This window comes from Vagococcus salmoninarum, from assembly GCF_003987495.1.
Classification (GTDB): domain Bacteria; phylum Bacillota; class Bacilli; order Lactobacillales; family Vagococcaceae; genus Vagococcus_D; species Vagococcus_D salmoninarum.
Window position 1 is genome coordinate 55860 of record NZ_NGJU01000007.1, and the last position, 57671, is coordinate 113530.

General features: G+C 38.0%; 49 protein-coding genes and 2 pseudogenes (2 of these 51 cut by a window edge). 31 read left to right on the forward strand and 20 right to left on the reverse strand.

The window, feature by feature from the left end; genetic code table 11:
* The 7 genes from CBF35_RS06020 to CBF35_RS15070 form a co-directional block, all read left to right on the forward strand.
* Nucleotides 1-282, forward strand: partial view of a hypothetical protein gene (locus tag CBF35_RS06020; RefSeq protein ID WP_126779110.1) — the end only. It extends 723 nt beyond the left edge of the window; only the last 282 of its 1005 coding nucleotides appear in the window; its start codon lies off the left edge, out of view; it ends in the stop codon at nt 280-282.
* 133 nt (nt 283-415) lie between these two features.
* Nucleotides 416-5116, forward strand: coding sequence for a DEAD/DEAH box helicase (locus tag CBF35_RS06025; RefSeq protein ID WP_126779112.1), 4701 nt, complete (start codon nt 416-418; stop codon nt 5114-5116).
* A 415-nt stretch (nt 5117-5531) separates the two neighbouring features.
* Nucleotides 5532-6416, forward strand: a complete 885-nt coding sequence (locus tag CBF35_RS06030) for an ABC transporter ATP-binding protein (protein WP_126779114.1) — start codon at nt 5532-5534, stop codon at nt 6414-6416.
* Nucleotides 6409-7221 carry an ABC transporter permease gene (locus CBF35_RS06035; protein WP_126779117.1) on the forward strand — a complete coding sequence of 271 codons (813 nt, stop codon included), beginning with the start codon at nt 6409-6411 and terminating at the stop codon, nt 7219-7221. Before CBF35_RS06030 ends, CBF35_RS06035 begins: the two co-directional genes overlap by 8 nt.
* A 166-nt stretch (nt 7222-7387) precedes the next feature.
* Nucleotides 7388-8179: a helix-turn-helix domain-containing protein gene (locus CBF35_RS06040; protein WP_170174721.1), complete on the forward strand. Its 792-nt coding sequence runs from the start codon at nt 7388-7390 to the stop codon at nt 8177-8179.
* A gap of 5 nt (nt 8180-8184) precedes the next feature.
* Complete coding sequence (locus tag CBF35_RS06045) at nt 8185-8472, forward strand: hypothetical protein (RefSeq protein ID WP_126779121.1); 288 nt, start codon at nt 8185-8187, stop codon at nt 8470-8472.
* 282 nt (nt 8473-8754) lie between these two features.
* Nucleotides 8755-8880 (forward strand): hypothetical protein, encoded by a 126-nt coding sequence (locus CBF35_RS15070; RefSeq protein WP_265586432.1) that lies wholly within the window; start codon nt 8755-8757, stop codon nt 8878-8880.
* Between the two features lie 138 nt (nt 8881-9018).
* On the opposite strand, the gene CBF35_RS06050 is transcribed toward CBF35_RS15070, so the two are convergent.
* Nucleotides 9019-10959: an elongation factor G gene (locus CBF35_RS06050; RefSeq protein WP_126779123.1), complete on the reverse strand. Its 1941-nt coding sequence runs from the start codon at nt 10957-10959 to the stop codon at nt 9019-9021.
* A 292-nt stretch (nt 10960-11251) separates the two neighbouring features.
* Between CBF35_RS06050 and CBF35_RS06055 the strand changes: the two genes are divergently transcribed.
* Complete coding sequence (locus tag CBF35_RS06055) at nt 11252-12229, forward strand: tRNA dihydrouridine synthase (protein ID WP_126779125.1); 978 nt, start codon at nt 11252-11254, stop codon at nt 12227-12229.
* 356 nt (nt 12230-12585) lie between these two features.
* Here CBF35_RS06055 and CBF35_RS06060 read toward each other — a convergent pair whose 3' ends face one another.
* Nucleotides 12586-13068, reverse strand: coding sequence for an anthrone oxygenase family protein (locus CBF35_RS06060; RefSeq protein WP_126779127.1), 483 nt, complete (start codon nt 13066-13068; stop codon nt 12586-12588).
* Nucleotides 13069-13527: 459 nt separating this feature from the next.
* On the opposite strand from CBF35_RS06060, the gene CBF35_RS06065 reads away from it, so the two are divergent.
* The 10 genes from CBF35_RS06065 (at nt 13528) to CBF35_RS06110 (ending at nt 25242) form a co-directional block, all read left to right on the forward strand.
* Nucleotides 13528-14916, forward strand: a complete 1389-nt coding sequence (locus tag CBF35_RS06065; protein WP_126779130.1) for a helix-turn-helix domain-containing protein — start codon at nt 13528-13530, stop codon at nt 14914-14916.
* A gap of 187 nt (nt 14917-15103) precedes the next feature.
* Nucleotides 15104-19018, forward strand: coding sequence for a pectate lyase-like adhesive domain-containing protein (locus tag CBF35_RS06070; protein WP_126779132.1), 3915 nt, complete (start codon nt 15104-15106; stop codon nt 19016-19018).
* A gap of 17 nt (nt 19019-19035) precedes the next feature.
* On the forward strand, nt 19036-19284 hold the full coding sequence (locus tag CBF35_RS15105; protein WP_425330182.1) for an LPXTG cell wall anchor domain-containing protein: 249 nt from the start codon (nt 19036-19038) through the stop codon (nt 19282-19284).
* A complete protein-coding gene (locus tag CBF35_RS06080; protein WP_126779136.1) occupies nt 19281-20024 on the forward strand; it encodes a WxL domain-containing protein in 744 nt (247 codons plus the stop codon). The genes CBF35_RS15105 and CBF35_RS06080 overlap by 4 nt, the downstream gene beginning before the upstream one ends.
* A 37-nt stretch (nt 20025-20061) precedes the next feature.
* Nucleotides 20062-20748, forward strand: a complete 687-nt coding sequence (locus CBF35_RS06085; protein ID WP_126779138.1) for a WxL domain-containing protein — start codon at nt 20062-20064, stop codon at nt 20746-20748.
* Nucleotides 20749-20772: 24 nt separating this feature from the next.
* Nucleotides 20773-21576, forward strand: coding sequence for a WxL domain-containing protein (locus CBF35_RS06090; protein ID WP_126779140.1), 804 nt, complete (start codon nt 20773-20775; stop codon nt 21574-21576).
* Between the two features lie 24 nt (nt 21577-21600).
* A complete protein-coding gene (locus CBF35_RS06095; RefSeq protein WP_126779142.1) occupies nt 21601-22329 on the forward strand; it encodes a WxL domain-containing protein in 729 nt (242 codons plus the stop codon).
* Between the two features lie 31 nt (nt 22330-22360).
* On the forward strand, nt 22361-23185 hold the full coding sequence (locus CBF35_RS06100) for a WxL domain-containing protein (protein ID WP_170174722.1): 825 nt from the start codon (nt 22361-22363) through the stop codon (nt 23183-23185).
* Nucleotides 23186-23206: 21 nt separating this feature from the next.
* Nucleotides 23207-24037 carry a WxL domain-containing protein gene (locus tag CBF35_RS06105; RefSeq protein WP_126779146.1) on the forward strand — a complete coding sequence of 277 codons (831 nt, stop codon included), beginning with the start codon at nt 23207-23209 and terminating at the stop codon, nt 24035-24037.
* A 38-nt stretch (nt 24038-24075) separates the two neighbouring features.
* Complete coding sequence (locus CBF35_RS06110) at nt 24076-25242, forward strand: WxLIP family cell surface protein (protein WP_126779148.1); 1167 nt, start codon at nt 24076-24078, stop codon at nt 25240-25242.
* Nucleotides 25243-25275: 33 nt separating this feature from the next.
* Here the strand turns inward: CBF35_RS06110 and CBF35_RS06115 are convergent, their stop codons facing one another.
* A complete protein-coding gene (locus CBF35_RS06115; RefSeq protein WP_126779150.1) occupies nt 25276-25668 on the reverse strand; it encodes a MerR family transcriptional regulator in 393 nt (130 codons plus the stop codon).
* 107 nt (nt 25669-25775) lie between these two features.
* Here CBF35_RS06115 and CBF35_RS06120 point away from each other — a divergent pair, with 107 nt between their 5' ends.
* On the forward strand, nt 25776-26627 hold the full coding sequence (locus CBF35_RS06120; protein WP_126779152.1) for an aldo/keto reductase: 852 nt from the start codon (nt 25776-25778) through the stop codon (nt 26625-26627).
* Nucleotides 26628-26715: 88 nt separating this feature from the next.
* On the opposite strand, the gene CBF35_RS06125 is transcribed toward CBF35_RS06120, so the two are convergent.
* On the reverse strand, nt 26716-27933 hold the full coding sequence (locus CBF35_RS06125) for a dicarboxylate/amino acid:cation symporter (RefSeq protein ID WP_126779154.1): 1218 nt from the start codon (nt 27931-27933) through the stop codon (nt 26716-26718).
* A gap of 362 nt (nt 27934-28295) precedes the next feature.
* Between CBF35_RS06125 and allC the strand changes: the two genes are divergently transcribed.
* The 8 genes and pseudogenes from allC to arcC all read left to right on the forward strand — a co-directional run bounded on the left by allC (nt 28296) and on the right by arcC (nt 37519).
* Nucleotides 28296-29528: an allantoate deiminase gene (gene allC, locus CBF35_RS06130; protein ID WP_126779156.1), complete on the forward strand. Its 1233-nt coding sequence runs from the start codon at nt 28296-28298 to the stop codon at nt 29526-29528.
* Between the two features lie 15 nt (nt 29529-29543).
* A complete protein-coding gene (locus CBF35_RS06135; RefSeq protein ID WP_126779158.1) occupies nt 29544-30791 on the forward strand; it encodes an MFS transporter in 1248 nt (415 codons plus the stop codon).
* Nucleotides 30792-30816: 25 nt separating this feature from the next.
* The gene (allE, locus tag CBF35_RS06140; RefSeq protein WP_126779160.1) at nt 30817-31602 is read left to right on the forward strand and encodes a (S)-ureidoglycine aminohydrolase; all 786 of its coding nucleotides are present in this window, start codon (nt 30817-30819) and stop codon (nt 31600-31602) included.
* A gap of 20 nt (nt 31603-31622) precedes the next feature.
* Nucleotides 31623-32690, forward strand: a complete 1068-nt coding sequence (gene allD / locus CBF35_RS06145; RefSeq protein ID WP_126779162.1) for an ureidoglycolate dehydrogenase — start codon at nt 31623-31625, stop codon at nt 32688-32690.
* 27 nt (nt 32691-32717) lie between these two features.
* The gene (gene fdrA / locus CBF35_RS06150; protein WP_126779164.1) at nt 32718-34484 is read left to right on the forward strand and encodes an acyl-CoA synthetase FdrA; all 1767 of its coding nucleotides are present in this window, start codon (nt 32718-32720) and stop codon (nt 34482-34484) included.
* Nucleotides 34484-35752 (forward strand): annotated as a pseudogene (locus CBF35_RS06155) (YlbE family protein). The gene fdrA and the pseudogene CBF35_RS06155 overlap by 1 nt, the downstream one beginning before the upstream one ends.
* A gap of 17 nt (nt 35753-35769) precedes the next feature.
* Nucleotides 35770-36621 carry an oxamate carbamoyltransferase subunit AllH family protein gene (locus CBF35_RS06160; protein ID WP_126779166.1) on the forward strand — a complete coding sequence of 284 codons (852 nt, stop codon included), beginning with the start codon at nt 35770-35772 and terminating at the stop codon, nt 36619-36621.
* Nucleotides 36587-37519 carry a carbamate kinase gene (gene arcC / locus CBF35_RS06165; protein ID WP_126779168.1) on the forward strand — a complete coding sequence of 311 codons (933 nt, stop codon included), beginning with the start codon at nt 36587-36589 and terminating at the stop codon, nt 37517-37519. Before CBF35_RS06160 ends, arcC begins: the two co-directional genes overlap by 35 nt.
* Nucleotides 37520-37559: 40 nt before the next feature.
* On the opposite strand, the gene CBF35_RS06170 is transcribed toward arcC, so the two are convergent.
* A complete protein-coding gene (locus tag CBF35_RS06170; protein ID WP_126779170.1) occupies nt 37560-38399 on the reverse strand; it encodes an alpha/beta hydrolase in 840 nt (279 codons plus the stop codon).
* Between the two features lie 92 nt (nt 38400-38491).
* Entirely contained in the window at nt 38492-40129 is a 1638-nt protein-coding gene (locus CBF35_RS06175) for a PucR family transcriptional regulator (RefSeq protein ID WP_126779172.1), read from the reverse strand.
* A gap of 159 nt (nt 40130-40288) precedes the next feature.
* Between CBF35_RS06175 and CBF35_RS06180 the strand changes: the two genes are divergently transcribed.
* Together CBF35_RS06180 and CBF35_RS06185 are read left to right on the forward strand one after the other, a co-directional pair.
* The gene (locus tag CBF35_RS06180; RefSeq protein ID WP_126779174.1) at nt 40289-40741 is read left to right on the forward strand and encodes a GNAT family N-acetyltransferase; all 453 of its coding nucleotides are present in this window, start codon (nt 40289-40291) and stop codon (nt 40739-40741) included.
* A gap of 61 nt (nt 40742-40802) precedes the next feature.
* Nucleotides 40803-41555, forward strand: coding sequence for a cell envelope integrity TolA family protein (locus CBF35_RS06185; protein WP_126779176.1), 753 nt, complete (start codon nt 40803-40805; stop codon nt 41553-41555).
* Nucleotides 41556-41689: 134 nt separating this feature from the next.
* Here CBF35_RS06185 and CBF35_RS06190 read toward each other — a convergent pair whose 3' ends face one another.
* From CBF35_RS06190 to CBF35_RS06220, 7 genes are all read right to left on the reverse strand, one after another.
* On the reverse strand, nt 41690-42067 hold the full coding sequence (locus tag CBF35_RS06190; RefSeq protein WP_126779178.1) for a rhodanese-like domain-containing protein: 378 nt from the start codon (nt 42065-42067) through the stop codon (nt 41690-41692).
* A gap of 69 nt (nt 42068-42136) precedes the next feature.
* On the reverse strand, nt 42137-42910 hold the full coding sequence (locus CBF35_RS06195; RefSeq protein ID WP_126779180.1) for a helix-turn-helix transcriptional regulator: 774 nt from the start codon (nt 42908-42910) through the stop codon (nt 42137-42139).
* A gap of 146 nt (nt 42911-43056) precedes the next feature.
* Nucleotides 43057-43701, reverse strand: a complete 645-nt coding sequence (locus CBF35_RS06200) for an L-fuculose-phosphate aldolase (protein ID WP_126779182.1) — start codon at nt 43699-43701, stop codon at nt 43057-43059.
* Nucleotides 43702-43718: 17 nt separating this feature from the next.
* Nucleotides 43719-44774, reverse strand: a complete 1056-nt coding sequence (locus CBF35_RS06205; RefSeq protein WP_126779184.1) for a 2-hydroxyacid dehydrogenase — start codon at nt 44772-44774, stop codon at nt 43719-43721.
* Nucleotides 44771-46198, reverse strand: coding sequence for a PTS galactitol transporter subunit IIC (locus tag CBF35_RS06210; protein ID WP_126779186.1), 1428 nt, complete (start codon nt 46196-46198; stop codon nt 44771-44773). The genes CBF35_RS06205 and CBF35_RS06210 overlap by 4 nt, the downstream gene beginning before the upstream one ends.
* Nucleotides 46199-46237: 39 nt before the next feature.
* The gene (locus tag CBF35_RS06215) at nt 46238-46537 is read right to left on the reverse strand and encodes a PTS sugar transporter subunit IIB (protein WP_126779188.1); all 300 of its coding nucleotides are present in this window, start codon (nt 46535-46537) and stop codon (nt 46238-46240) included.
* Nucleotides 46524-47036, reverse strand: a complete 513-nt coding sequence (locus tag CBF35_RS06220) for a PTS sugar transporter subunit IIA (RefSeq protein ID WP_170174723.1) — start codon at nt 47034-47036, stop codon at nt 46524-46526. Before CBF35_RS06220 ends, CBF35_RS06215 begins: the two co-directional genes overlap by 14 nt.
* Before the next feature lie 227 nt (nt 47037-47263).
* Between CBF35_RS06220 and CBF35_RS06225 the strand changes: the two genes are divergently transcribed.
* Nucleotides 47264-48070: a hypothetical protein gene (locus CBF35_RS06225; protein ID WP_126779192.1), complete on the forward strand. Its 807-nt coding sequence runs from the start codon at nt 47264-47266 to the stop codon at nt 48068-48070.
* A gap of 23 nt (nt 48071-48093) precedes the next feature.
* On the opposite strand, the pseudogene nagE reads toward CBF35_RS06225, so the two are convergent.
* A pseudogene (nagE, locus tag CBF35_RS06235) lies at nt 48094-50098 on the reverse strand (N-acetylglucosamine-specific PTS transporter subunit IIBC).
* Between the two features lie 88 nt (nt 50099-50186).
* A complete protein-coding gene (locus CBF35_RS06240) occupies nt 50187-51032 on the reverse strand; it encodes a PRD domain-containing protein (protein ID WP_126779198.1) in 846 nt (281 codons plus the stop codon).
* Between the two features lie 629 nt (nt 51033-51661).
* Between CBF35_RS06240 and murB the strand changes: the two genes are divergently transcribed.
* Nucleotides 51662-52558, forward strand: a complete 897-nt coding sequence (murB, locus tag CBF35_RS06245; RefSeq protein ID WP_126779200.1) for a UDP-N-acetylmuramate dehydrogenase — start codon at nt 51662-51664, stop codon at nt 52556-52558.
* Nucleotides 52559-52727: 169 nt separating this feature from the next.
* Here the strand turns inward: murB and CBF35_RS06250 are convergent, their stop codons facing one another.
* From CBF35_RS06250 to CBF35_RS06270, 5 genes are all read right to left on the reverse strand, one after another.
* Nucleotides 52728-52952, reverse strand: a complete 225-nt coding sequence (locus tag CBF35_RS06250; protein ID WP_126779202.1) for a hypothetical protein — start codon at nt 52950-52952, stop codon at nt 52728-52730.
* A 76-nt stretch (nt 52953-53028) separates the two neighbouring features.
* Entirely contained in the window at nt 53029-53772 is a 744-nt protein-coding gene (locus CBF35_RS06255; RefSeq protein WP_126779204.1) for a LytR/AlgR family response regulator transcription factor, read from the reverse strand.
* A 4-nt stretch (nt 53773-53776) separates the two neighbouring features.
* Nucleotides 53777-55081, reverse strand: a complete 1305-nt coding sequence (locus CBF35_RS06260) for a GHKL domain-containing protein (RefSeq protein ID WP_126779206.1) — start codon at nt 55079-55081, stop codon at nt 53777-53779.
* A 1064-nt stretch (nt 55082-56145) separates the two neighbouring features.
* Nucleotides 56146-56754: an ECF transporter S component gene (locus CBF35_RS06265; RefSeq protein ID WP_126779208.1), complete on the reverse strand. Its 609-nt coding sequence runs from the start codon at nt 56752-56754 to the stop codon at nt 56146-56148.
* Nucleotides 56755-56849: 95 nt separating this feature from the next.
* On the reverse strand, nt 56850-57671 hold the 3' portion of the coding sequence (locus CBF35_RS06270; RefSeq protein WP_126779210.1) for an acrylyl-CoA reductase family protein. 183 nt of this gene lie beyond the right edge of the window; the window shows 822 of its 1005 coding nt (coding positions 184-1005); the start codon falls outside the window, past its right edge — the gene reads right to left on this strand; its stop codon occupies nt 56850-56852.

Consider the following 57671-nt stretch of genomic DNA (forward strand, 5'->3'; position numbering starts at 1 on the left):
TTGAAGAAATTAAATAAAAAATTAGATGATTTAGCTCAAAGAATACAAATATTTTTTCAGGAAAACGCACTAAATGAAAATTCTCTAGGGTTAAGAGTTAGAAATATAATAGTATCGGATTATAAAAAAATGGGGAATCTAATTGTAAATGACATGAATAGTATCGAGGCAGGGTTAAGTGAATTGGGAATGAAGTATTTAGTTGAATCCTCTTTAGCATATATTACTGCGTTAAAGAGAGTGCAATTTATTGAACTTGAGGGTTATGAGTTTGATAAATAAAGAGGTCATATACGGATGGATTCCATAATATTCATCTATTTGGTATTGTACGTATGATATACTTTATTAAGTAAGTTTTAGCTTCTTAGAAAAATAAATATATAGATGAATCATTATAAATTTGGAGGATGCTATGAAAGAGAAAGTTGTTAATACATTTGATGATTTAATAAAACAAATTAATCACACAGCTGGAGATGTCCAGCGTGAAAGAGGAACTTTATTTGAGAAGTTAGTATTAGCTTATTTGAAAAACGAGCCAACTTATCAAAGATTATACAAAAATGTATGGGAATTAAGTGATGTACCAGCTGAGTATGGAATTCCGAAAAAAGATACAGGTGTTGATTTAGTTGCTGAGCAGTTTAATGGTGATTTAGTAGCTATTCAAGCTAAATTTTATGAAAATAAAGTTGGTAAGTCTGAAATTAATTCTTTTGTGGCTGAATTAGGTAAAAGTTATTATCAACGTGGATTAATCGTATCAACTGTAGATGATTGGAATAAAAATGCCCAAGATACAATAGAACACAACGAAAAAGGAATTGAGTTAATAGGTTTATCTGATTTACGCAATTCTCAAATTGATTGGACAAAATTTAGTTTTGAAAGACCTGAAATTATAACAATTAAATCAGCTAAAAAGCTTCGGCCATATCAAGAATTAGCACTAGAGCATGCTCTAGAACATTATGGAGAAAATGATCGTGGTCAGTTAATAATGGCTCCTGGTACCGGAAAAACGTTTACTAGCTTAAAGATTGCTGAGGCGTTCTCTAAAAAACAAGCTGGTCAATTTAAAGTACTTTATCTTGTGCCTAGTATTCAATTACTAACTCAAACTTTAAGAGGTTGGAACAATGATACAGAGATGATTATGACTAGTATGGCAGTGACATCTGATAGAGATGCTTCAAGAGGTAATGATGGAACAGAAGATATAAAGGCAACAGATATTGGGTACCCAGCAACAACTTCAAAAGAGCAGTTATTAAAAAATTGGCATGATGTAGAAGAAACTCAAAAAGATTCAGATATATTTGTAGTATTTAGTACGTATCAAAGTATTGAAATAATTGGAAACGCACAAAAAGAAGGATTTCCTGAGTTTGATTTAATTATTTCTGATGAAGCACATAGAACGACTGGTGCTCATGAAGCAAGTAAAGAAGCTAGTGCTTTTACCAAAGTTCATAGTAATAATAACGTTCAAGGTAAAAAAAGAATGTATCAAACAGCTACACCAAAAATCTATGGTGAAGGTGCTAAAAAGAGTGCTAAAGATAAAAGTATTTTACTTTCTTCAATGGATGATGTATCTAAGTTTGGAGAAGTATTTTATCGCATGGGATTTGGACAAGCTGTTTCTCATGGTATTTTGACAGATTATAAAGTGATGGTTTTAGCAGTTGATGAAGCAGCCATTCAAAAAGATATGCAAAGAACATTGTCTGACCCTGAGAATGGATTAAATATTGATGATGTTGGTCGAATTGTAGGTATTTGGAATGGGATGATGAGAAGGAATGGTTATAAAAATCCTATCAAGAATAGTCCTTATGATGGAGCACCATTAGAACGAGCTATTGCCTTTACAAGAACTATTGCTGATTCAAAAAAAGTCACACAACAATTTGAAGAAGTCGTTAATGAATATTTAGGAACAGAATTAGAAGAAGAGTCTATTGAACTATCAATGAGACATGCAGACGGTTCAATGAATGCTTTACAAAAAGGTGAAGTTTTGGACTGGTTAGCAGATCCTAACAAACCAGAAGACGAGGCTAGAATTGTATCAAATGTAAGGTTTTTAACAGAAGGTATTGATGTGCCAACATTAGATGCAGTCATTTTTTTGGCTCCTAAAAAATCACAAGTTGATATTGTCCAAGCAGTTGGACGTATTATGAGAAAGTCAGAAGGCAAGGATTACGGTTATATTATCTTACCTGTAGTTATTCCATCTGGAGAAACACCTGAAACGATATTGGATAATAATAAAAATTATGAAGTAGTGTGGCAAGTTATTAATGCGTTACGTTCTGTCGATGAACGTTTTGAAGCAATGGTTGATAAATTAAATATTGCTAAACCTAAGCAATTGAAAGTAATAGGTGTTGGAGGAGCTCCAGCAACAAGCAATGACAATGATAAAGTAAATGAAGATAGTAATGAATCTTACACTCAAACACAATTAGATTTAGAATGGGATAAATTTGAAGGTGCGATTTTTGGTAAAATCGTTCAAAAGGTTGGAGATAGAAGGTATTTAGAAAATTGGTCAGCTGACGTTGCAAAAATTGCTCAACGTCAAATTAGTTGGATTAAAACAAAACTAACTGATAAAAAAGACCCTATAGCTATCGAGTTTAAAAAGTTCATTTCTTCATTACAACATAATATTAATGACAGTATTGACGAGAACCAGGCTGCTGAAATGCTGTCTCAGCACTTGATAACTAAGCCTATTTTTGAAGCGTTATTTGACGAGTATAGCTTTGTAAATAATAACCCTGTTTCATTAGCTATGGAAAGTATTTTAAAGGAGTTAGAAAAAGCTGGTTTTTCAAAAGAGCAAGAAAATCTTGAGCCCTTGTATGAATCAGTAAAAATGCGTGCTGAAGGCGTTGAAAAATCCGAAGATAAGCAAAAAATTATAAATGTATTGTATGAAAGATTCTTTAAGACAGCTTTTGAAAAGACTTCAAAAAAAATGGGTATAGTCTTTACACCAATTGAAGTAGTAGATTTTATTGTTAAGTCTGTAGATGATGTATTAATCAAACACTTTGGGAAATCAATAGCAAGTGAAGGAGTCCATATCTTAGATCCTTTTACAGGAACAGGAACTTTCATTGTTCGTACATTGACTTATTTACAAGAACAAATGAATAATGGTGAGATTACTTTGGCTGATATTACACGTAAATTTACGCAAGAATTACATGCTAATGAAATTATTTTATTAAGTTATTATATTGCCGCGATTAATATTGAAGCAACATTTGATGAAATTAACGGAGATGAACAAGGTTACGTTCCTTTTGAAGGTATTGTTTTAACTGATACTTTTGAGAGTACAGAAAATGAAAATACATTAGATGATACTTACTTTGGTACAAATGATGAGAGACTAAAACGGCAACAAGGAATACCAATTACTGCTATCATAGGTAATCCTCCATACTCAGTAGGACAGGCATCTGAGAATGATAATAATAAGAATTTAAGTTATCCTAAACTTGAGGATGCAATCAGACAGACGTATGCTAAATATACAACAGTTACAAATAAAACTTCACTTTATGATAGTTACATAGAGGCATTTAGGTGGGCTTCAGATAGATTGAATAGTGATGGGGTTATTGGATTTGTTTCTAATGGACAGTTTATTGATAGCAGAACTGCATCTGGTATGAGAAAAGTTTTATATGATGATTTTAATTATTTATATATTTTTAATTTGCGTGGAGATCAAAGGACTCAAGGTGAAGTCTCACGTAAAGAGGGAGGGAAAATTTTTGGTTCAGGAAGTAGAACGCCAATTGCCATATCAATATTAGTAAGAGATAGTACTAGTGATGAACATAAGATATATTATCGTGATATTGGTTATTACCTTAGTACAGAAGAAAAGTTAAATATTCTAGAAGAAAGTAAATCTTTAACTAGCGTTGACTGGATAGAAGTAGTCCCTGATAAAAATAACGACTGGATTAATCAGCGTGATGATAGCTATTTAAAATTTTCTTCACTTGAAGGAGATGTTTTTTTAACGAAGTCATCAGGAGTAAAAACACAACGAGATAAATGGGCGTATAATTTTTCAAATGTAAGGTTAATTAGTACTGCCAAAATATTTATTGATAGGTTTAATAATGAAATAAATGAGAAGAAAACAATTGAATCTATTAATAGTGATGAGACATATTTAAAGTGGAGTAGAGAATTGAAAACAGTATTTAAGAAAGGAGCAAGACTTGTTTTTGATAGTGGTTTTGTTGTTGAAACAATGTATCGACCATTTACAAAAAAATACTTATATTATGCTAAGGACTACGTTGACTATCGACGACATTATTATAGAGATTTACCCGAAAATGGTATGATTTTAACTACACTAGGTAGTAGTAATAAGAAAGAGTATTCTTCATTGTTAACTAATCTCATTCCAGATTTAGGTATGATGGATGGTGGTACACAAGTTGTTATGCCTAAAGTTAGTGTAGATAGTGATTTGTTGGGCGTGGAGGTTTTGTCAAATATAAATCCTGAATTTACGATGATAAGTAATATTGATTCGGAGGACGTAATTTACTATGTATATGCTGTTTTACATTCACCAGAATATAAGAAAAAATATGCTAATGACTTACATAAGTCGTTACCTCGTATACCTTTATTAATACATAAAGATAAGTACATTGAGATAGGGAAAAAACTTGCGAATCTCCATATACATTATGAAGAACAACCTGTTTGGGATGACATAATTATAGAGTACTCTAAGGATAATCCTAATTTTAAAGTATCAAAAATGAAGTACTCTAAAAAAGGGATTTATGATACGATTATTTATAATGAAGATGTAACTATAAGTAATATACCTCAAAAAGCTTATGAGTATAAAGTGAATGGACGTTCTGCAATTGATTGGATTATTGATCAGTATCAAGTTAATAAGGATCCCAAATCTGGTATTATTGATGATCCTAATGAATATAGTGCTGATTCTAAATATATCTTAAACCTTTTATTATCTATAATTACTGTAAGTATGAAAACTTTAGAGTTAGTTGAAAAATTACCTGAATTTGAGATTGATGAGTCATAAATAATTTTGACTAGTCTATTTTATGGTGTTAATTGGTGTTAGTTATATCCAATATAATGAATTTTTATCATCTAATAAGTATTTTTATATTTTGTAATCGTTGATATAAAAGGATTAATTAGTATTGAGTATCCTTCGTTTTAGAGTTTAGAATTCTCAAAACGTTAATTGCTGGCATCGTTTGGAATTTATTCCTTTACGAAGACAGTATGGGACGGAAATTTCGCAAGAAAATGAGTGCCATTCATTTAACAGTTCAAAACACTTTCCATTTATTTGGAAGGTGTTTTTTTTGTTCTCAACCATTCAAGACATTTTTCTAGCTGTTTGGGATTATTTGGTCATCTGCCTTCAAAAATTGCCTATAATAAAAGCCAAATAAACGTCGTAAGCTCTTAAGAAAGGCAGGTAAAGCATGTTGTTAAAAACTGTTAAGCTCAACAAAATATACGGAGAAAAGGTTGCTGTGAAAGATGTCTCTTTTGAACTCTCTCAGACAGGCGTTTATTTACTTGCAGGGCCAAATGGTAGTGGTAAAACGACGTTGATGGAGATGCTAGTTCAAATGATTCGACCAAGTTCAGGTCAGCTAATTTATCATCAGAGCTTGTCAGGAAAAGACTTCAAAAGGAAAGTTGGTATCTTACTACAACAAAATAGTGTCAGAAAGCATGTAACTGTAGCTGAAGAAGTACGTTTTGTTAGCCGGATTTTTAAAAGAAAGCTCGATTTAGAGAGTTATCTACGGAAGTTTGACTTGTATGAACATCGTCATCAAAAATGTCACAAACTCTCTGGTGGGTTACAAAGACGACTATTGATTGCTACCACTCTTATTCCTAATTACGAGCTGATCTTTTTCGATGAGCCAGCTTCAGGCTTAGATGTCCAAACCCGAGACTTCATTTGGTCAATTATCAAAGAACAAGGGGCAAAGAAGATTTGTCTCGTCTCTGATCATTATTTGAATCAAGCAGCTAGTTATTGCGATCAACTATTACTAATGAGTCAGGGGGAGCTCGTCTTTCAAGGAGCTGTTAGTAAGTTATTATCTCAATTTAAATTTAGCACAAGAATTCAAGTTAAATCCCAATTTGCTAGCCAAACAAAAGAAATCTTATTAGCCAATCATCAAGAGTTTGAAGAGCTTGTCTCAGGGGGATTTACTAATTATTTTGTTAAAGAGAACTTTAACGCTATAACTAATAATCTACTAGCTATAAGTGAAAATGTCAGAAGAGTGAACGTTGAAGATGTTTACCTAGCCTTAGCTCGAGAACAGGAGGGGAAAGATGTTTAAAGAACCTTTACTATCAGAGAATTCGTTGAAAGGGAAGGAAGCCATAAGTAAGATTAAAGCAATTATCATCCTTGAAGTTAAGGCAATCATTCGCGAACCGTCATCGATGTTTTTTATTTTTGTGTTACCCTTAGTTTTAACTATTGTCTTTGGGTCAGTTTTTGGTGCAGATGTCATTGATGAGGCACAAGGGCTTAAAGGCATTGATACAGTCTTTCCTATTAATCTCGTGTTTATTATTGCTAATGTTGGCTTGATGGGGATTCCAATTTCAATCAGTGAGTTAAAAGAAAAAGTCACCTTAAAACGCTACTTCTCATACCCAATATCTTATTTAACTTATTTTTTATCAGTAATGTCTACTTATCTAGCAGTTACTGTGTTATCAAGCTTACTAGTTTTGGTGACCTGTTTTTGGTTTTTTGGGGCGAACTTTTTCATGTCATTTAGCCAAACCTTAGGATTTTTGTTCTTTTGGCTTTTAGCTGTCTATGTTTTTGATAGTCTAGGATACATTGTAGTCTTATGTTTTAAATCTTCTCGGAGCATAAATATCGCCGCCACAGCAATTTTCTTAATAATGATTTTCGGTTCAGGGGTGGCAGTTCCTTTAGAAAGATTACCCAATGAGATTCAAAACATAGCTAAGTTCACACCAATGGCTCATTCGATTGAGTTATTAGAAAGCTTGTGGCTTAGTCGTTTTACTTTATCAGACAATGCCATTAATATCGCTTATTTAATCATTACTAGTTGTTTGTTGACAGTTATCATAACGAAATACAAAATCAAGTGGGAGGGGTAATCTGAGATGCAGTAGACTTTTTTGCGAGTCACCGCACTAAAAAATTTACTAAAACCTTTCTAAAGCCTTTTAACTAAGGGTGATACGAAATGTATCAGCTAATTAATGTCGGAATCCCTAGACATTATTGACAGATATTGAGAAACTGAAGGTAGGAGGTGAGCTTGTGACAATTGGGAAAAAAATTAAAGATAATCGGTTGAAACAAAATTTGACTCAAGAACAGTTAGCGAAGTTACTAAACGTTTCTCGTTCAACGGTTTCCAGTTGGGAAGTCGATCGCAATTATCCAGACTTAAATACGTTAATTGCCATTAGTGATTTATTTGAAGTATCTCTTGATACATTCTTACGAGGAGATGAGGGGCTGGCTAAAGACGTTTCAAAGAAAGCTAAATGGTACAAAATCTACCGACGAACGCTGTGGCTAATGGTAATTCTAGTGATTGGCTATTTAAGCTATAATCAAAAACGTGCCTTAGACGTCAAGAGCTATCAACGTAATTTAATAGAAGGGGGATGGTATGATGGAAGTACAAGCAAAGATAATGCTATTTATTTGTTACATGAAGAGGCTAAGCTTAATAAAATTATTAATTACTTAGTTACAATCGACACGGTTAGTCCTTTAGACTTTCCCTTTAAAGGCAAGCACTTGTCTGTTCTAGCGAGTTTCCATCAGCATGACTTTTCAGTTGAAGTTTTAAATCAGAACGATATTATCTTAACGCTACCAATTCCTCAAGGCGCTGGTTTACCTTACTCAGTAAAAATCGATCAAAAGTTACAACTGAAGGCAGCAAAAGAACAACGGAATAAAAATTATAACCGTCAGTATACTGAACGTTACTTAAAAATGAATCAAGACAACATTCAGACTTTAGTAACGAAGAGTCTTGAAAAGCGAGAAATCATTACTGAAGATAAACAATTAAAATTGTACTATAAAAAGGAATGATGAAGATGAAATCAACGACAAAAGGTAACGTCTTATTAATCATGCTCGTAATCCTTGCGACTGTGCCTTTTTGGTTATCAATTTCTGCGGTCTTAGACATTGACACCCGTATCGGTATTCGACCCTATGTGGATTATTTACTAGTTTTAGGAAATTCAGGGGTTTTATTAACAAGTCTTTGGTGCTACCGTAAGACTAAGAACAAAATCAACTTAGTAGTCGTGGTTTTAAGCATGCTGATGTTACTAAGCTATATTGCCATAACACTAACAAGCATCTATATCTTTGGCTAGGGGACTTATCACAGGGAGTACTGTCATTGACAATCTAGGGAAATCCGTGTTATACTCATTCCTGAGCTAAAAACGTTAAGATGCTTTGGTTATAGGACTTGATAGTTACTAACAGTTTACTGGGAGTAATGAAAGAAAGCACTAGCACCTAGTCTTAAGCAAGTCATTTCCGACGTTTCGCACGCTGTTGCGAAAGGTCTTTTTTTATGGAAATAATAGTCTGTTGCAGCCTATTAAAGTATGTTACGTAGGCAGTCTTAAATAATAAAGGTGGTATGAGAAATGAAAAATAAAGAAAAAATGTTAGAAATCATTAAAAACAAACAATCAGGTGGCCGTGTTAAGAAAATGGCTGAACCTAAAAATGATCGCAAGAACATGCGTAAAGGACCAAAAATCTTTAACTAGAAATCAGTGAAACACCTTCCAATATTTGGAAGGTGTTTTTTTACTAAGTAAACTAAAAGCCACTTCCTGAAAATCAAGGAAGTGGCTTTTGCTTTAGCTAAAGTCGCTAGTTAGTTGCTAATTAAGAGCACAGTTATTTCAGAGATGCAAATACTTCTCAACATCAAACCATTTAACTTCAAAGCCGGCTGGTCCTTTCAAGAAGACAGAACTGGAAGTGTACTCAAGGTCCCGCTCTTTTTCATAAGCAATTCTGGCAATAACTTCTTCCCTATTGTGACAAGGTAAGTAGTCAAAATAACTTAAAGTCATCACCCCTTGACCTTGGGTGAAAGCGATGAGTTGCTCTTGATAGTCGATAAAAGTAGCGACGGGACCAATGCCTGTAATGACTGCCAAGTCTTGGAGAATAGTCGGTGGCTCAAATTGGCCATGTAAGCGAGGAATATCAGTTAGTACGCGACCCATACTCGATGTTGGCAAGGTGATTTCAAAAGCGTACCATGGTTCTAGCAAAACATTATCAGCTTTTTCTAAGCCTTGACGAATGGCTCGCCAAGTAGCTTCTCGGATGTCGCCTTTACTACTATGCTCTAAGTGCATGGCGCCCTTTTTTAAAATAAAATGAATCTTAGTCAGAGGACTCCCAGTCAAAAGTCCTTTTTGTAGACGAGAGTTGAGACTAGCCCCAATCAGATTTTGAGCAGGTAAGTTTAGTTGTTCAAGACTGACTTCGCTACTGAAGGTCAACTGTTCGTCCTCAGAGGGAAGCAGTTCCAAATGAACTTCAGCGTAATGACGTAAAGGTTCAAAATGAGCATACCCCATGATGGGTTCTTGAATACTTTCTTGGTAAATAACTTGAGCTTGGGCAAAATCAACATCTAAGTCATAGTCAGTGGCTAGAATGGCTTTTAAAATTTCTAATTGGATTTTACCCATAATTTGGACGGAAATTTGTTGAATTAAGGGCTCAAAGCTAACATTTAAACGGGGCATTTGTTCCTCGATTTTTTTTAGACTTTTTAGAACTTCATGGAGGGGTGAATCATTAAGAACCACACTTGCTCTAAGTAGTGGCAAGAGACTAGGCTGGTAGTTTTGGTCAGTGGTAGCCCCAAGAGTAGAACCAACAGTAGAACCAACAGTGGAATGTTTCAGTCCCGTAACACCAACTAAATCCCCAGCTTGGGCTGTTTCAACTAAGTGGTATTTAGACCCATGATATAAACGAATTTCATTGATTTTTTCCAATTGACCGTTAACGAGGATTTCCATTTTCTTTGTCAGGTGACCACTTAGACATTTTAAGTAAGTGACCCGTTGATCTTGTTGGTCGTAGTTAATTTGATAAACGTGACCAGTAAAGGCTGTCTCTGAGATTAGGGGCCAAGGGCTAGTCTCGTTAATAAGGTCTAAAAAAGACTCAGTCCCTTGATGTTTAAGGGCGCTACCAGTTCCAACTAAGGTAATTGTTTTAGCAGTAATTAAGCGTTTGGTCGCTGTTAGCACCATGTCAGTCGTCAAGGACTCAGCGAAGTAAGCTTCTAGTAGGTCATCATCAAATTGACAGAGCCATTCTTGATACTCAGTCCTTGCAAAGTCAGTGATGTCATTAATGACATAGTAGTCAGGTGTTAGTTGCTCACTGATTGAAAGGAGGGATTTTGTTAAGTCGGCAGTCGGTAAATCACATTTATTAATAAAAATATAAACAGGAATCTGTTTTTGCTTTAATAAGCGGTATAAGGTTAACGTATGACTTTGTACACCATCAGTGGCACTAATTAATAGAATTGCCAAATCAAGAACAGCAATCGTTTGTTCCATTTCTGCAGAGAAATCAGGATGTCCCGGAGTATCGATTAGCTGAAAGTCGTTTTCTCCCCAACTAAAGAGGGCGGTATCGCTAAAAATCGTAATCCCGCGTTGTTTTTCTAAGGGATTGTGGTCAAGGACAGTGTTGCCATTATCAACTCGACCAGGTTGACTAATTTGCTTAGATAAATAAAGTAAGCTTTCACTAAAAGTTGTTTTGCCGGCATCAACGTGGGCAAATATGCCAATTGTTCGTTTCATGATAAGCTCCTTTGATTAATAATTAAAGTGATAAAAATCCTTCTAGAAGTATTATGTCAAACTATCGCTAAATAGACAAGAAACTCAGGCTGGTAAGAGTTTCTTGTCTGTTTTTTTAATAATTAATGGGGAATAGAAAGCAGCCTAACAAAGACGAAGCTCAAAAATTGTGATAAAATAAATCTAATCAATACAGCTAGTAAACATTCCCTTTGATTCTTTCACAATTAGCGAGTATAATTACGATGTTTTTGGGGAAAGTATTTAGGTGAAATGAAATGGAGAGTATATAATGACAACTAATTTTTGGGCGGAGTTACCGAAACCCTTTTTTGTATTAGCACCAATGGAAGATGTGACAGATGTGGTGTTCCGCCATGTCGTAAAAGCCGCCGGGGCGCCAGATGTCTTTTTTACGGAGTTTACCAATTCCGACAGTTATTGCCACCCAGATGGCAAAGAAAGCGTTCGGGGGCGCTTAGTCTTTACGGAAGACGAACAGCCCTTAGTCGCCCATATTTGGGGAGATAAGCCGGAGTTTTTCCGAGAGATGAGTCTTGGATTGGCAGAAATGGGCTTTAAAGGCATTGACTTAAACATGGGCTGTCCCGTTCCTAATGTGGCAGGTCGTGGCAAAGGCAGTGGCTTAATCTTACGACCAGAAGTGGCCGCTGAATTAATCGCTGCTGCCAAAGCTGGTGGCTTACCCGTCAGCGTTAAAACTCGCTTAGGCTATAGTGAGTTAGCGGAACATGAAGCATGGTTAACCCACTTGTTAGAACAAGACATTGCGAATTTGTCGATTCACTTACGAACGCGTAATGAAATGAGTAAAGTTGATGCCCACTGGGAAATGATTCCGCAAGTTTTAGCCATTCGTGATCGGGTGGCGCCGAATACCTTAATTACGATTAACGGGGACATTCCTGATCGCCAAACAGGTTTAGAATTAGCTGAAAAATACGGCGTTGATGGCATTATGATTGGTCGGGGGATTTTTAAAAATCCTTTTGCCTTTGAAAAAGAACCAAAAGAACACACTGCTACGGAGTTGTTAGGCTTACTGAACATGCAACTTGATTTACAAGATGAGTATGCCAAAGTCATTCCCCGTTCCATTGTCGGTTTACATCGTTTCTTTAAAATCTACGTCAAAGGTTTTCCTGGCGCCAGTGATTTACGTGTTAAGTTGATGACGACGAAATCCACAGAGGAAGTCCGGGAAATCTTGGCTGACTATCAGGCAGGGAAGTTCCTGAATCAAGAGTAAGACAAAGACCTAATGAAAAGGGACCGTGACAATAGTCGACGGTCCCTTTATTCTGACGAACGTTATTTGATTAACGAGTTCCAAAAGTCAAATAGCGACCCTCTCAACAACTGCTAAACGCTGCCGTTATTCTTAATGCTTTAGCATTTAGAAATAAGGGACAACGAAGTGCCGTGCCTCTTATGACTTTAGTCATTAGAGACAGGGACAACGAAGTGCCGTGCCTCTTATGACTTTACTACGTTGCCCCTTGCCTCTAAGCTAATAAATTAGCAAGAGCAACGGCAGTCATTAGAGACAGGGACAACGAAGTACTTGTATTTAAACGACTTTTGTCACACCTCCTTTGCATTGCCTCAGTTAATCAGACTTAAAATATAACTAGCCATAGCACCAAGTGAAGTTAGTGCCCGAAAATGGTTCCAAAAGGTCCATCGTTTTAAATACTCTTTCCAAAAATCCTCTGCCTCGGGAGTCTCAGCTGAAATGTTAGCCAGTTTGTTATTTAGGGGGACGTTGAAGATAACTGTAACGGAAAAAGTTCCGAGAAGATAGAGGAGGCTGGCAATCATTAAATACCTATTTTGAGACCAGTTTAAAGGAGACAAATTGGTGATTAACAAATAGCCACTTATCCCAGCAGTTCCGAAAAAGATACTAAAGAATAACGGATTTAGCACGGTGAGATTGATCGACTGCATGGCACTAATGCCATTTTTAGGTGAGATTTGACTGAGGGCAGCCATAATAAAACTGGAAAAAGAAAAAAACATCCCAGCCATCAGGCCACTACCTAAAGCAGCGAAAAAAATAATTGTGTCAATGAATGAATGAAACATAAGGTTCCTCCTAATTAGGGTTTAGGAACTTATTTTAACGTGAAAAACCTCGTCTGTAAATAGAATATATTTTGAACGTTAGAAGTTGGAACAATACTGCCACTAAGGCGATGTCATCGAAAAATTGAAGAAGCAGAGTTTATCAAGGATTCATAAAACAAGAGCCAGCCTAAGGATGCCCAGTCCTTAGATTAGTTCTGTTTTTTTTTTGAAAGCATAGTTTAAAAATTGTTCGATATTTACGAACTAGTAAAAATGAAGGTTTTTGTGAAATGAATTATAATGTGAATGTTGTGAAAGAGTTTGTTAATCAAAGGTCCTTAAAGTGTGATGGTAATTATTTCACAAAGAAGGGGCTATTGGGGAAATAGCTAAGAATAAAAAGATAGTGTTCAATAAACAAGGGAGGGGATCACAATCGATTCATTTTTGGGGAAAAAGGAACAACGATTATTAAGAATGGCCCAGTTTATCTACGAAAGGAAAAACAAGGAACTTTCTTTAAAAGAATTAGCTAGTGAGTTAGAAATAAGTAGCAAAATGTTAACAGAAAGTATTTATGAGTACCAGACTTTAAATTTAGAGCAATGTGGCCTACTAATAAATATTATTGATAAGCAAGTGGTGACTTATCAAATAAATAATTTTTCTTTTAACAAAATGAAACAAGTTCTAATTAAACGTAGTTTAAATTTTAAGTTGTGTCAAAAAATTTTTACAGGAGAGTTTACAAATGTCTTAGATTTCTCTGAAGAACATTACATAAGTATTGCTTCTATGTACCGTCATGTTAAGGACTTAAAAAAGATTTTTAAAAAATATCGTTTAACATTGAATTTAAGTCAAGAGCCGATGATAAAAGGTCAAGAATATCACATTCGGCATTTTTATTTTGAACTTTTTTTTGGGGCCTATGGTTTAACGGAAGACTATTTAGAGCAATCGCCATGGCAAGTCGATAGCCAAGAAGAAAGCTTGTTAGATACGGCGTTTCCAATCAGACAGAAAATTAGATTACTCTACTATATATCCTTTTCCAGACTGTCACAAAATTACTATATGTCAGAGATGACATTTTTAAAACCCTATAAAGCGTTTATGTTGGAAGAAAAATTTATGGGCTTTTATGCTAACCAGTTACGGAAAATAGGAGCAAGTGAGAAACAAATGACCAAGGAACTTAATTTTCTCTTGATTTATACATTGAAAATAGGGTTATTTGATAATAAGAAATTAGCTCAAATCGATCTTCATGCTAGTGAAAACAGTCAAGAGCGTAATGAAAAAATCAGCTGGGTGCATCATTGGGTAGAGTTATTTTCAGATTTTTTTGCCGTTAAATTATCGCTAGAGCTGCATTTATTACTCTCAGCCAACTTGTATATTTATTTTATTAGTAAGGAGTTTTTTCCCTATTCAGTAGTAGACTTTAATGATGTCTTATTAAAGTATCAAAAAGATAATCCTTATATTTGGGATAAAACCTTGCTCTTTAAAAACCAGTTAAAACAACAATACCCCCAGATTATTATATCGGATTATTTAACTCATTATTACATACGAGAAATTGTGTCTTTATCTCGAGAAGAACTGGAAGTTTGCGTCTTTTCCAGCTGTTCACATTCTCAGAATAGAATTATTGAAAGAGAAATTAAAAAGAGAGCCCTGGTTCAGATTATTATTACAAGAAAAATAACTGAAAAAACTAGACTGATAGTATCAGATTTAGATTTTGATGTAGCTAGCATCAATAGCACGAATAAACCAGAACGAGTGTTTATTCAAACCATTCCTAGTGAAAGTGATTATCAATTGATTACTAAAAAGATTTTAAAACTATCACAATAAATAAAATGACTAGTGAAAAAGATAATTATCAAAAAAAGAGCAGAATAAAGATAAAAATGATAAGCAGTTACTAAAGAGAGGTGTGTATAGTAAAGGAAGAATTTTTGAGAAGGCCCTTAGCTTATAAAAATAAGCAAAAGAGATGACAGTAGCAGATGGTGGATTTAAGGAAAAGGATGGTGAGTATATGAGTAGAAAAGTATACTTGAAACTTGGGATTGTCTTGAGCATGCTTTTTGTCTCAATGACATTAAACTTACATTGGAATACTAAGCAAGAATTAAAAGGGGCGACACTAACTACAGAAAGTAATGAAGTATCTAGTCAGTTAGTTGAGGAAATAATAGAGGAAGGCTCGACTAATTCGACTAGTGAAGAAGTCGAAGTTATACCAGTAACAACGGCGGAAAGTCAGGTTGAGCTAACAACAAAATCAACAAATGTACCAGAAACAGTAGCAGAAAATGAGCTGACAAGTCGGAAAGCACAGACTGAGAAAGTTAAGACCTTTTCTGAATTAGTAAAAGCGATGCTCGATAATACAGTTGAAAGAATTGTCTTGACTGCAGACCTTTCTCAAGGCAACCAATGGATTGATACAGTGTACTTTGGAGGTAAAAGTTTTGAAATCGATGGCAATGGTCATAGCATCACTTTCAATAGTGCGGAGCGAACGGGTTTTAATTTTCGAAAAAGCAATGCCGGTAATCTGACGTTGAAAATTAGCAATATTACGTTGAAAAAATCTCGAGGGTCCTTAGCTCGGGGAGTTGCTAAAAATATGTTTGACTTTGACTTACGAGGAAGTAATGAGTATAAAGAAATTATCTTTGAAAACGTGACAGTCCCTGCGGATAATAAAACGCCTTTAATTAAAGCTAACAATGATTCAGTTGTAAGGGTTATTGGGGATAACGAGTTTCATAATAACGACACCTTTGTCTTTACTCAAAGAAATGATCCGAAAAACCCGTTTTTCAATGCAAAGAATCTAATCTTTGATCACACAACAGTCAAGACAGATGTTTTCACAGATTTTATTTATCAAGGTAAAGCTAAAAGTACGATTGAGATCACAGGTTCAGAGATTGAACATACTACTAAAGGTGGGCGTTTTATCTTCAGTTATGGCGACAAATTAAAATTAGACAAATCGATCATAACCTCTAACAGTGAGTGGGTGGCTGAAGGCTATCAGCGTGAATCAGATATTTATATGGAGTCGGATAAAGTAAAGGTTATGCTTAAAGACAGTGAGCTTTCTTTAAATTCGATTTATACAGCCGTCCTCCAAATAGCCGGTAAAGAGGCTAGCTTGGAAGTTAATAACTCCTTGTTTAACATTGATTTCGAAGAACGAAATTACGATCGCTTTGGAACAAATTCGGCGATTCGTTTCTTTAATGAAGGGGCAACCTATTTAATTACTAATAAATCAGAAGTCAACTTTCGTAAAAAGCAAAACTCAGGAAAAGCAGGTGGTAGTTCAACTATCCGCATGGTTGGTGGTGGTAATATCTTTGAAGTTATTGGTGGCTCGACTTTAAAAATTGTGAATGGTGGAGGACTTGGTGAAGATCGACCAGATTATAACCAAGCCTTAGAATTTGGAGACCCGGCTTCAAGCGTTAGTAATAAGTTTATTATTTCAGAACCAGAAAGTGAAGTCGACATCCTTTCCCAAAACGGTGCAGCTGTAACAAGCGTCCGCAACCTTGATTTAGAGCTCTCTGATCAGGCAACTTTTATTGTTGATGGTAACTCGGCCCGGGCAACAACTGGTATTTTTAATATTAAGGGTGCCTTCAATATGTTGATTGACAATCCTTTGTACTTTGACTTTGTTAATCGCCAGAGTAAAGGAGCGGTAATTCAAGTTGGGACGGGGTCAAGATTTGTTTCAACTCAGTCAGGGTTGACATGGTGGGAAAAAGGACATGATGTTGAAGGCTCACCAAGTTATGACTTTACAGTCTTTGATTATCGATTAACAGGCAGAGATTTACAAAATATCGAGTACTCAGAAAAACCAGAATTTAATACGACGATTTATAAAGGGCAAAGTCAGATAGCCCGAATGAGTAGTAACAATGCTAAACCAGATCTGAGTTACTTACGTGTGCCTACGAATGCCGATAAAACAATTTATGGTCAAGCCGTTGTCTCAGTCGGGCCAAATGAGTATCGAAAAGCCTTTGTCAATGAAGTTAGAGCTAAAATGACCCATAATTCTCAAATTATTAATGAAAAAGCCATCCTGTCTAAAGAAAAAATCAGTCAATGGGGTGAAGCAAGTCAGGATGGTATCTTCAGTTACAAGCTTAAAGATTTTGCTAAAGCCGGCGATGTTTATAAAATTACTGAGCTCGAGCGGGGAACGTTTAATAACAAGGGGGAAAATATTGGCTCTGGTCAATTAATCACAAATGAAATTAATCAAGAAGTCACAGTCATCGATGTGACTCCTCCCACACCGGCAATTGTTAACCCATTAACGAATACTAGTTTAATTCTTTCAGGTAGTAGCGATGAACCAGGTGCAACCGTCACAGCTACTGCTAATGGTCAAGCCTTAGTAGATGAGGGGAAAAAAGAGTTAAGTACAGTTGTAGACGAAGAGGGGCAGTGGCACTTGGCTCTTAATCAAGCGTTGAAAGCTGGGACAATAGTTCAAGTCTTTCTAACAGATACAGTGGGCAACAAAAACCCAGTCTTACCTAAACTTTTCCACGACGCCTTGTTTAAAGAAGGAACGCTCATCACCGTGAAAGATGACTTAGGTAATCACAATAAGTTAGTTAAAACTGTCAAAAATAAAAGCCGAGACCGGGGGACCTATGTTGGTGATACGCTAGTCTATACGATTCACGTCTCTAATGAGAAGAAAGCTAATGAAATAGGTAATTTCACAAAAATTGTTTTACGAGACGAGCTACCTGAGGCCTTATTACTAGATGTCAAAACAATAACGGCTATAGATGGGGCAGGGCGAGAAATTCCAGCTGCAAATATTAGTTTTGAAAAAGAGCAAAACACCTTAGCGATCAAATTAGGTAAGTTAAGTCCTCAGGAAGTTGCGAAAGTGACTTTTGAAACGAGAGTGACTGAAGCAGGTTACAACACAGTTGTTAAAAATACGGCTCAAGCAATTGGTCAGTCAAGCCCGCAGACGACGGATGAAGTCAGTGGCTCAGTAGATTCCCCAGGTGGAAAAGTTTTAATTGATAAAGTGGCACCTAAAATAACGCAAGACCTGAGAAATTTAACATCTGAAAATGAGTTGAACCTAGTCGGTGATGTTTTAGAATACCGTTTTAATATCTCCAATGACACTCAATCCCCTTGGAAAGAAGTCGTTTTAATAGATAAAATTCCAGACCTACTAGTAGTAGATGAAAGCAGTATTGTAGTAATCGGAGAAGATCATGAACAAATTGAAACGGTGATTGAAAATAATCAGTTGAAAATTAATTTCGGTTCAGCAGTCATCGATCAATGGCGGCCCTATAAGATTGTTTTTCAAGGCCGCATTAAAGAAGAGGCTATTAATCAAAGTTTCACTAATCAAGGGGTAGTCACTGGTAAGTCGCTAGATGGTCAAATCTTAAAAATTGATTCAAATGAAATTACGACAGTTGTTGAAGCCGGGGGTATTGGTTTTGTAGAAGAACCCGAAAACATTGATTTCGGTGTTAGGGAATTAACTTCAAAGAAAGAAACTTATATGCCCAAAGAAGACATCTCTTTAATTATTAGAGACTCTCGTGGTACGAAGGCTAACTGGGAACTATTTCTAAAGGCTGGCCAAGAGTTAACGTCTCAGATAAATCCTTCTGCAAAATTGGCAGGAGCTCTAGAATTTGTTACTGAAAAAGGCGAACGTCTATCAATCAATAATCAAGATAATTTGATTTATGGCCAAGCGGGAACGATTCAGACGACTCAAACAAAATTGTTATGGGATCGTCATAAAAAGCAAGGGTTATCTTTAAATATCAGACCAGGTCAAGCACAGTCAGGTGCGTATCAGGCTGAGTTAGTCTGGACATTAAAAGACACGGCAGAGACTGTGGCAAAAACAGAGAAGGTGGCGAAAAAATGATAAAAAAAAGACTGCTAATGCTAGTGCTACTATTAGTAGTTTCGTGGGGCGTTTTCAGTCACCAAGGGAGAACGACTGCCACTACATCAGAAAGATCCCAAGTCAGCCCTAATCCCCCCCCTGACTCAGCAGGAGGGCCCAGTAGATTACCGCAAACAGGAAATAACCAGCAAGTTTATTTACAAGTAGCGGGTTTCCTGTTGCTCACATGTCTAGTGTGTTGGGGGAAAGGGCGGTTTAGTTTAAAGAAAGGAGGTAGTCAATGAGGAGAAAAACAACAATTTTTTTAAGACTTATCTGTATAAGTAGCCTGAGTTTGCTAGCCGTTACAGCCTTAGCAGAGAGCAAAAGTAATCAAGGTCAGTCTCAAGGAGAAATTGAATACATTGTTAATACTGATCCAACTTTACCAGTCGACCCGATGGATCCTGGAAATGAGATCAAACCGAATCCTAGCAATCCAGGCACACAAAACCCTGGCCCCTTAAGTATTGACTACATGTCGTCTATTTATTTTGGTAAGCAAAAAGCGTATGGCAATGACCAAGCTTATTTTGCAGAACTAGATACAGTCTTTATGGCAGACAATCGTCAAAAGCCAGTGCCTAATTACGTGCAAATCACGGATAATCGTGGGACAAATCAAGGCTGGTCTCTAGCAGTCAAGCAAGAAAGTCAATTTAAGAATGAAGGGAATAAGACCCTTGGTAAAGCGGAACTACGCCTATTTAACGGGACCCCTAATTCACAAAATAGTCTCGATAAGGGACCTGTTGCTAATCAAAAAATCATTTTAAGACTAGATAACAGTGGCCAGGGTATCAATAGTAATGTGATGCAGGCGAAAGCGAATAGTGGACACGGAACGTGGACAAACATGTTCGGAAGTGACCTTGAGACCGCTAAAAAAAGTGTCGAGCTCTTTGTACCAGGTGGGACATTGATTGAGAAAGGTAGTTATCGAACAACACTTATTTGGACCTTGAGTGATGAGCCAGGTCAGTAATAAAACTTAGATATATATATAAAGGGGAGAATGAATAATGAAACATCAAAAAGTAACATTAAGTATGGGGATTGTTTTAGCTAGTAGTCTAGTAGTGGCTCCAGTCTTAGCAGCTGAAACACCAGCTGCGACGATTAAATCAACAGGATCAATTACGATGAAAGCTAATGAAGACCCGAATAACCCAGAAAATGGGGGGCCCTTAAGAATAAACAACGTGACAAATATTAGTTTTGGAGAGCAAGTTATTTCCGGAGACGATCAAGTATATGCAGCCAAGATGAGCACAGAGCAAGATGAAGAAGGTAATTTTTTACCTGATAATATTAAAATTATCGACGACCGAGGAACAAACCAAGGCTGGGAATTACAAGTCAAAAATGATGGGTTTAAGTCAGTCGATGGCACAGTTCCTTTAGCAGGGACGGAACTAACAATTAATCCAGTGAGTATCGTTAGCAAGTCAGGTAATCTCTTACCATCAACCTTGAAACCAGTTATCTTAAAAAATGATGGCTTCAAAACGATGGTCGCTGCCAAAGCTAGCGAAGGTGTGGGAACAACAACAACCTTATTTGGTAATCTTGCTGGGGAAGACACTGAAAATACTAATGTCACATTAAAAATTCCAGGAAGTTCAGCTAAAGTCAAAGATACGACTTATCAAACAACTTTAACTTGGGTACTTTTAGACGAACCATCGGCCATGGTTCTTGGAAACTAACATAAATAAAGGGGAGAATAAGGGATGAAAATAACTAAAAAAATCAGCTTAAGTTTACTTTGTGTCAGTACTTTAGCCGTTATATGCCAGCCAGCTTTAGCTGTTGAGAATGGTCAAGAATCACAACTGAAATCAACAGGAAACGTTCAGTTCCAACAAGACTTAGTAACTGACCCTGAAGAAAATAATGGTCCTTTAAGAATCGAATCAGTGACGATGATTGACTTCGGAATTGTTGGCATTAAAGGAGATACAGCCACTTATAATGCGATTTATTCGGAAAATATTAAAGAAGAGTTGCTGAATGACGCTGGAAGCCTCCTTGAGACTAATTTTTTACCTTTAACTGTTCAAACAGCCGATGATCGAGGGACAAATCAAGGGTGGCAACTCCAAGTCACTCATTCTCGCCAATTCACAGAGTTAGGTCCAGATGGCAGAATGAGTAAAGCTGACCCAGCTATTTTAAAAGGGGCTGAAATAAACTTGTCAGTGACAAGTGTGGAACGGCCAGCTGATAAACAGGGGGAAACGACGGAAACAAGACCATCAGGATTGAAACAAAAGGTTAACTTAAACGATCAAGTGAAAACAGTCGTTAATGCTCAAGTTAATGAAGGCATGGGAACGTGGCAGTCCTTATTTGGTGAAAAAGTCTCAGCTGTTAGTAGCCCTGGGAAAGACCCTGAAGGTAATGATGTGATGATTCCAGTTGAAAATGAGGCAGTCCAATTAACCATTCCCGGAGATACGGTTAAAGTCAAAGATGTGATGTATCAAGGTGAGTTGACGTGGATCTTAATTAATAGTCCTGAGACTGTTAGTTAAGTCTAGGAGGAAGGAGTTACTGAAGTGAAGCTAAGGAAAAGTTCACTAGTTACCCTCGGCTTAGCTAGTGGTTTAATGCTACGTTCGCCAATCGTTGCTGGCGTTGAAATCTCTTCCCAAGGTTATGTTGATTTTCAGTTTGGGGATGAGGCTCAGGCAAATGGGCCTTTAAGAATCGATAGTGTGTCAGTGATTCACTTCGGTAGTCAGCCTTTGAAAGGCGATACGATTATCGCTAACGCAATCTATACTACAGCAGAGGTCAATGCCCAAGGTCAGTATGTGCCTTTACACATTGAAACAACGGATGACCGTGGGACTAATACGGGCTGGTCTTTGCAAGTCAAGCAGTCTCAAGAGTTTACAGAACAGCCTGAAGAGTCAGTTGCGCTAGCAGACTTAAGTGTGCTTACAGGGGCGGAACTGACTCTATCGGCAACAGAGTCCTATGATGAAAGCTTAATCTCTGAATTAGGAAAAAACAAGCCAAGTAAATTAGGACAAAAAGTACGAATGAATACGGATTTTCAAACAATTGTGGAAGCGAAGGTTGGCGAAGGAATCGGTAGTTGGGGAACGTATTTCGGAGAGCTGGTTGATGAAGTAACGACTGAAACAGTCCGTCGTGGAGCGTCGCAAGGGGTTGAAAATCAAGAAATCACCTTGAAAATACCGGGACAAATAGCTAAAAAGGCCGACGTTAATTATCAAGGAGAACTGATTTGGGTTCTAGTAGCGACACCAGAAATATAAAAATATGCAAACGAAAAAGGGGAAAATTAAAATGAAAGTATCAAATTTAGTCTTTACAAGTGTCTTATTATTAGGAACTGTAGTTTTAAGTGAAACGAGTTTTGCAGATGTGACTTATCCACAATCGGCAAAGACCGAAGGAATTGTTAATTTTAAAGACAGTGATGGCACACAAACTCCAGTCGATCCAACTGATCCAGAGCCAGGGGAAGTTGCTCCAACACCACCAAATGGCACAACTGGACTATTACGACTGGATCAAGTTCCGAACTTAGATTTTGGGACGATTGAAATTAAAGGGCAAGAAGTAAAAGCACCAGCGAGCTATGTAAAATTAAACAACCTAGAGGGAGAGCTGTTGTATTTTGTACCAGCTTACTTTCAAGTGACAGATGAACGTGGAACAAATGCTGGGTGGACAGTCACAACGGGCTTAACAGCTTTTAAAGCCATGGATAAAACGACAGGTGCCCCAGTTGCCGGCGTTGAGAATTTGAAAGGTGCTAGTATTACCTTTGACAATGGTCAGTTAATGAACCACTCAGGTCTAAATGATCAAGAAATTGCCGTCTTAAGTCCGGAAGTCAATAACGGCATCACTTTAGTAGCAGAAGATGGAGCTCCCAGCCAAACAATGCTTTCAGCAAATGTGGATGAAGGAATGGGTGTTTGGACAGAATCATTTTATGTGAACGATGGTAGTTTATCAGCTCCACCAACGTCACAAGTTGCTAAAAGTGATGAATCCATTGAATTAAGTGTCCCAGGAACTGCTAGAAAATCAAAAGAGTACAACTATGTTTCAACGATTACATGGACATTAGCAGCGACGCCAGAAGCAGTTAAAGGACTGTAGGACAGTCAACTAGGAAGGAGCTTGATTACAATTAAGCAGAACCACTATCACGTTTTTGGCATGTTTAGTTTGTGGCTACTCCTGAGCCAACCAGTTTTAGCAGCCGACTTACCCACAACTGCCACACCGCGAGGACTAGTTAGTTTTACCGAAAGGGGAACAGGTGGCGATGGCTCGATTACAGTACCTGAAACGGCACCACCGATAATAGTTAAACCTGTGGACCCCCATCCTTCCATGCCAGCGGGACCATTGATGATTTTAGATGCACCAACCTTTGATTTTGGAACTGTTGAGATTGCAAGTAAAAATATGTTGTATTCAGTAAAAACAGTGGCCTACAATCAAATCAATGAAGATGGCAGTCTGGCACCAGAAAAAAGTTATTATCCACCCTTTCTGCAAGTGGAAGATGTCCGAGGGAACACGGTGACACAAAGTTGGGCGTTGACCGTGGCAGCCACACCATTTACGAGTGGCAATCAAGAATTGATTGGTGCCGAGATTAGAATTCAGCGACCAAGTTTAGTTTTTAATAATTCGGTTGTTGATGAGCGTAACCCAGAAGGGATTATAACGACTGAATCAGGGTATAGCATTAACCCTAAGGCACAGTTGATTCTTTCAACTGACCCGGGGAAAGGTAATGCTCTGACATCTTTAGTGATGGATACGAACTATCTCGAAGGGAAAAAAAATGATGGCAGTTTGTATACAGAGACTGATAAAATTGAAGACGTTCAACTTTATGTACCAGTGACCGCTTATAAAGAAAAAGCTGAGATCTACCAGTCAACGATTACTTGGTCACTTTACAATACACCTGAAATAGTTGATGGCAGTCGTAAATAATAAAATGGTGAAGTTAAAGGAAAGGGTATCAAAAACTAATGAAAAGAATGTTAAACTATCTAATTATCGGGGCTGTCCTAGTCTTATCTGGTAGTCTTGTCAGTCAGGAAAAGGCGTTAGCGGCAAATCCGTCAACGAACGTTTCGGTGACGACTAACCAGCCGAAAAATCAGATTGATAAAAATCAATCCTTTTTCGATGTATTATTAGCCCCAGGAGAAACGCAAGAATTAGAAGTTGTTTTGAGAAATAATACGGAAAAAGAGTTGGTGATGTTAGCCTCAGTGAACACGGCAGTCACTAATGATAATGGCGTGGTTGATTATAGCTGGAGCGTTCCAGAAGCTAAGGCATTAGCGACGGAAAATAATCAAGATCAAGCTAATCTGAAAATTGATGTTGAAAATATTGACTACGATAAGACGTTAAAGTTTCCACTGTCAAGGATTGCCAAAATTGCCCAAGAAATTAAAGTACCGGCGAACTCGGAAAAAGTTGCTAAAGTGACAGTTGACATGCCAAAAGAAGCAATTAAAGGGGTTATCGCTGGTGGTGTTTATTTAAGTCAAAAAGAAGATGAGAGCGAAAATGATGAAACAAATCAAGGTGTTCAAATTAAGAACAAGTTTGTTTATGTCGTTGGTATTCAATTACGCCAAAAAGCGGATATCTCAGACATCTTACCAGAATTAATCTTAGACCCTGCTAAAATTAGCCCGACTCAAGTCAACTACCGTAACTATTTAGGCGTAAACTTACAAAATAGCGAGCCAATTTACATTCGCGATTTAAAAGTTGATGCCCAAATAACGAAAAAAGGCCAGAAAGGGATTCTGTTTGAGGCGGCTGAAACTGGGTTGAAAATGGCCCCGAATTCTAATTTTAATTTTGGAATTAATTGGCACAATCAAGAGTTTAAAGGTGGCAAGTACCAACTTCAGCTGAAGGCCCGTTCTGAAGATTATGATAAAGAATGGTCATGGAATGAAGAGTTTACGATTGAGTCAGAAACTGCGAAAAAATTAAACCAACGAGCAGTTGAACTAGAAAAAGATAGTAACCTTCTCTTGTATTTGATTATTTTAGCCTTGATTTTATTAATCATCCTTTTAGTCATCGCTTACCTTGTGAAGCGTCATTTAGATAAAAAGAAGGAAATGGTAAAAGGGAATAAAAAACATCAAAATAAAAAGCCAAAATCTTAGGATTTTGGTTTTTTATTTATTAGGAAAGAGCCGTTACCAATTATTAGGATTGGTTCGGTCAGCCTGCTTCCCTGCTAGAACCTCCTCGTAATACCGTTGTTTACTTGCTAAAAAATCAGCACATTCTTGAACTTCAGCTAATTTTTCAGCAATAATTTCTTTTTGCTTTAAAATGATGTCGTAACGGTCGAGAGTTGTTCCTTCCCCATATAAACATAAGGCAACATATTTTTGAAGAAGTTTAATACTCATGCCGCTGCGTTTTAAATTTTTAATACCTTGCAACCAGTTGAGGGCTTGTTCGCTGAAGAGTCGATTGTTATGTTCATCCCGTTCGACTGGGGGAACAAGGCCGATATCAGTGTAATAACGGATAGTATGGTAACTTAAATCGAGTTTTTGTGAGACTTCTTTAATTGTATACATGAGACACCTCCACTTTACGCTTGCCCTCGAGTTACTCGAGGGTCTTATACTAAGAATAGCTTAAAAATAACTTTTTACAAGTGATTAATAAAAATGGAGGTCAGAAGATGGAAAAAGTACGATTAAATAATGGGGTAATGATGCCAGTTTTAGGGTATGGGGTTTTCCAAATAACTGAAGTGGGTGAGACGAAAGCAAGTGTTTTACAAGCTATTAAGCATGGCTATCGCTTAATCGACACCGCAGCGTCATACTTGAATGAAGGGGAAGTCGGCGAGGCTCTGAAAGAGAGTGGCATTCCGCGAGAGGAACTCTTTATCACAACAAAGTTATGGGTTCAAGACACGGGTTATGAAGCAACTAAGGTAGCATTTCAGCGTTCACTAGCCCGGTTACAAGTCGATTATTTGGACCTTTATCTTATTCACCAGCCCTTTGGTGATGTTCATGGTTCTTGGCGGGCCTTAGAAGAATTATACCGAGAGGGAAAAATTCGAGCAATTGGCGTCTCTAATTTTCAACCGGATCGTTTAATTGATTTAATCAGTTATAACGAAATTATTCCGGCCATTAATCAAATTGAAGTGAATCCTTTTCACCAGCAAGATGAGGCTTTAGCTTTTATGGCAAAAGAGCAAGTGCAAGGAGAAGCTTGGGCACCTTTCGCCGAAGGTCAGCAAGGGATGTTTACTCAGCCTGTACTAATTGAGATTGGTCAAAAATATCAAAAGTCCCCAGCTCAAGTGATTTTAAGATGGTTACTGCAACGGCAAATTGTCGTCATTCCAAAGACGGTGACGGAAAGTCGCATGATCGAAAATATGCAAGTCTTTGATTTTCAGCTATCTGAAACAGAGATGACTCAGATTAAAAGCTTAGATAAGGGAGAGAGTCAGTTTTTTGATCATCGAGACCCAGAGATGTTAAGACAGATTGTGCAGAGGAAGTTAGATATATAAAGGGGAGTATTACTAAAGGAGTTTAATAGACAAATAAAAAAGGATTAACAGTGAGGAGGTTGACTGTTAATCCTTTTTATTGTGGACATCAAGACAAAATTTCTCGATTAATGCCATTTTCATCTTTGGCAATTAATAAGGCAATGGTAGTATCACCGGCAACGTTTGAAAGGGTGCGGAACATTCCAGAAAACCAGTCGATACCTGCTAAAAGGGCAATTCCTTCAACGGGGATCCCCATACTAGGAACAACAATCGCCAAAGCAACAAGACCGCCACCAGGCACAACGACAGTCCCTAAAGTTGCCAAGGTAGCCAATAAGACAATATTAGAAATTGCATAAATATCTGTTGGTAACCCATAGACTTGGCTTAAAGTGATGCAAGCAACGGCTAAAAAAGTAGCTAGTCCATTACTATTTAAGGCAAGACCTAAAGGTAAGACTAATTTAGTGATTTTTTTTGAAATACCTAATTGAGATTCAGCATCAGCCATAGCTACAGGTAAAGTGATGGCTGAGCTAGTCGTTGTAAAGGCGACTAATAACATTTGTTTCATTCGTTTAGCTATTAAAAATGGAGAAATTTTAGTATACATACCGACAAAAATGAACCAAACGATTAAAAAGGCCAGTGTGGCAATGCCAAAGGTTAACAGGAATTTTCCTAGGGGCAGAATAACTTTAAAGCCAATTGTACCAGTTACCCAAGCAATCAAGGCAAAAACCCCAAATGGCGCCAGCCCCATAATTAAAGTAACCATTTTGATGATAATTTTATTAAACTCTTTAACCCCAGTTAAAAAACTGGAAGAACCCTTTTCTTTATTAATAATACTGACAGCAATACCAAAAATAGCGGCAAAAATAATAACTTGAATCATGTTAGCTTCAGCCATCGATTTAAGGATATTTGTAGGAAAAAAATCAATTATAAGTTCAGAGATGGTCATGCTAGGAGCGGGTGTGATTTGACTCGTCGTTTCAGCTAAAGACAAACCTTTCCCAGGTTGCAAAAGTAGTGCAAAGATAATCCCAAAGGCAGAAGCTAACAAGGTTGAAAACATGAACCAAGCAAGGGTTTTTAAACCTAACTTGCCTAAATCTTTTGGAGTGAGGCTACCAACGGCTTCAATTACTGCTCCCATTACTAATAAGACAACAGACATTTGAATCAATCTTAAAAAAATATCGCCAATGGTTTTAATCGGGGCGATGCTTTCCCCAAAATAAAGACCGACAATCATTCCGATAACTAACATAATCATAATTTGATTAGTTGTCCCTAGGCGTTTCCAACGTACCATTTAAAACATCCTTTCTAGTAAGCTTTGTCAATTTGCTAATCAGTAAATATAGGCTTAAAATAACAATAACATAAAGCGCTTTCAATTAGATATAATTGAAAGTGACAAAGCGTTTAAAAAAATTGTTCAATTTAACTAAAAAAACCAAAAAAAAATTTAAAATAAGCGGTTTTTAGCACAAAGAGTCCCAGGAGAGTGGGGTCAACCAAAGGAATTGTCTGTGAAACGCCTTTTGGGCACAATGGCCAAATGAGAGGGGCTTTTTAGTGTTATTAACTAATGAACTAGAAATAGAAAAGGCTTACAATTTAAGGGTAGTAATGATTAGTTGCGAAGAAAAAGTTAAAAAGGAGTGAAAAAGCATGGCAGAGTTAAAGACAGTCGTTGCAGAGGAAGTCAAATGGTTATCGGGAATTGGCGCTGATCCAACTGGTGGGACAACCCGTTTGCTTTACGATCAACAGTGGCGAGAGGCCCAAAAAGGTTTAGTCGAAAAGTTTCAAAAGATTGGTTTAACTACAAGCTTCGATGCTGTTGGTAATTTGTTCGGTAAGGTTTCTGGGACTGAGTATCCCGATGAAACAATTATGACAGGTTCTCATGTTGATACAGTTGTTAATGGTGGAGCTTTAGATGGCCAATATGGGATTGTTGCAGCTTACATAGCGATTGAGCATTTGTTAAAAAACTATGGTCAACCAAAGCGGAATTTAGAAATTGTCTCAATGGCAGAAGAAGAAGGAAGTCGCTTTCCTTATGCTTTTTGGGGCAGTAAGAATATCTGGAGAATAGCGAATAAAGCAGAAGTGATTGAGGCCCAAGATAATCAAGGGATTAAGTTTGTTGATGCCATGCATGAAGCAGGCTTTGATTTCCCAAAGGAAGAGGAACAGTTACGTCAAGACATCAAAGCTTTCGTTGAAATCCATATAGAACAAGGTTCGGTTCTTGAAAAAACAGGCAAACAAGTTGGGGTCGTCACAAGTATTGTCGGGCAAAAACGTTACAACATCACATTAACGGGTGAATCCAATCATGCTGGGACAACGCCGATGGGGTATCGCAAAGATACTGTTTACGGCATGAGCAAGATGATTAATGAAGCAATAGAAAAAAGTTTAGCTTTTGGTGATCTATTAGTCTTAACTTTTGGTCACGTCTCAGTTCAACCGAACACCGTCAACGTTGTGCCAGGGAAAACCGTCTTTACTATGGATTGCCGTCATACTGACCAAGCCGAATTGATTAGTTTTACAGCAGAAATTGAAGCTGATATGCAAGCAACGGCAGCTGCATTAGGTCTCACAATTGAAATTGAGAACTGGATGAATGAAGCGCCAACGCCAATGTCAAAGGAAATTGTCACAGTCTTAGAAGCAGCCTGTCAGGAAGCTAACTTAAATTTCCAACTTATGCATAGTGGGGCAGGTCACGATTCTCAAATTTTTGCTAATTATGTTCCAACAGCAATGTTATTTGTCCCAAGTATTGGTGGAATCAGTCATAACCCAGAGGAAGCAACCAAGCTTGAAGATTTAGTTGAAGGTGTGAAAGCCTTAAGTGCCTCATTGTATAAATTAGCCTATGAAGCTTAGAGAAGGAGCGAAATAATGGAAAATAGCAGCGTAGCACCACAAGAAAAAGGTTTACAGTACTGGCAAAAAGTAATCATTATGTTATGTCTCGGGTGGGTGACGATTTGGATTTATCGGTCGGCGCTTACGCCTTTATTTCCGGAAATTCAAGCAACGATTGGTAATTACACGAATACTCAAATGGGCTTGATTTCAAGTTGTTACTTCTTCGGATATACTGGCATGCAAATTCCCGCTGGCATCTTAGTTGATAAATTAGGCAAAAAAACAGTGTTGATTCCAGGCTTTCTCTTATTTGCTGCCTCAGCCTTCTTTATCTCAACTGCTGCTTCAATCACAACGATTTACATTGGGAGTGTATTAGCAGGAATTGGCTGTGGCTCTTACTATGGGGCTGCCTATTCACTGTCTTCAGAAAGTATTCCAACGGAACGTCGAGCATTGTCTACAGCAATTATTAATAGTGGTTCTGCTGTTGGAATGGGCTTCGGTTTGATTGGTTCTAGTTTAATCGTTAAACAGCTAGGAATGCCTTGGCAAACGATGATGTATATTTGTGTCGTCGCAATTTTAGCGATGGTGGCAGTTTTTGCACTTGTGATTAAACCAGGTTACGTTGCACCAGCTTCAACGACACATGAGAAAGTTGAAACAACGTCACAGCCTCAAGGCAAAGTCAGTGTTAAGCAATTATTCAGTTTGAAAATGATTACTGCTTATCTTTTATATTTTGGAACGTGTTACGGCTATTACATGGTAGTTACTTGGTTGCCGTCCTTCTTACAAGAGGAACGTGGGTTTCAAGGGTTGGCGATTGGTTTTTCTTCAGCCTTAGTCGCGTTTGCAGCCATTCCAGGTGCCTTATTCTTTAGTCGCTTATCAGATAAAAACCGGGATAAAAAAATTAGTTTTATTTTTCTTTTGGAAATTGCGGCGGCTTTAATGCTCTTACTGACAGTCTTAGCCCCTTCTTCAGGGATCTTATTAGTTGCCTTGATTTTATATGGCTTACTAGGGAAATTAGCCGTTGAACCAATTATTATTTCATATATTGCAGATAGTGCATCAAAAGAAAGTTATGGAACAACTTTTGGCGTCTTTAACTTTTTCGGAATGAGTTCTTCGGTTATCGCGCCAGCCTTAACAGGTTTTATTTCCGATAATACGGGCTCCAAGATTATGGGCTTTTATATTTCAGCAGTTATTTTAGTTATCACGACTATTCTATTTGTAATAACTAATCGTAAAAAACTAGCAATTTAAATCAGATGTGAAAGAGGGATTAACAATGGGCTATAAAACAAATGAACTAGGTTACCCAAAAGATATTTTAGCTTCAAGAGCAGTGATTGAAAGAGGCAATTTTGCCGTGATTCCTCCCCAAGGCTTAGTTAAAAACACATTACCTAATTTTGAAAACTGTGAAATGACAATTATGGCAACACCAAAATTAGGAGCGACATTCGTAGATTACTTATGTCGAGTCTTACCAGGTGGCGGCAATCAAAAGGGGTTTGGCGGTGAGGGGATTGAAACGTTTATTTATGTCTTAACTGGTGAGTTAACCGTCACAGTTGGCGAAGAACAGTTTGAATTAACTGAAGGGGGTTACGTTTATTGCCCCCCAACAGAAAGCTTGATTTTTGAAAATAAATCAAAGGAAGAGACAGAAACCTTTTTATATAAGAAGAAATATCAAGCAGTCACTGGTTATCAACCTTATACAGTTGTAGGTAATTCAGCTGATGTTCAAGGCGAAGCGTATGAAGGGATGACGGATGTAGCCTTTAAAAATTTATTGCCAACGGATTTGAATTTTGATATGAACTTTCACATCTTAAGCTTCGCCACAGGTGGTTCTCACGGCTACATTGAAACTCATTATCAAGAACATGGTGCCTTGCTGTTAAGCGGGGAAGGTATGTATAACTTAGATAATCATTGGCTACCAGTTAAAGCAGGCGACTATATTTTCATGGGGGCTTATAATTTGCAAGCCTGTTATTCAGTTGGTCGCAATGCCCCTTTAAGTTACCTTTATTCAAAAGATTGTAATCGAGATGTCGAATTATAGTAGTTGGAAAGGAAGCCATTATGTCAGAAGAATTAGTTTATTTAAAAACCGCTGAATTAGAAGGGCTCATTCAAAAAAAACTCGAAAAAGCAGGACTAGACTCTGAACAAGCCACCGAGGTAGCTCGTCACTTGACCTATGCTGATTTAAGAGGGGTCCACTCTCACGGAGCAGTGCGAGTGGAGTATTATGCGGAAAGAATCGCTAAAGGTGGTACGACGATTAAACCAGCCTTTCGTTTTGAACAGACAGGTCCGAGTACTGGCATTTTTCATGCCGATAATGGGATTGGTCATGTGGCTTGTCGAGAAGCCTTAGAACATAGTATCAAGTTAGCGAAAGAGTCAGGTGTTGCTGTCGTTGGTGTTTCTAAAATGGGTCACAGTGGGATGTTATCATACTACGTTGATTTAGCTGCCCAAGCTGACTTAGTCGCTTTGACGGTCTGTCAATCTGATCCGATGGCGGTGCCTTTTGGTGGGACAGAACCGTATTTTGGAACTAACCCAATTGCTTTTAGTGCACCAACAACAAGTGACCGTCCAATTATTTTTGATATGGCCACAACGGTTCAAGCTTGGGGGAAAATTTTAGATGCTCGCAGTAAAAATCAAGAAATTCCTGAGACCTGGGCAGTAGATAGCCAAGGGCAACCAACAACAGACGCCAACCAAGTCCAAGGGTTATTACCGATTGCTGGTCCAAAAGGCTACGGCTTGATGATGATGGTTGATATATTATCAGGCTCATTATTAGGATTGCCCTTCGGTAAACATGTTAGTTCAATGTATGCAGACTTATCAACGGGCCGTAATCTAGGCCAACTATTTATTTTAATCAACCCGGAACACTTTACTAATATTGAAACTTTTAAAAGTAATTTAACTACAATGATTGCTGAATTACATGAAAATCAACCTGCCCTAGGTGTTCAGCAAGTTTACTATCCAGGAGAATTGTCAGAAATCAGGTTTCAAAAACATCAGGCAGAAGGGATTCCCATAGTCAAAGAAATTTATGACTACTTAAAAAGTAATGATATTCATTACAATCGGTACGACCATAGTGATGCCTTCGCCGAGAAGTGATGTTAAGGAATGAGAGGAAGAGAAAATATGTTGCAAACACTTATCATAGAAAACAGTTATCAAGATTCCGTTGTCTTAATGTTATTAACTAGTAAATTAAGTCAGTTACCTGAAGTTACCCGAGTGTCAATTATGATGGGAACCCCAGCCAACAAAGATATTTTAGTCGCTGGTGGCTTTGATACTCCCGAATTAAAAACAGCTTCTGCCAATGATATGGTTGTTATGCTAGAAGTTACTAGTAGTGATCAAGTTGCTGAAATAATGCAAGTCGTTGAGAGCGAATTAAGTAATCAAAAAGAAAATAGCGAAGTAGTGTCAGAAAAAATCAACTCTTGGGAAAAGGCATTGAAGAATGAACCGGAAGCGAATGTTGCTTTGATTTCGTTGCCAGGAGAATATGCCGCATTAGAGATTGAACAAGCGTTAGATAACGACTTACATGCCTTTGTTTTTAGTGACAATGTTCCGCTTGAAGAAGAAGTTCGTTTAAAGCGTAAGGCTCATGAAAAAGGCTTACTCGTAATGGGTCCTGATTGTGGAACAGGCATCATTCATGGTCTACCTTTAGCCTTTACAAATAAGAATCGCCAAGGTCAGATTGGTGTTATCGGGGCTTCGGGGACAGGTATCCAAGAAGTCACGACTTTGATTCACCGTTACGGTCAAGGGGTAACTAATGGGATTGGCACTGGTGGTCGTGATTTAGCAACAGAAGTTGGGGCGATTTCAATGATTGATAGTATTGTCGCGCTAAATGCCGATGAAGAAACACAAGTGATTGTCGTTATATCCAAACCACCAGCAGCGGAAATTGCTGAAAAAGTCTTGAATGTCTTACGGAAAGTCACAAAACCTGTTGTCACTTTGTTTTTAGGTGCCAAACCGACTTATCACGAGGAAGGTCTGTACCACGCTTACACTTTAGAAGAGGCCGCTCAATTGGCAACTAAAATTATCGAAGGCGAGGAGATTAGTTATACTCCTGCACCAGTGAAACAGCTGCCATTAATGACGGAATCTCAGGGGATTAAAGGCTATTATTCTGGGGGAACATTAGCTTATGAAGCAGCTTTCTTACTAGCTGATAGTTTAAATTTAAAACATGGCCAAAGCCCAGTCGGTTATACATTAAAAGCAGGCGATCATGAAATTATTGATTTAGGTGATGATACTTATACCCAAGGGAAACCTCACCCTATGATTGATCCAGAAATCCGAATTGCTAAAATTCAAGATGTTTTAGCAGATCAAGGAACGGCCGTTGTTCTTTTTGATGTAGTCTTAGGTTATGGCGCCCATCCAGATATGGCAGGTGCGTTAGTCCCAACGATTAAAACTGTTTTAGCAGAAGCGGCAAAAGAACAACGCCAACTAGCTTTTGTAGCAGTCGTTGTCGGAACGGCGGAAGACCCTCAAAACATGGCACAGCAAATCAAGCAGCTAACTGAGATAGGTGTGACAGTCTGCGAGAATAATGTTCAAGCTGTAAGAACAGCTTTATCAGTCATTGGAAAGACTATCGAATTCATTGAAAAACCACTACAAGCAAAAGCAGTCAGTTCTTTAGCGAAATTACCGACTGTTTCGAGGAGTTTAGCCGAGCTAATTAGTCAAAAACCGGTAATTATCAATCTTGGGTTAGCAAGCTTTGCTGATGCCATTAGCGAAAATGGTGGCAAAGTCACTCATTTTGAATGGCGTCCCTCAGCTGGTGGCGATGTTGAGCTCCAAAAAACGCTGTATTTCTTAAATCACTATCAGTTTAATGACGTTACTCAGGAGGTAAACTAATGAATTATAAAACAATTGATGAAGCTAACCAAGGAGTAATCACTAAAATTATTCAATCAGCCCCCTTTTTACTTGATGTCGTCCCTGCTAAAAGTGTCATTCCTGAGTTGTCATAAAAAATGCTCTTACATGCTGGACCGCCAATTACATGGGCAGAGATGACTGAGCCAATGCAAGGCTCTTGTATCGGCGCTGTCTTATTTGAAGAGTGGGCAACAACTGAAGACCAAGCCCGCGATTTATTAGCTACGGGGGAAATCGCTTTTGCCCCGTGTCACCACTACGATGCTGTTGGTCCGATGGGTGGCATCACCTCAGGGAATATGCCTGTCTTCGTTGTTGAAAATAAAAGCGATGGTAATCGAGCGTACTGTACGATGAACGAAGGAATTGGGGCAGTTTTACGTTTTGGCGCGTATTCTGCAGAAGTGATCAACCGTTTGAAATGGATGTCAGAGACGTTAGCGCCAGTCTTGAGTCAAGCCTTAAAAAGGATGCCAGAAGGGTTAAATGTCAATGTCTTAGTTGCTAAAGCGATTGCTATGGGCGATGAATTTCATCAACGAAATATCGCTGCGTCCTTGGCATTTTATAAAGAAGTCGGTCCGATTATTACTGGCCTACCGATTTCAGCCCAAGAGAAACAAGAAGTTTCAAGCTTTTTGGCTGAGACAGATCAATTTTTCTTGAATATTATGATGGCAGCAACCAAAGCTGTCATGGATGGCGCCCGCATGATTGAAGCAGGGACCATCGTAACAGCGATGTGTCGTAACGGCCAAGAGTTTGGCATTAGAATTAGCGGCATGGGTGACCAATGGTTTACTGGTCCAGTAAATACACCTCAAGGGTTATATTTTGCCGGGTATAGTGGGGAAGACGCTAATACGGATATTGGTGATTCGGCGATTACTGAAACCTTTGGTGTAGGTGGTATGGCAATGATTGCCGCACCGGCTGTCACGCGGTTTGTAGGTTCAGGTGGCTTTCATGATGCCTTGAAGACAAGTAACGAGATGGCGGAAATTTGTCTAAGCCATAATCCTAATTTCCCAGTGCCAACTTGGGATTTTAAAGGAACTTGTTTAGGGATTGATGCCCGTTTAGTCGTTGAAAAAGGTATTACACCAGTTATCAATACTGGTATTGCTCATAAAAAAGCCGGCATTGGCCAAATTGGTGCTGGAACAGTCCGACCGCCATTAATTTGTTTTGAAAAAGCAATCACAGCCTATGCCGAAAAATTAGGTATGAAGGTAAGAGACTAAAAGTTGAGGTGTGTGTCATGTACCAACCGGTGATGATTGGTAACTTAGTGAAAAAATACTTAAAAGAGCAACTGCAGTTGAAAATCCACAGTCAATTTAACCATGGCTTTAATTTACAACAAGGAAAGCAATTAATTTTTATTGGTGATGACCAAAAAGGCAGTGTCCCTTTTGGTATCCATTTAAAACTAGTTGATCTGCAAAGGCTTCAAGAAAATTTAACAGATAAGCTAATTGTAGTGTATCAAAGAGAAGCCCTTTATTTCGGCGATCAGTCAATCGACTTAACTCAGAGTCACAGCAGTATTACTGAAATCGAAGAACTTGATCCAAGGAATATTACGTCCATATTAAGTGAGTTTGAAAAGTTTGAAAAAGGCGCAGGTCTGGATTTTTTAGCCTTACTTAAGTGGCAGGAATTAGCAACAGGCTTACTTGCTGATAGTAAAGCTGATTGTCAAAAAATCGAAGAGTTTATTTTGAAATTAATCGGTGCTGGTATCGGCCTTACACCAGCTGGGGATGATTTTTTAGTAGGGATTTTAGCAATCAATCAAAGTTATTCCTTTCTGGATAGTATTTTTAAAGAGACTCTGGAATCATTGCTGGGAAAAGAGCTGACGACTGATGTGTCGATTAGTTATCTAGAGGCTGCTTTAGAAGGTAGCTTTAGTTCAGGGGTACTAGGAGTCATAAAACAGTTGCAGTCAGGGGATGTCACTGAGGCTTTAAACAAATTAAGTCAGTCTGGTAGTTCTTCGGGGTGTGATACTATTATGGGAATGTATTGGGCTTTAGTCCAAATTAACTATTTACAGCATAGGGAGATAAAAAATGAGAAAACGTGTAGTATTGGCACTAGGTGGTAATGCGATTTTACAGCCTGGTCAACTAGGAACTTATGAAAACCAGCAACAAAATATTGAAATTAGTAGCGCCAGCATTGCAAAGGTTATTAGAGCAGGGCACGAACTAGCAATTGTCCACGGAAATGGTCCCCAAGTAGGTCAAATTTTACGCCAGAACGAATTAGCTCAAGCTGAAATTCCAGAACTGCCATTATCAGCTTGTAGTGCCGAGTCTCAAGGGTTGATTGGTTATATGCTCCAACAATCATTAAAAAATCATTTGCCAGAGAAGAACGTCGCAACAATTTTAACGATGACAGAAGTCGATGAAAATGATCAAGCCTTTAAGCGACCAACTAAACCGATTGGCTCATTTTATAGTGAGAGTCAAAGTCAGCAATTAACAGATGAGAAAGGGTGGGTCATGGGTGAAGATGCCGGTCGAGGCTATCGACGGCTAGTCCCATCACCAGCCCCAAAAGGAATTGTTGAAGTGGAAGCCATTAAAAGCATGTTAGAAGCAGGAATGGTTGTTGTTTCGACAGGTGGCGGCGGGATTCCTGTTATTCGCAAGGAAAATAATCAGTTAACAGGAATTGCCGCCGTCATTGATAAAGATGCTTCAGCTTTAAGACTTGCAAAAGATATTGTGGCGGATGTCTTGATGATTCTAACAGATGTCCCAAACGTGTATATTAACTATGGTCAAGCGAATCAAGAAAAGTTAACGACAATTTCCTTAGCAACGGCTGAAACTTATTATCAGGAAGGTCATTTTTCAGAAGGCAGTATGGGACCTAAAATGGCAGCTTGTATTGAATTTGCAAAATTAGGTAAAACAGCGATTATTTGTTCTTTGTCAGAAGCTGTCGAGGCACTAGCCGGACAGGCAGGGACAAGAGTGGAAGGTCTAGCATAAAAATAAGGGAAAGTGATTGAATTCACTTTCCCTTATTTTTTTACGCTAACCAGCTAATTAAGTTAGCGTAGATAGTTTGCGCCAGGGGATTACGGCTGTTAGCATCAAAATCGTGTGGTAAATCGTCGACTAACTTAAGACAAGCATCAGGAATTAGCTGAGCCATGTGCTGAGTAATTCTGACAGGAACGTCTTGATCATTAATGCTACTTGCTAAAAAACTTGGTGGTAATTGAGCCAGTTCACTATTAGATAAGCTGAAATCGGCTAAATTTTGATTGCTCCCGAGGGCTTCTTGACCCCACTGGCCAGTTTGGCGATAAGCTAAATATAAGGGAAAGCGCTCCTCAATTCTGGCAGAAACAAGGGGGTGTTTCTTAATTAATGGTTGAATCGTCATAAAAGATGGAGCTGGATACTTGTTATAGTAAGAGCTAGGCAGAGTTAACTCAGGGTCACGTAAATCATAATAGCCATAAAAAAGAATCAGTCCTTGAGGTTGTGGTAAAGACCGGTTTTTTGTTAGGAGCAAGGCAAGATAAGCCCCAGCAGAACGACCAAAATAATAAAAAAGCTTAGATGATAGGCCGAAGGTTGCTTGAGCCTCAGAGTAAAACCAAAGGATCCCTTGAGATAAACAGTCAATTAGTTTTCTAAGACGGACTTCAGGAACAAAAGGATAATCAAAAGTGATCAATGGATGACCAGCAGCCGTTAATTGATGGATATAAGCAATTGGTAAATCATCCCGTTGACCATAGATTAAGCCGCCACCATGAAAGTAAAGAATAGCAGGTTTAGTAGTCGTAGTCAGGCTAGGGTAATAAGTTAAGTTCAATGGTAAGTTATCTAAGTAAGTGTAAGTCACAGTTTGTGGCATAGCTCCTCCTAAAATTAAGGCATAAGCTTATCATAAAGGAGTTGAGAGCAAAGAACATTGGCCAAAATAGCTAAAAAAAGCCTGAAGCTTGTTTACTGTTGATTTTCAGAAAGTTCAAGAGCTAACCTTAGATTTAAACTAGTCTCAGGTGCGTTAATCGTAACTCCTAAGATTGTTTGACAGTTATCAATTCGGTATTTCACAGTATTTCGATGAATAAAGAGTTGATTAGCTGTTTTAGTAATTTCGCATTGATTATCAAGAAACGTTTTCAACGTCTTACGTAATTCCTGATGCATTGGGTCTAAAGGGTATGCGAGTTCTTTTAGTAAATTGCGGCAAAAATAGTTCGCTTCGTCAGTTTGGATAGTTTCGAATAAATTTAAGATACCTTTCGGTCGATAAAATAAAACGGTAGGCTTGTTAAGTAGTTGTTGGCGTTCCTCAAAAGTAATTTTAGCTTCGATTAACGAAGTTGAAATAGCCCCTAAGTTATCACAAGGTTGCCCACAAGAAAAAACGAGTTTGGCAGGGAAAGTCTGGGCCAAGGTCTTTGCCAAATTAGTTAAATGCGTAGTGAGTAATTTAGGCGAAATGTCTTTTTGTAAAATGATGACTAGTTGATGCTGATTTTTCTCAGGAAAAACAACTGAATCAGCTAATAGGTGTGGTAATTTTTGATCGAGCCAAAGATAAGCTAACTTCATTTTTTCAGCCGTTAATTTTAAATGACTCGGATTGAGATTATCGTCACTTAAACTGACATAGATAACTTGATAAAAAGGCGAAAAACGAATGCCGAAATTGGCATCATAAGTTAACCATTTCTTTTGAGACGTTTGATTGTTCTCAGGTCGTTCAATCAAATTTAAAAAATAATCGCTTTTAATTGATTTTTGGGATTCAGCGACTTTGTCATTTTTTAAAAGAGTGAAACTTAAGACAAGTAAAGCTTGCTCAATGGCAAATTCAGAAACGGGATAAGGAATTTTTTCTGGTGAGAGTATGATTAAGTAATAAGGGAAATAACTATTACTTTTTATGGGGTAAATCGCTGTTTCAACTTTGGTACTGCTATTAAGGTCAACAAAAAGGCTACCTTTTTCAGTCTCAGGATGAAAGGCTTGCTGGTTATTAAGTTGTTCGATCAAAGGGGTAGCTGGTTGAGCATAAGACTTCCAATCTTTTGATGAAGCAACAACTTCTTTAAAAGGGTCAACTAAAATAATCGGACACTTAACAATCGTTCCAAAATCTAAAATTATTTTTTCAATTGAAGCATCGTTAATGATTAAGGTAGAAAATTGTTTTTGGATGTCTAAGGCATAACTTATTTGTTCGGTTTTAGATTGATTGATAAAAGAATTGATTTTTTGTAAGACACCCCCTAAAGGTTTAGTGCTTGGAATTAGCACTAAGGGAAACTTTTGGCTATTGGCGTAGGCAATTACTACAGGATCAATCTCATCGATAAAACGGCCGACTTTGATACCAATGCCAGAGCATCTAATTTTAACTAAAGAGTCTATTAACGTAATTAACTCAGCTTGCTTGTCTTTATAATACATAGCAGTCGTCAATAAAAAGGTTTCACTAGATGTAAAGCCAGCTATATCTGGTGTTTCAGTTATTTCAACACTAGTAACGGTTAATGACGTATCACAATTAGGAGTTAGTAATTCTAAATCAGAAAATCGGGGAGCGTCTAAAATATTTGCTAAGCTAGTCATTGAATCCACCTCATTCTTATTATAGGCATATTATAATACACATCCCCTAATTTTGATACGAATTAAAAACTAAAGGAAGCTACGAGAATTATTTTGTAAGTCCACCAAAAAAGGACTATAATAATTAATAGCTAGAAGCATGTGAGAAGAGGAGAAATCATGAAAATAACGTGTAGTAAGTTAACAGACTTAGCGCCAATTGAAGTAACTAAGATATATCAAGCACGAATCCAAGTGTTTGTCGTTGAACAAAATTGTCCTTACCCTGAAATCGATCAGTGGGACTATCAAGGATTACATTTATGTTTTTGGGCCGAAAGTGGCGAAGTATTAGCCTACAGTCGGATTATTCAAAAAGAAAGTTACATAACTTTTGGTAGAGTGTTAGTTGCTAATGCTGGGCGGGGCAGAGGCTTAGGGCGAAAACTAGTCTTAAAAGTCTTAGAAAAAATTCAAGAAATCAACTCAGAGCAACTTGTGAAAATATCTGCACAAACTTATTTAAAAGACTTTTATCAAAGTTTTGGTTTTCACATAATCTCAGAAAGTTATTTAGAAGATGGGATTAGTCATGTTGATATGGTTCGTAATCACCCTGAAAGTGATTGCTAAAATCTAGTGATAACGTATAATAGAAGACATAATTAGACTAAGAGAGAAGGTTGAAAGGTAAATGTTTGAAATTGGTATGTTAATAGTTTTAAGTAGCGTTGCTTTTTTATGCACGGGTGTTTATCGGAGTAAAAAAAATAAAAATCGGAGCTACCTAAAGAACAGCGCAAAATTATCTGGTTCTTTGTTCGTAATAGGTATGTTATTGATGTTTATTTTTGTCGGCGATGCACCCCAAGCGTCAGAGCAACCATTAAAAAGCAAGCAATCCGTAACAACAACATCTAAGGCGAAAAAAGTAGTCAAAAGGGAAGAATCAAGTACTGATCAAGAACAGTTGGCAGCTGAAAAAGCTCAAGCCGAGGCTGAAATTGCGAAAGCGGAACAATTGGCACTAGAAACAGAGCAGTCTGAGGAAGCTGCCCTTAAAGCAACTGAAGAGGCGGAGCGTCAAAAAGATTTAGCCATTGCCGCTGAGGCTGAACGACAAAAAGAAGCTAGATTAGCAGCTGAAGCTGCCGCTGCTGCCGAAAAAGAAGCCGCTTTATTAGCAGCTAGCGCCCGGGCAGAAGAAGCCGAAAGAGTTCGGGTTGCAGCCGAAGCTCAAGCAGTTTCCCAAGAAGAAGAAGCCCAGATTCAAGCGGCGTTTGCAGAAACTGAAGCGAATACAGAGATGATTTATTACGCCCCACAATCCGGCAAGAAATATCACTATAATCAAAGCTGTCGTGGCTTAAGTAGTGCCAACAGTGTGGCAACAATGAGCCTAGGGGAAGCCCAAAGTTTAGGCTATGGCTTATGTGGTTGGGAATAAAGGCAATATAAGTTGCTAAATTAGCAAAAGCGGATGACGAAAGTCACCGCTTTTTTTGATGTCAAAAACAAGCTTAAGCAGACGTCGTTATGCTGCTCACGACGTCTGCTCTAAACTAATGTTGTTGAGGGGGATTATAAATAAGTACTGTCTTCCGTTGGAAATTCAAACTCTTGCCACAAAGCAACGCCACCGCTTAATTCTAAGACATCAAAACCAGCTTGAATTAAGATAATACTTGCACTCTTGGCTAATGAACAAGTGGCTCCCCAAGTACTAACAATAATTGTTTTGTCTTTAGGCAACTCATCTAAGCGAGTCGGTAATTCATTTAAAGGAATCTCCAAAGCGCCAATAACTTTTTGACCTTTCATTTTTGATGGAGCAATTCGAACATCTACATGGAAAAATTTACCTGGATGTTGTGACTCAGCCATCATAATATCTGTTGGTGATAATTGTGAATCGATGACAGCTTGTAAATAGTTTAAACGATTTGTAGTATTTGACATAGTATCTCTCCTTGTGTAACTGTATTTGATCTTACAAATAGAAGTATATCAGGACTAAAGGTTAGTCAGTTATTCATTTTTGCTGTTTATACGACTGTACAAAATATGAGGTAAATTAATTGTTAAAGGTGGGTCAGTTGTAAGTTTAGGACGTAACTTTAGTTGAAAGGCTTGCTTCTCAGAACTTGGAAAGTGAATGGGTTCTTCGATAAATGAGCGAAATTCATCTTTTAGGAAAAAGTAGTTTAATAAATTTTTGGACTTTGGAATACCGCAAGACATCAAATAAAAGGAACCGTCAGGAATATTCTTAAAAGTAAAAGTTTGGGAATGAGTCACAGGTTTACCAACAATCGGGACATGATTAGGGAGCCGGTGTTTGAATAAACCGATAAAAGCAATTCCTTTAAAGGTGTCAGGCAAGGTGATCGTGACTTCTAAGTCGTTACTTGTTTCTAAATCAGAAGTTAATTCTTCCTCAAGCGGAAGTTTTTCCTCAGCCACACGATTAAAAAAATCAAAAAAAGTAGTCATTCCTTGGCGGTAATCTTTTGGTCTCAGTCCAGTTCTTTTTTTAAAGATATTTGTAAAAGAACCGGTGCTTAAATAACCAGCTGATAACTGTGAGGATAGAATGCTCTTATGTGGTGAGAGATGCTCGATACTTTTTTGGATTTTAACAGTGGCAATGTATTCGACTGCAGGCACATGAAAGCTTTTTTTGAATTCACGACTGAAATGGGAATAACTGTAACCGAAATGAGTTGCTAAAGTTTCAACTGTTAAGTCTTCACAATGTAGACTAATGTAATCAATAATTGCTGTTTTTAAAGGTTCTTCCATATGAGCCTCTTTTTTTGGGTTGTTAATTGAACGAAGGATTAAATGATAATACAACTAATTATAGCATGATAACTATAAAAAAATGAAGATAAAAAGCTAAGATGAATTAAAGTGTTGGATAATTCTCTTAGCTCTTTAAATGATCGTTAGGCTTGACCGTAGTTCCTAAATTTCCGAACCATAAAATCAACTTCCGCTGTCGGCAGAAGCAAAGGTTTTCCTAAAACACTGGCCCGCCAATAGACTTCTGCACAGCGTTCAATTTCCACTGCTACGAGATAAGCACTAGCAATGTCTACACCAGCAGCTAGTAGGCCATGATTAGCTAAAAAGCAGGCAAAACGGTCAGTCATTGCCCTAAAAGCATTTTCCGCTAAATCAGCTTCCCCGTAGGAGCCGTACTTGGCACAACGGACATTTTCACCACCAGCAATGGCGATATAATAATTAGCCGCAGGTAGTTCCCAGCCTAAAGTGGCTAACGTGCTGCTATAAGTTGAGTGAGTATGGACAACAGCAAAAATATCTTGGCGATCAGTGTAATTTTTTAAATGCATCCGCCATTCACTAGAAGGAGTTCGTAAGCCTTCAACAACATGACCTTCTAAATCAATGATAACGACGTCTTCAGGAGTCAACTCGTCGTAAGCCATGCCGCTAGGACTAATAGCGACTAAGCCGCTGTCGGAATTATAAATACTAATGTTGCCACCAGTACTACTAGTCAGTTTTGAATGTAGCATCTTTTGACAGTAAGTCACAACCTCTTGCCGTTCCTTTGCAAGTAACATCAACAACATCCTTTCCGTTAACTTAAATAGAGAAAATCACTTTTACCAGTAGCGAAGTATGTGCGTAGCTCATGGGCTAACAACTCAGGGGAGCGAGGGATTGCATCGATAGTATCACCAGCTAAGTGGCTCGTTAAGGTAACATTATCAAGGCTTAAAAAAGGGTCATCAGCAGGGAGTGGTTCAATCCATGCCACATCTAGAGCAACGCCGGCAATCTGTTGTTTTTGTAAAACGGTTAATAAAGCCGATTTTTTAATTAGACCTGCTCGGGCAGAGTTAATTAAATAACTATTAGGGGTCATTAAAGACAAGAGGGCCTCGTCGACAAAGTGATAAGTGTCTGGGGTTAACCGCAGATGCAGGGAGATCACGTCGCCTTGCTTAAAAGCTTCTTGCAAAGAAACTAAAGTGATTGGTAAATCAGCCCCTTCTAAATCAGCAGCAGAAACAAAGGGGTCGTGGGCTAGAACGGTCATATTGAGGGCTGAGAGCTTGCGAGCCAAGCGCTTGCCAATATGACCTAAACCGATTAAGCTGACAGTCAGTTGATCGAGAGTTGTTTTGTAAGGGTCATTAGGAAAGGTTTTTAACCACTGGCCCTGTTTAATGCCGTAGTGTGAACGGGCAATGTTACGAGTTTCAGCAATAATCATCCCTAAAGTAAAATCAGCCACAGGTTCCGCATTACGAATCACATGAATCAGCTTGATTTGCTGTTGGCGACAACACTCTAAGGCGATATGTTCTAAGCCGCCACGACAAGTCCCGATTAGTTTTAAATGTGAAGCCCCTTCAATGACTCTTTGAGGGACTGGGGCAATGTGAACTAACAAATAGTCTGCAGTAGTCATGGCTTCTGCAAAGCCTGCTGGCAGAGGCAGATTCTCAGGACCGTAACTTTCAATTTCAAGAATTTTTGCTTGAAACTCAGGTTTTGTTAAATTTGCAAACCACTCAAAAGTTTGAAAGGTCACAGGTTGGTTATCAGGATTAGGAAAGTTCAAATTTTGAGCAACGGTTAATAAACTACTAGCTGAGACTAAGGCATCACCAAGGATGACGATCTTCATCTAAAATCACCAGTTTCACTTTCTGCCGTTGAGGCTAAGGCTTGGCGCTCAACATAGGCTTCGATTTTTCCACGATTTTTGCGAATGTAACTATATAAAAGGATATAGAGGACAATCGTGCCCCCGATTAAAAATGGGTTTTGAGTGAGATAAATTAAGAAGAGACTACCGAAAAGTAAGTTACCAACAACTAGCAAGCTGAAAATCATGACAGCGCCTGAAGGTAAATCAACCCCAACACTAATGGCAACTTCTGTAAAGATTGGTGCTACCCGAGTAATTAAGTACAAGGCGCAAGTTAAGTAAGTGCCACCGATAATGATTGTTTTAAAAATGTTGCCATTAACAAAAGGGACAATCCCTTGGAGCAAGTAAGGAATCGCGATTAAATCTACCATCGGTAAAGCTTGGTTACCAGGTAAGATAATCGCTAAAATGATAATGATCGGGATTAAAATCATGCCACTTAATAATGTGGCTGGTTCCCCGTAACCGGCAGCATCATTGATGGCTAAATACCACTCCCGTTCATCTTCTTCACTACTTTTAGTCGATTTTTTACTATGATCAGTAATCGCCGTAAAGGCCGAGGCAAAGATACCGGCAATTCTTGGAAAGATTGCCATAATCGCCGCCGTGGCAACTCCTACTAAGGTGATTTCCCCCCAAGCTTCAAGGGTTGTAATCCGAGTGAAGTTCCCAGCTAGTCCTAAGATTAAACCTAAGACAAAGCCAAGGGAACTAGGCTCTCCCAGAAAGCCCATTTTAGCTTGTAAGTATTCAGGATCAAGTTTAATTTTATTCGCCCCTAGCTTAGTTAAGAAAAAATCCATAAGCAAAGCTAGAGGGACGGAAGCCACATCGTGAGGGGCTGTCATCGTTGTCCCAGGATAACCGTAATAAGTTGCCCAGCGTTTAGCTAAGACTTCATTAATCGCTAAAGTGTATAAATTTTGAACAGTCATTAATAAGAGGGCCAGCCAGAGATTACCAGTGACGAGAAAAATCATTGATCCCCAGAGCATAAAAGAGTAGTTATTCCATAAATCTGAAGGCATAAAAATATTGTAGACTTTAAAAACAAAGAGTAAGGTCTGCAGCAATAAACCAAAGCCGAGAAAGATCATGCCGACTTGAGTCGAGTAGGCAACGACACTAGTCGCTTGCCAGCCAGTGTCAATCATATTTAAGTTAACCCCAGTCGTATCAACCATCCGTTGAATGACCGGTGTTACAACAGGAGTGTAAGCACTAATTAAGAAGTTAAAGCCAATCAATCCGATTCCAGCATTTAAAGCCGATTGGGTGGCTTTTTTAGGGGGGACTTTCATAATCAAACAAATAAAAAACAAGACAATGGGAACGACGATGGCTGCCCCAAACGTTTCCATAATTTGGGAAAGGCTATCTAAAACAGCAGTCATTTAGAACACATCCTTTCTTTAGTAAAGGACAGGAGGGAGTTATTTTAAACGAGCAATAAAAGCATCGAGTTCGGCAATAAACGTTGCTTCGCCTCGACCAGTCAATAAAGGGACACCATTAATTGCTGTCAGCTTATCAGGAACTGTAATTAAAGGGCTAGAGTGGACAATTAAGTCCCAGTGGCCACTTTGGACTTGAGCAGCTACGCCATTGGGATTGACTTCAACAGTTTTCACACGACAGCCCCGTTCTTCTAATAAATCAGTGACTTTGCTAGAAAGCATGGCACTAGTGACAGTACCGGAACCGCAAACGGTGATTACTTTAACTAATTTCATGTCTTTGACCGTCCTTTCGAGAAGGTTCTGCGAGGGCAACGTAGAGGAGGTTAAAAATCTCAGCTTGGGAATTAGTAGTAGACAAGGTGCTTAAGGCATCACTTCGTTGAAAAAGAATCATTAAGCGTTGGAGGACACGAAGTTGGCTTTGAGGATTAGTAAATCCAAGAAAAAAGACGAGTTTAACCGGGAGCTGCTCAGTTTTGCTCCCCATCTTAGTGAAAGATAAAGGTTCTTTGAGACGACAAAAATACAAAAAAGCTTTCGAGTGAAAGGAAGCATCAAGATGGGGGATGGCGATGTGACAGTGAGCCGGGTCCAGGCCAGTCGGAAAGTCTTTTTCCCGTGTAAGTAAAGCCGGTAAATAGGCGTCAGTTACGAGGTTGAAAGCTTGTAGCCGTTCAGCCACAGTTGTAAATAAATCGGTTTGAGAGGAAAATTCTTCCTCAAGGGAGAGGTAGTCTAGGTGCAACATAGCGGTAAAGTCACTAAGTTCCATAAATGACATCCTTTCTAATAGAAACGTCAGAGGAGGTGGAAATGAAAAGGCGAGTAATTAAAAAGATAAATGAGCTACTAATAACAGCAATATTGTAAAGGCTTACAGCTTTGGTGTCAAATGTTTTGTATGCAATTAGGCAGATTCAGCAAAAGGGAAGGAGGCTTTCTTTATCAAGGCGGATTAGCTATACTTAAAAGGTTCGTTTTAAAAGAGGAGGAAGTTAAATGACTTTAAAGAATCAAAGATGGCTAGTCTTTGGCAGCTTAAGTTTACAATTAGTGATTACGACCTTAGGAGCTAAGTTACTAACCCCAGATCTACCTAATTGGCTAGTTTCAACAATTATGTTGTTAATCCCTTACTTAATTTGGCTGACTCAAGTAGTCATTGGTCGAGGATTACAAGTAACTAGGGGAATCAGTAGTGGTTTATTAGCAGTTGCTCATTTGTGGTATGTATTAATTAGTTTAAATGGCTATGAAAGGATGTTAGTTTCCCCTTTTATCCTCCAACAACTGCCTTATGTATTAATCGTTGTTGCGGTGATTTTTGGTATTGATGACTGGCGTAAAAGTTTAAACAAAGTCGCGATTAGCCAGGAGAAAAAGACTTTGGCGAAAGGCGAATTCGTGTCTCTAATAATCGCTACGTTGTTACCAATCTTTGCTCTCTATCCTGGCAAGGCCCCAAGAATGACCTTAGCCTATGTGGACCAAGGAGTTCCTCTTGATTTGTTTAGCCGCGGTTTTTTAGAGTTCTTAACATTGCCAAGTTTGTTGATGTTAATGCTAGCCCTTCTGAACGTAGCTTATGTCTTAAAAAGACCAGTGGCCAAAAGTCGTAAGTATGGCAGTGTCGGGTTTCTTCTAGCCATGTTGTTGTTTATAGCAATCGTCTTGTTTGCCCCATATATTTTCTGGACAGGGGTGAACCCGTTGATTTTTAGTGTGTTATTTGTCTGTGGGGTTTTAATAACTCCGACAAATTACCAGTTTAAAAGCAAAAAAGAACTGCCCTTCTCAAATAAATGAGAAGGACAGCCCCCTTGAATCCTTTAGTTAATTTCAACTGTTAAGGCTTCTTCTGAAGCTTTAACAGTTTTTTCAGTAACTGTTGAAACAGTTTTAACGAGATCCATATTAGTGACGACGATAATAATCGTTGATGTTGTGTTAGTTTTAGCTAACTCATCTAAATCCATCGTTGCCATTTTTGTTTCAGGTGTGACTGTTTGGCCTTCAGTAACGAAGACTTCAAAAGGCACCCCTTGTAACTTAACTGTGTCGATGCCCATGTGGACAAGAACTTCAAGACCACTATCTGTCAGAATAGAGATGGCATGTTTTGTTGGGAAAACACTAATGATTTTTCCTTTAACAGGAGCGTAAACGTCAGCTGAAGTTGGTTGAACAGCGTAGCCGTCTCCTAACATTTTTTCAGAAAAAACATCGTCTTCCACTTTATTAATAGGAATTAAGTTTCCTTCTGAAACAGTATAAAAAGTTGTTTTGTTGTCTTTTTTTAAAAATTTAAACATGCGTATTTCCTCCGATATCGTTGTAATAGGTTAGAGCACAGTGTTACAAAGCCTGCTAACAAGGATCTAACTATTTATTAATTTTGTGCATTTCATCAGCGACGAATTGAACTTCCGTACCGACAATGACTTGAATGTTCGTAGCGTCAATTTTCTTAACTCCAGGAACATTTGTTGCTTTGATCTTGCCTTCGTCAACTTTGTCCATATCTTTAACAACGAGACGTAAGCGAGTCGTACAGTTATCGATTGATTCGATGTTAGCAGTTCCGCCAAGACCTTCAATAATTTTAGTTGCCATCAGTGAAAATTTGTTGCCACCTTCAGCAATTTCTTCTTCGATTGCTTCTTCAAGGGTTGTTTCTTCACGACCAGGTGTTAATAAGTTGAATTTCTTAATTGCAAAGTCGAATGTGAAGTAGTATAAAGCCGCCATCACAAGACCTTGAACAACTAACATCCACGGTTGGTTAGCGATTGGGTTACGTAAACTTAAGAAGAAGTCAACGAAACCAGCACTAAAGGCAAAGCCGGCTGTCCATTGGAAGAAAGCCGAGATGAATAATGAAATCCCTGTTAAAGCAGCATGTAAAACATATAAAGGCCAAGCGACGAACATAAATGAGAACTCTAAAGGTTCAGTAATACCAGTGAAGAATGAGGCAAAACCAGCAGCAATCATTAATGAAGCTGTTGCTTTACGTTTATCAGGACGGGCGTTACGATAAATCGCGTAACCACCAGCTGGTAAACCGAACATCATCATTGGGAAGAAGCCACCTTGGTACATCCCAGTAATTCCTTTTTCACCAGCACCAGATAAGAAGTTACCGATATCGTTGATACCAGCTACGTCAAACCAGAAAACTGAGTTTAAGGCGTGGTGTAAACCAGTTGGGATCAATAGACGGTTAAAGAACCCGTAAAGACCAGCACCAACTGCGCCTAAACTAGAAATCGCTGTTCCGAAGCTAACTAACCCAGTATAAACGACTGGCCAGATATATAAAAGGGCAACAGAGACAACTAACATTGATAAAGCTGTCATAATTGGCACAAGACGTTTACCACTAAAGAATGATAAAGCCATTGGCAATTGAACTTGACTGAAGCGATTGTACATTGTGGCAGCAATTAAACCAGATAAAATACCGATGAAGGCATTATCAATTTTGCTAAAAGCCACGTTAACTTCTTCAAGGGGAATCCCTTTCATCGCCCCAACAGTTGCACTAGCTAGTAAAGTTGTCACAACTAAGAAGGCTACTAGACCACTTAAAGCGGCGGCCCCATCTTTGTCTTTCGACATCCCTAAAGCTAAACCAACTGCGAATAAAATTGGCAAGTGGTCAATAATTGCGCCACCAGCTTTAACTAAGAAAACAGCGACGAAGTTTGGATCTCCTCCTTGCATGATTTGTGGATCAATCCAATAACCAATCCCCATTAAAATTGCGGCTGCCGGTAAAACGGCAACTGGAAGCATTAACGATCTTCCCATTCTTTGTAAGTATGCTTTCATTATACTTACCTCCTATATATTTTTTTATATTCAAGCCCGGCATAATGTAAATAAATGAATAAGGTCTAATTAGGGCTGATTATACAAATTAAGTTGAGCTACTTTCTACTTGGTCAGCAAGACGCTCGATGTGCAAGGTAATATAACCGAGCTCTTCGGCAGGGATTGTTAAACCGTAATCCCGTTTGGTCATTGCAGCGACTCGTTCAGAAATGCAGTAACTCCGTTGATATTTCGTTTTAACTAATTGAAAAACTTCAGCATCCATGGAGTGAAACTTACTTTGGTAAACCCGTTCCACAACATACCGCAAATGAACCACAAGTCGGGAATAATTTAGCCCCATACTCATTTCAGAAAAATCAATTCCTAGTTCTTCAGCAATCGTTGTTACCATGGCAGAGATAATCGTCACTTCACGTATACTCTTGTTACTTGTCGTTTGACCAGAGCTAGCACTATGAAAATGGATGGCGATGTAGGCTGCTTCATCAATGGCAAAATCTAAATGGAATGTATCTTTTAAATAGTTAACAGCCCATTCAGCTACGCGAAATTCATCAGAATACAAAATTTGAATTTCATTCAGCAGTTTATTTTTAATGATGATGCCTTCTTTAATTCGATCAATAGCAAAGGCAATATGGTCGGCTAAGATCGAATGAATATGCTCATTAAATTTCGTCCCTAAAGCCCCTTCAGCGTAATCAATAATTTCTTCGGAAGCGATAAAGTATTCAGGTTTGATGCTTTGGAGTAATTGCTCCATCTTAGTTTTAGTTTCAGTAGCAACATATTCCCGCTCAATATCGATTTTAGCAATTAAATCATTTTGAGTTTTGTTGAAACCGATGCCTTTGCCAGTGACAATTTTACTAATACCATTGTCCGTCACTAGGACGGCATTTAAATTAAACACTTTCACTATCTTCATAATTTATCTCCCTAATTAAAAATAGACATGGAAAAAGACCGTCTCTCGAGACACGCGTCCTTTTCCATGCCTAGTATGATCTAGTCACATGAACTGGTTTATTAACTTAAACTTATCATACAACCAATCGCTTAAAAATGCAACAATAAGGAATTTGTCTCTTTAAGAAGGTGAAAAACTGTGGATAACTCTGATTAACAAGGCTGAAATAATTATAATTGTGGATAACCCTGTGGATATGTGGATAACTCGAATGTTTGTTCGTAATCTTAAATGGGGATTTATTAAAAAACAGAGAAACAAAAGAGGGTGTAAAAGCTTGTTAAATCAAAGTACAAAGTCAAAGTTCGTCTTTAATCAGCTGAAAATGAGAAAAAAGCTCATTTGATTGCCTTGTGGAAAAGCAGCGCCTTAGCTTGTGGATTACTTAGAAGTATGGATAATTTTAAGAAGAAAGTCACTCTTAAAGAGAGAGTGTGTTTCAAGTCGACAGTGGAAACTAAAAAAGTTGAATTTAACGAGTTGCTACTATAGTATATAGTTAATATTAAATATCTCCTCTGAGACTAGTAATTCAAGGAGCCCTCGTGATAGAATATATAAGATGTTTAATTGAAAGGACTAGTGACGTGAAGACAGAAAAAATAAAGGCAGAGCTGCCGACAATTAAAATGTTATTTCAAGAACCATTATCTAATTATACTTTTACTAAAACTGGCGGACCAGCAGATGTCCTGCTCTTTCCTAAAAATCAAGCAGAAGTCAAAGAAGCCGTTGATTATTGCTTAAAGCATGATTACCCTTGGTTAGTCTTAGGGAATGCGAGTAATTTAATCGTCAGTGATGGCGGCATCCCTGGTTTTGTGCTGATGTTAACTGATATGAATAAGATGACTGTCATGAATAATCAACTTCTTGTGGAAGCAGGAGCCAAACTAATCGATACGAGTTATTTAGCTTTAGAAGCCAAATTAACTGGTTTAGAGTTTGCTTGTGGCATTCCTGGAAGTATCGGTGGGGCTGTCTATATGAATGCCGGGGCTTACGGTGGTGAAATCGTTGATGTCTTCGAATCAGTGGATATCATCTGGGAAGACGGGACCTTAGAAACATTAAGCAAAGAACAGATGAATTTTTCATACCGTTACAGTCTGCTCCAAGAGAAAAAAGGGGTAGTTCTAGGGGTAACCTTTACTTTAGAAGCAGGTAACCAGGCTGAAATGACGCTAAAAATGGCTGAGTTAACGGAATTAAGAGAATCGAAACAACCTTTAGAATATCCTTCTTGTGGCAGTGTCTTTAAACGTCCTGAAGGTCATTTTACTGGGAAGTTAATTCAAGACGCTGGTCTCCAAGGGTTAATCTGGGGTGGGGCGCAAATTTCGGAAAAACATGCTGGTTTTATTGTTAATATTAATGGCGCTACAGCCACGGATTATGTGGAACTTATTGCCCATATTCAAGCTGTGATTTTAGAAAAATATGCCGTTACTTTAGAAACTGAAGTCCGAGTAATTGGTCGTTAATTAAGAAAAGTCAGAACTTTGGCAACGGAAGTTCTGAAGCCAACAAAAAAAGTAACAAACAATGAATTAATATTGTTTGTTACTTTTTTGTTGAAATCATTAAGCTGGCTAAAAGGATCGGATAAATAAAAACAGGCTTAAAATTAAGAACCCTTTTTCAAGTTTAACATCATTGGTAAACACCAATGTAGCCTTTATTGCTCTTATAGGAATGAACTAATTTTTTTCCTCTATAAGTCGGCGCTGGCTTTTTTGGAAACCATTTCCTGATTGTTGTACTTCTGGCAATAATTTCAAACGTTTCAGGGGTTAACTTTTTTTCCGCATTTACTAACTGTGGGGATGTCCCTAATAATACTAATGCTACGAAACAACTTATAATGATTTTTTTCATGTTAAACAGCCTCCCGTCTTTCCTTATTTATATTATACGAAAAATAATGAGCATTAACTGAAAAAATCCCTAACTCTCAAAAATCGATCTGCAACGCTTCTTCAATTTGTTTGAGCTTACGTATAGAATAAAAACTATGCTCGCCATTCTTCATAGTCAGCTTACGATTGGTTTTGTCAATCCTTCGAATGTTTTGGATATTAACGACATAAGATTTATGGCTAATTAAAAGATAGGGAGATTGCTGAGGCATATCAGTTATTTTTCCATAAAATTCAACGGTACTATTTGTTAGATGTAACACTAATTTATGTGGGGTAGGTGATGTCTCAATAAACATCACGTCATCTAATGGAAAGACCCTCACCTGATTAGCTATAGTTAGTTTGATTCGCTGGTGATCGAGTTTATCTTCTCGTTGGTAATGTTTTTGAGCTTGGATGAGTGCTTCGTAAACCTTGGTTTGAATGACAGTTGGATTATCTTTTAGAATATAGTCCATCGCCTCTACTTTGTAGGTAAAGGTTAACACAAGTAGTTCACTATGGGTTGTGATAAAGATAATTTTCCCGTTTAGGTCCTTATCGCGAATATAGGCACCTAATTGGATACCGTTGATGTCTTGTCCTAAATCAACGTCTAAAAAATAAACCCCACGGGTACCTGGTGAGTGTTCCAAATAAGTGAGAATGTCATAGGGATCACTAGTACTTAAAGTTAGCTCCATATCAAAATTTTCAATCATAATGTAATCAGTAATAATTTTCTCCATCCGCGCTCTTTGGGCGGGATCGTCCTCACAAATAAATACGGCTAACATTAACTTACACTCCTTTTACGATCGTTAATTTCTGGGTAAAGGTATTAGGTGAAATAGTTGTTTCCAATAACACGTGTGGCTCTATAGTTAGCAGCTCGGCTACATTAGCCAGTCCTAAACCACGATTTTCCCCTTTTGTTGAAAATCCGGGTTGTTTTAATTGATGAAGTGGTTCAATCTCGTCTCGTGCACTATTTTGAATCACAAATACCACATCCTCTTGTAGTAAAAAAATGGCGACTGTCATTTTTTTAGTAGTCAATGTCTCTAACTCTTCAATGGCATTGTCCAGTAATATTCCCAAAATCCGAATTAAAATAATAGGATCTACCTTCAGCTCTGACGGAATTATGTCGCTAATTTCAAGTTGTACTGCGATTTCTTTTTCTTGAGCCGCAATTAATTTAGTTGTCAGGATACTTTTAATTTTTAAGGAATCAATCCGTTCTAAATCAGTTAGCCGTAACATGTTATTTTCAAAGAGAGATTTGGTTTCTCGGAGGTGTTGATAATAAAAGTCCTTCAACTCATCTAGTTTGTCTTCGGCTAAATAATACTCGATTGAGGACAAAATATTAATGTAATCATGACGGAATTTTCGCATTTCCAAGGATTGTTTTTTAGTTTCAGCTGCATACTTGGCCATTAACTCATACTCTAATTTATTCGTTTCAATCGTTAGCGACAAGGCCTCATTTTTATTGAAAGTTTGAACGACTGAGAAAATCAAAAAACCTAGAGCTAGATAGAAAACTAAAATCAATAGGCTTAAAAAATGAGTATCTCCATGATTCACATACAATTTATAAGTCTGATGAACTAAGACAAGTCCAGTTAACACGTAGGAAAACTGTCGGCCTTTTTGATGGGATAAAATAAAAGGAAAGAGCCAATGGCGGGAGAGCCAAACGCTTAGACTAGTCAAAACAATGAGTAAAATCATTAGGACTAAAAAAAATAACCACTGAGTTCTAACTGGCTCAGTTGATAAAATAATCGAAACAAAGTCAGAGACGCCCCAAGTTATCAACCATTCAATTATATAAGCAAAGGAAACTGACAGTAATGATAAAGTAATATTTTTTCCTTTAGAACGTTTTAATGATAAAAATAAGTATAAGGAAAACAGTAATAGTAAATCTAATTCGCTAATGTTAAAAGCCACATACATACTCAAGCCTAAAATCAATCCCATTAAAAGAAGTGTGGAGCGATTTCGTGGCAGTCCAGGGTCTAATAAAAAATAAATGGCAGTAAAGATAAATAAATGACCGTATATTAAGTACATAATGATTGGGTCAACAAACAAGTTTTTTCCCCCTCCTAACGAAACAATTAAAGATTTTGAGTCGCTTTAAGTATACCAAAGGTTTAAGGTGGCAACACCATTTAATTAAGGTTGCTTTTTTACGTTAATGATTGAAAATGAGGCGTTTAAGACAATAACGTAAAAGTGTTTTAAAAAAAGCTATACTTAAATTAATAAAAAAAAGACCAAGGAGAGGAATAAAATACAAAAAAGTTTTCTTAGTTTTTTATGTGTGGTTATTTTAATTTCTGGATTAACGCCAATAGTAGCTAAAGCTTCAGAATTAGAGGAGAGTCAAGGGATTAATCTAGTTGATTTGCAGCCGTTGAATAATCTTAATACGCGGTCTTCAAATGGATATGTAAGTGAAAATTATAGTCAAACTAATTACAAAGTGAAAACTGAGTGGAAATACTCATACTCATTTACAGCTGGCATGTGGGTTTTTCTAAGAAATACGATGTGTTTAATCGCCGTGTAAGCTATACAGTAAGTTATGACCTATATGATCGTCACTGGGGGAACTTCATAAGAAAAATCAGTAGTATCAGACTAAATAACAGAAAATATTTATAGGTGGTGAAATTATGAATGTAAGAAATAAAAACACTAAAATTAATACGTACTTTTGGATATATGTCTATCTATATTTGCCGCGAGGCGTGATCACTATACAAGGGTCACGATGGAATACATATTTACATTTTAAAAAAGGTATCGTTATAATAATCGCTTTGTCTCTTTTATACTTTTCATTCTCAAAAAAGTTAAAAGACATAGACATCGACCTGAATAATATTATTATTAATTTATACGTATTATACGGAATCACTATCTTTGTAGAATTTATGCTTCTGGCAATCGCTTTATATAGTTAACTAGGTTCCTTTTCAAGGCCTATCTTTTTTGGGTAGAGGAAAAAAGATTATATATATTTCAGACCTAATCAAAAAAGGAACAGACATGAATCGATCATGTCTGTCCCTTTTTTTGCATGTGTCATTTTTGTTCTACTTCTTGATACTTAAACAAATGTTACTTTTATTTACATTGCCCTCTGACTATCAATGACGCAACTCAGGACTCAGCTTCGTGGCAGCAAAGATTGCCTTAGTAATCATCGGCGTAATAATTACCGCTCCAATGACTTCGGGGATTCCATTTGTTAAAACCGCCACTGCTAAGACAGCAAAGAGCCCGTTGGCAGTAGTTCCGTATTGGGCAGCTACGGGAGCGGTATAAAGTAAACCCATAGAACCTAAAACTAAAATCGTGTTAGTCAAGGTGCCAAGGGTAGCCGCCACGATAGTTGGTACGAATGTGGACTTAGTTTTTTTATAAAGAAAACTGAAAACGAAGCCTGCCACTAGGCCAACTAAAATTCGGGGAAGGACAGAAACTAAAGGGTTAGTAAAAATCAGTGTATCTAAAGGGGTAGTCGGCATAGTCCAGGCCCGAATCATGGTCGTTAAGCCCCAAACGAGGCCGACGAACATGCCGTCTTTCGTCCCTAAGGTAATGGCAGCGACAATCACGGTAATATGAATAATCGTTAAACTAATAAAACCAATCGGAATAAAGCCGAGAAAAGGCACCATGCCTTGAACAAAAATAAAAGCCATTAAAATTGCGCGGATTGTAATGCGATATGATTTACTTTGTCTATCATGCATCAGAGTTACCTCCTAAATTGAACTAAAAGCTTGTGTTTATAATAGAGAGAAGGCGTCTGAAAGTCAAGTCAGACGCCTATTTTTTATTGATTTAATTAGTTAACTTTGACTAAGTTACGACCAGTCATTGTCCCAGCTTTTAATTGAGCGAAAGCTTCAGGTAATTCAGCTAAGCCGATTTCCGCTTTAGCGAATTGCTCAATGTTAGCAGGCATCATATCACTAGCTAAACGATTCCAAATGTAAAGGCGACGTTCGTTAGAAATATTAACGGAGTCAATCCCTAAAATGTTGACCCCACGTAAGATGTAAGGTAAGACCGTCGTACCGAAAGCGACTCCGCCAGCATTGCCACAAAGTGAAATACTGCCATCATAAGCAATTTGGGGAATCAAGGTTTCTAATTGTTTACCGCCAACCGTATCTAAAATATAGTCGTAAGCTTGTTTTAATAATGGCCGAGCTTTTTCAGGGGAAATTTCCTCGATCGTCACAACTTTTTTCACACCAAGGTCAGTAAAGTAAGTCGATGATGTGTCCTTTTTCCGTGAAAGAGCTGTGATGTTGTGATAGCCTAATTGTTTTAAAATCCCAATGGCAATACTCCCAACGCCACCAGAAGCCCCAGTGACTAAGATTTCCGCCTCTTTGTTTTGGCGTAAGCCTTGTTTTTCTAAAGCGTTAACGGATAAAGCGGCTGTTAAGCCTGCTGTTCCGAAGATCATACTATCTTTTAAACTCAAACCAGCCGGTAAAGGAATAATCCATTCTCCGGGAACTTGAGCGACTTCACTAAAACCACCACTATGGCTAACGCCGAGACCGTAACCAGTGACTAAAACTTCTTGACCAACTGTAAAGCTCGGGTCAGCTGATTCAAGAACGGTACCACTTAAATCAATACCAGGAATAATTGG

Bases quoted from the DNA above. Each gene is read 5' to 3' on its own strand.
- CBF35_RS06045 (WP_126779121.1), top strand. From the start codon at position 8,185: ATGAAATCAACGACAAAAGGTAACGTCTTATTAATCATGCTCGTAATC.
- CBF35_RS06210 (WP_126779186.1), bottom strand. From the start codon at position 46,198: ATGACTGCTGTTTTAGATAGCCTTTCCCAAATTATGGAAACGTTTGGG.
- CBF35_RS06265 (WP_126779208.1), bottom strand. From the start codon at position 56,754: ATGCATGATAGACAAAGTAAATCATATCGCATTACAATCCGCGCAATT.
- CBF35_RS06050 (WP_126779123.1), bottom strand. From the start codon at position 10,959: ATGAAACGAACAATTGGCATATTTGCCCACGTTGATGCCGGCAAAACA.
- CBF35_RS06085 (WP_126779138.1), top strand. From the start codon at position 20,062: ATGAAACATCAAAAAGTAACATTAAGTATGGGGATTGTTTTAGCTAGT.
- CBF35_RS06025 (WP_126779112.1), top strand. From the start codon at position 416: ATGAAAGAGAAAGTTGTTAATACATTTGATGATTTAATAAAACAAATT.
- CBF35_RS06215 (WP_126779188.1), bottom strand. From the start codon at position 46,537: ATGAAATTAGTTAAAGTAATCACCGTTTGCGGTTCCGGTACTGTCACT.
- allC (WP_126779156.1), top strand. From the start codon at position 28,296: ATGGCAGAGTTAAAGACAGTCGTTGCAGAGGAAGTCAAATGGTTATCG.
- CBF35_RS06220 (WP_170174723.1), bottom strand. From the start codon at position 47,036: ATGGAACTTAGTGACTTTACCGCTATGTTGCACCTAGACTACCTCTCC.
- CBF35_RS06080 (WP_126779136.1), top strand. From the start codon at position 19,281: ATGAGGAGAAAAACAACAATTTTTTTAAGACTTATCTGTATAAGTAGC.
- CBF35_RS06250 (WP_126779202.1), bottom strand. From the start codon at position 52,952: ATGAAAAAAATCATTATAAGTTGTTTCGTAGCATTAGTATTATTAGGG.
- CBF35_RS06135 (WP_126779158.1), top strand. From the start codon at position 29,544: ATGGAAAATAGCAGCGTAGCACCACAAGAAAAAGGTTTACAGTACTGG.
- allE (WP_126779160.1), top strand. From the start codon at position 30,817: ATGGGCTATAAAACAAATGAACTAGGTTACCCAAAAGATATTTTAGCT.
- CBF35_RS06100 (WP_170174722.1), top strand. From the start codon at position 22,361: ATGAAAGTATCAAATTTAGTCTTTACAAGTGTCTTATTATTAGGAACT.
- CBF35_RS06240 (WP_126779198.1), bottom strand. From the start codon at position 51,032: ATGAAGATAGTGAAAGTGTTTAATTTAAATGCCGTCCTAGTGACGGAC.
- CBF35_RS06035 (WP_126779117.1), top strand. From the start codon at position 6,409: ATGTTTAAAGAACCTTTACTATCAGAGAATTCGTTGAAAGGGAAGGAA.
- CBF35_RS15070 (WP_265586432.1), top strand. From the start codon at position 8,755: ATGAAAAATAAAGAAAAAATGTTAGAAATCATTAAAAACAAACAATCA.
- CBF35_RS06110 (WP_126779148.1), top strand. From the start codon at position 24,076: ATGAAAAGAATGTTAAACTATCTAATTATCGGGGCTGTCCTAGTCTTA.
- CBF35_RS06225 (WP_126779192.1), top strand. From the start codon at position 47,264: ATGACTTTAAAGAATCAAAGATGGCTAGTCTTTGGCAGCTTAAGTTTA.
- arcC (WP_126779168.1), top strand. From the start codon at position 36,587: ATGAGAAAACGTGTAGTATTGGCACTAGGTGGTAATGCGATTTTACAG.
- CBF35_RS15105 (WP_425330182.1), top strand. From the start codon at position 19,036: ATGCTAGTGCTACTATTAGTAGTTTCGTGGGGCGTTTTCAGTCACCAA.
- CBF35_RS06070 (WP_126779132.1), top strand. From the start codon at position 15,104: ATGAGTAGAAAAGTATACTTGAAACTTGGGATTGTCTTGAGCATGCTT.
- CBF35_RS06060 (WP_126779127.1), bottom strand. From the start codon at position 13,068: ATGTTTCATTCATTCATTGACACAATTATTTTTTTCGCTGCTTTAGGT.
- fdrA (WP_126779164.1), top strand. From the start codon at position 32,718: ATGTTGCAAACACTTATCATAGAAAACAGTTATCAAGATTCCGTTGTC.
- CBF35_RS06255 (WP_126779204.1), bottom strand. From the start codon at position 53,772: ATGTTAGCCGTATTTATTTGTGAGGACGATCCCGCCCAAAGAGCGCGG.
- CBF35_RS06180 (WP_126779174.1), top strand. From the start codon at position 40,289: ATGAAAATAACGTGTAGTAAGTTAACAGACTTAGCGCCAATTGAAGTA.
- CBF35_RS06170 (WP_126779170.1), bottom strand. From the start codon at position 38,399: ATGCCACAAACTGTGACTTACACTTACTTAGATAACTTACCATTGAAC.
- CBF35_RS06160 (WP_126779166.1), top strand. From the start codon at position 35,770: ATGTACCAACCGGTGATGATTGGTAACTTAGTGAAAAAATACTTAAAA.
- CBF35_RS06205 (WP_126779184.1), bottom strand. From the start codon at position 44,774: ATGAAGATCGTCATCCTTGGTGATGCCTTAGTCTCAGCTAGTAGTTTA.
- CBF35_RS06120 (WP_126779152.1), top strand. From the start codon at position 25,776: ATGGAAAAAGTACGATTAAATAATGGGGTAATGATGCCAGTTTTAGGG.
- CBF35_RS06055 (WP_126779125.1), top strand. From the start codon at position 11,252: ATGACAACTAATTTTTGGGCGGAGTTACCGAAACCCTTTTTTGTATTA.
- CBF35_RS06030 (WP_126779114.1), top strand. From the start codon at position 5,532: ATGTTGTTAAAAACTGTTAAGCTCAACAAAATATACGGAGAAAAGGTT.
- allD (WP_126779162.1), top strand. From the start codon at position 31,623: ATGTCAGAAGAATTAGTTTATTTAAAAACCGCTGAATTAGAAGGGCTC.
- CBF35_RS06190 (WP_126779178.1), bottom strand. From the start codon at position 42,067: ATGTCAAATACTACAAATCGTTTAAACTATTTACAAGCTGTCATCGAT.
- CBF35_RS06115 (WP_126779150.1), bottom strand. From the start codon at position 25,668: ATGTATACAATTAAAGAAGTCTCACAAAAACTCGATTTAAGTTACCAT.
- CBF35_RS06185 (WP_126779176.1), top strand. From the start codon at position 40,803: ATGTTTGAAATTGGTATGTTAATAGTTTTAAGTAGCGTTGCTTTTTTA.
- CBF35_RS06090 (WP_126779140.1), top strand. From the start codon at position 20,773: ATGAAAATAACTAAAAAAATCAGCTTAAGTTTACTTTGTGTCAGTACT.
- CBF35_RS06200 (WP_126779182.1), bottom strand. From the start codon at position 43,701: ATGTTACTTGCAAAGGAACGGCAAGAGGTTGTGACTTACTGTCAAAAG.
- CBF35_RS06065 (WP_126779130.1), top strand. From the start codon at position 13,528: ATGGCCCAGTTTATCTACGAAAGGAAAAACAAGGAACTTTCTTTAAAA.
- CBF35_RS06125 (WP_126779154.1), bottom strand. From the start codon at position 27,933: ATGGTACGTTGGAAACGCCTAGGGACAACTAATCAAATTATGATTATG.
- CBF35_RS06175 (WP_126779172.1), bottom strand. From the start codon at position 40,129: ATGACTAGCTTAGCAAATATTTTAGACGCTCCCCGATTTTCTGATTTA.
- CBF35_RS06195 (WP_126779180.1), bottom strand. From the start codon at position 42,910: ATGGAAGAACCTTTAAAAACAGCAATTATTGATTACATTAGTCTACAT.